This window comes from Microcoleus vaginatus FACHB-2002 (assembly GCF_040004035.1).
Lineage (GTDB): Bacteria > Cyanobacteriota > Cyanobacteriia > Cyanobacteriales > Microcoleaceae > Microcoleus > Microcoleus vaginatus_C.
In genome coordinates, this window is sequence record NZ_JAMPLN010000031.1 from 1 (window position 1) to 57,671 (window position 57,671).

The following is a 57,671-nucleotide window of genomic DNA, read 5'->3' on the forward strand; positions in this document are numbered from 1 at the left end:
GAGCGTCACAATATCTCAAATGGGTTCAAAGAACCGCTCTTGACAGGATGCTCTTTTATATCTTGCCCTTTTTGTCAAGTACAATTTATACCAAATTAGATGAGCTTACCCTGTACCTTGATGGCTGTAAAGGTAATTGATTCTACGTTCCTCATAGCGGTTGCTGCCGCAAGTATTGCATCGGATTTCTCGCATGGGTCTATCCTCATTATCCCGGATTTCGGATTCTCAATCGACCTAATTCCGCAGTGATAATAGCACCTGATTGGAGTTCTTGTCCGTGAAGTGCGATCGCCTGCAAGCCAACTTCTGCTTGCTGTCTCGCCGCTAGATTAACTAAACGGATAATCCCGCAGTGAGGTACGCCTCGGACTATTGCAAGTTCGCCAAAATCTTTGTCTAAGGTTACTAGAATACGACCATCATTATATGCACGAGAAAGAATCTCTTCGTCGCCCGGATCTTCTGGCCAATCTCCCGTCCATATTGCATCATGTCCCGCGATTTCGAGTTGTTGGCGGGAGCCGCCCTAAACACAAGTATCCAAAAGAATTTTCATTTGCCAGCTTCGGCCAAGAGAGGTTCGATACGCTCGTGACTAACCAGTCGGTGAGCATAAACTAGACAAGCCTGAATATCTTCTCTTTCTAGCCAGGGATAGCCTTCGAGAATCGTTTCAGGAGTGTCGCCTGCAGCTAACATTCCTAGAATATGCTCAACTGCAAGACGGCGACCCCGAATAATGGGTTTTCCGTTAAATATTTTGGGATTTACTGTGATTCGTTCTAAGAGTTTTTGAGCATCCATAATTTGAGGCATAATTAGATAATCACTATTTTATCATATTTGATGATTTCCGAACCCCTTACCCTCTCAACAAGCAATCCTGTTTTAGCAGCCAAAGGATTAACTCGTCGTTTTGGTGGTTTAATTGCTGTAAACAACGTATCTTTTACAGTTGAAAAACACGAAATCTTTGGATTGATCGGCCCTAACGGCGCGGGCAAGACAACTCTATTTAATCTAATGACTGGACTGATACCTGCTTCTAGTGGCAACCTGATTTATCAAAATGAAAATATTTCCCAATTGAAGCCTTATCAAATTGCTAATAAAGGTATTGCCCGAACTTTTCAAAATATCCGGTTGTTTGGGGAACTTTCTGCTGTGGAAAATGTGGCGATCGCCCGACACATCCACAGTCGATCGGGCAATCCAGTTTTATCGGTGCTGGCGGGGATTTTCGGCTTGCCAGCATCTAACGCAATGGAACGCAAAACCCAGCGAAAAGCCTTAGAATTGTTGGATTTAGTCGGATTGGGCGATCGCGCGGGCGAACAAGCCAAAAACTTGGCCTACGGCGACCAGAGGCGCTTAGAAATTGCCCGCGCTTTAGCCTTAGAACCGCAAATACTCTTGTTAGATGAACCTGCAGCAGGGATGAATCCCAGTGAAAAGCACAAATTAAGCGAATTTATCCGAGAAGTACGCCAACAATTCAATTTAACTGTAATATTGATCGAGCATCATGTACCGCTAGTTATGGGGTTGTGCGATCGAATTGCCGTCTTGCATTTCGGTCAGCTTATTGCTTTGGGAGAACCTGCTGTTGTGAGGAATGACCCGGCGGTGATTGAGGCTTATTTGGGAGATGAAACGTAGAAATTGTAAATGTTTCCCTGCTCTGGCGGGGAACGAGTAAAATTAATAGTTAGCCTTAAATGAATATTCTAGTCCTCTTAGGAGGACTTCAGCTATGAGCCAGGGGTTGAAACCCCTGGCTGCTGGAAAAGAGACAGTTTTGTTATCAAAAATCAAGTTACAAAAAATGCAACAGAGTCCACCCAAAACCACCCAAAACATCCTCTTAGAACTCAAAAATGTTTCTGTAAATTATGGCGGAATTCAAGCCATACAAAATATTAATCTCACAATTAATGCCGGGGAGGTTATCAGTCTCATCGGTGCCAACGGTGCAGGCAAAAGTACCACCCTGAGAGCGATTTCTAAAATAGTTAATTTGCGACAAGGACAAATTATTTATAGCGGGCGCGATATTAGCCGCCGCCAAGCTCACGAAGTTGTGAAATTGGGAATCGCCCACAGTCCAGAAGGGCGGCGGGTTTTGGCCAAGCAAACGGTGTTGACTAACTTGGAATTGGGTGCCTATATTCGATCGGACTCGGCGGCAGTAAAAGCCGATTTAGAGCGCCAATTTGAGATATTTCCCCGCCTAGCAGAAAGGCGCCGCCAGCTAGCAGGAACCCTCAGCGGCGGGGAACAGCAAATGCTGGCGATCGCCCGCGCTCTGATGAGTCGCCCGAAGCTGCTATTATTAGATGAGCCTAGTTTAGGCTTAGCACCTGCGATCGTCAAAGAAATTTTTGCAATTATTCAAAATCTGCGCTCCACGGGCGTTACAATCCTTTTAGTGGAACAAAACGCCAGTTTAGCACTGCAAATTGCCGATCGGGGTTACGTGCTAGAAGCTGGTAATATTACTCTCACAGGTATTGGAGCGGATTTGCTAAACGACGAGCGAGTCAGGAGCGCATATTTAGGTTGACTTGGTTAATTTTTGGAATCTTGACCGCTTTCTTTGAAGCCGTCAAAGACGTTTTTGGCAAACAAAACCTCAAAAAAAGTGACGAATATGTCGTCGCTTGGTCTCTCTCATTTTTTTCAGTCATCTGTTTGCTTCCCTGGGTATTATATACAGGAATTCCGCCATTAAACTCTCAATTTTGGCTCGCCCTATTAATCGGAGGTAGCATCAACGCTGTCACAGCCCTCCTCTACATCAAAGCCATCAAACTATCAGATTTATCCCTGACACTACCGATGGTAGCTTTGACACCATTATTCATGTTGGTAACTTCACCGTTAATTGTCGGTGAATATCCCAAATTTTTTGATTATATTGGCATTTTACTAATCGTAGCAGGCTCTTATTTATTAAATATCAAAGAGAAATCTAAAGGATATTTAGCCCCATTCAAAGCACTGCTGGATGAACCCGGACCCAAGTTGATGTTAATCGTCGCAGTACTATGGAGTATTGCCGCAAATTTTGACAAAATAGGAGTTACAAATTCCCACCCTATTTTTTGGGTATTCTCTTTGTTTGGTACCATGAGTGTTTTGCTACTGCCAGTTTTATTGCACAAAACCCCAAATCCAGGGCGACAAATTTTCAAACAATTACCAATGCTAGCGGCTATGGGGTTTATCAATGCTATTGGAATAATTTTTCAAATGCAAGCTTTGACATTAGCTTTCGTAGTCCAAGTGATAGCGATTAAGCGTACTAGCGTGTTAATGGGTGTATTGTTCGGTCATTTCATTTTTAAGGAAAAAGATATTCAACAAAGATTCTTAGGGGCCGGGATCATGATTTTGGGAGTTTTATTTATCAGTTTATAGGTTGAGATTTCGGGGACTTTGACGCTCGTTCTCTGCCCGAATGTAGGGGCGGTGCCCCCGTGCTCGCCCTCTCTCGGTTGGGCGGGGATGTCTGGGTGGGAAACAAGCCCTAGCCTCTATTGATGTATAAGTCATGTTATACTCAAGGCGATCGCACTTTCTCTCACTATTTATTAAGATAAAAAAAATTAATGCACAAAATAGCTGCCACACCCGGAGGTTGGAATCCTCAAGCAGAAGGAGTAATTTTTATTCAGCAAACCCCAGCACCAATAGTATTTATTAGTGCTGCTGACACCGACATTCAAACACTCGCCGCCGCCGCATCCAAAATGCCTGCAAAATTCCCCAAACTGCGCGCAGTAAACCTGCTTCAGTTGCAGCAACAACTAACAATTGATACTTATGCAGAGGAAGTTTTAGAACGCGCAGATGTGATAATCTTAAGACTGTTAGGAGGGCGTTCTTATTGGTCTTACGGGTTAGAAATTCTGCGGGAAACAGTGCAGAAAACTAACGCATCACTGATTGTAATGCCGGGAGAAGACAGTCCCGATCCTGATTTAATCAGCCATTCAAATGTATCGCTGTCAGCAGTCAATCAACTGTGGCGCTACTTTACAGAAGGCGGAGTCCAAAACTTTGTTAACGCACTAAAACTTGCCGCCGATACTTGCCTAAAAACTGCTTATAATCCGCCCCTACCTCAAACAGTTTCCCGCGTCGGAATTTATGATTGGAAAAAGCAAATTGAATCGTCCCCAACTTGCGGACAGGGGGACATTACTTCTAAATCTAAAGTCGGAATTTTATTTTATCGTGCTCATTACTTATCAGGAAACTTAGCACCAATTGATGCACTTTGTAAAGCTCTAGCAGAGCGAAACTTAGTCCCTGTTCCCGTCTTTGTGTCTTCTCTGCGGGAAGCCGATTTGCAAATAGAATTGCTGGAATATTTCCAGCCCAAAGAATCAGAACCAATTCAATTATTGCTCAACACCACAAGTTTTGCCGTCTCCGGTTTCAGCAGTCAAGAACCGGAACAAAACAGCTTAAAATCCTTAGACGTTCCCGTATTGCAAGCAATCTTCAGCGGTGGCGGTTTGGACCAGTGGGAAACGGAACTTCAGGGACTTTCGCCCCGCGATGTGGCGATGAATGTAGCATTGCCGGAAGTAGACGGAAAAATCATTACTAGGGCTGTTTCTTTTAAAGCGGTACAGACTTGGAACAGCGAATTAGAAACAGATGTAGTAGGCTATGTAGCAGCGGGCGATCGCATTTCATTTGTAGCAGATTTAACCGCCAATTGGGTGAAGATGAAACAAACCCCAGCCGCTAGCAGACGCATCGCCATAATTCTAGCAAATTACCCCACTCGCAACGCCCGCTTAGCCAACGGCGTCGGCTTAGATACGCCCGCTAGCTGTGTCGAAATCCTCAAAGCTATGCAGCAAGCTGGCTATCAAATTGAAAACATCCCCGCTAGTGGCAACGAGTTAATTGAGCTCCTGACTTCTGGCGTAACAAATGACCCGGAAGGACGCGAATTGCGCCCTGTTCATCAATCTTTGGATTTGACAGAATATGAAGAATATTTTGCTAATTTGCCGCAGGAAGTGCAAGATGGGATTTGTAAAAGATGGGGGCTTCCGGGAAGCTATGCACAAGATTTTATAAGTAACAATAGGTCTTTTCCGATTCCGGGAATTCAGTTTGGTAATGTATTTGTAGGAATTCAACCATCGCGGGGATACGAACTTGACCCCGCGTTAAATTATCACGCCCCAGACTTAGAACCTACCCACAATTATCTAGCTTACTATTATTGGTTGCGAGAAAAGTTGGAAATTGATGCGATAATTCATGCCGGAAAACACGGCAATTTAGAATGGCTTCCCGGTAAAAGTATAGCATTGTCTAACAAATGTTATCCAGAAGTGGCATTAGGCGCGATGCCGAATTTTTATCCCTTCATTGTCAACGATCCGGGGGAAGGTTCCCAAGCAAAAAGACGATCGCAAGCTGTGATTATCGACCACCTGACACCGCCGATGACTCGCGCCGAACTCTACGGGCCTTTGCAGCAGTTGGAAACCTTAATTGATGAGTATTGCGAAGCCCAAAGTTTAGATCCGTCCAGATTGCCCATGATTCGCGATCGCATTCTCGCCCTCACCAACAAAGAAAACTTAGACAAAGACTTAGGAATACAACTAAATAAATCGGAATTTACAGAATTTATCACCCGCACAGACGGCTATCTTTGCGAACTCAAAGAATCCCAAATCCGCGACGGACTGCACATTTTCGGGCAGTGTCCCGAAGGTAGACAGTTGAGAGATTTGATAATTGCGATCGCCCGCCATCCCACCAACGGGCGATCGGGCTTAACCCGCGCCCTAGCAGAAGACTCAGGCTACGATTTCGACCCCTTAACCTGCGATCCAACGTCGATAATTCACCACCGCACAGCAGGCGATTTAACAGCAGAACTCGAAGACAAAGCCGCTGAATTAGTAGATAACTTAATCGAAAACATCCGCGTTAATCCGCGTTCATCTGCGGTTAAAAATATTCAAATAGGAGAAGCAACAAAACAAGAACTAGACTGGATAAACAACTATCTTTTACCTTCAATCCTCCAAACAAACCAAGAAATTACCAACCTTTTGCGCGGGCTAGATGGGCGGCACATACCAAGCGGCGCATCCGGCGCGCCCACCCGCGGCAGACCAGATGTATTGCCCACCGGTCGGAATTTTTACTCAGTAGATATCCGCGCCATTCCCACAGAAACCGCCTGGAGAGTTGGCAGAGTTGCTGCTGAAACTTTAATCGAAAGATACACCCAAGAAAACGGCGAATATCCAAAAACTTTGGGTTTGTCAGTGTGGGGAACATCCACCATGCGGACGGGGGGAGACGATATCGCCGAAGCCTTGGCGCTGATAGGAGTTCAACCAGTTTGGGATGGGCCTTCGCGCCGGGTTGTAGATTTTGAAATCTTGCCAGTTTCTGTTTTGGGACGGCCGCGCGTAGATGTTACTTTGCGAATTTCTGGCTTTTTCCGCGATGCTTTTTTTAATTTAATTGATTTGTTTGACAGTGCGGTAAAAGCTGTGGCCGATTTAGACGAATCGGCAGAAAATAACCCCTTAGCCGCACAAGTTCAAGCCGAGATTCAGTATTGGGAATCTACAGGTTTGAGTCGAGAAGAGGCGCAAGGGCGATCGCAATTTCGAGTCTTTGGCTCAAAACCAGGTGCTTACGGCGCAGGACTTCAAGGCATAATTGAAGCTCAAAACTGGACAGACGACAGCGATTTAGCAAAAGCTTACATTAATTGGAGCAGTTACGCCTATACCTCCTCTAGTTCCTCAAATTTGCCGGGAGATGTAGCAGGAGTTAAACAGAGTGAATGGGGATGTTCTGCACCCGAAGCATTTGAACAACGCCTCGGCCAAATGCAAATAGTTCTGCAAAACCAAGACAACCGGGAACACGACATCCTCGACTCGGATGATTATTATCAATTTCAAGGGGGAATGACGGCCGCAATCCGCAATTTGCGAGGCAAAAATCCTGAAACTTATTTTGGAGATAATTCAATTCCTGAGAATCCGAAAGTGCGGCAACTGCGAGAAGAAATTGCGCGGGTTTATCGCAGCAGGGCTGTGAATCCCAAATGGATAGAAGGTGCGATGCGACACGGTTATAAAGGTGCTTTTGAAATTGCAGCAACTGTTGATTTTTTGTTTGCTTACGATGCTACGGCAAATTGTGTAGAGGATTTTATGTATCAAGGAATCGCAGAGGCTTATATTTTTGATGAGAAAGTGCAGACATTTATTCAAGAAAACAATCCTTGGGCACTGCGAGATATGGCAGAAAGATTGCTAGAAGCTCGTCAGCGGGGGTTGTGGCAGAGTGCGAACCCGGATACATTGGATAAATTGAGGTCGATCGCCCTGCAAGCCGAAGCAGTCATTGAATCCCATACATAAATACTCAAAACGTCACCATCGCGGCTGCCGACGAATGGCCGCTTGCGGTAATATCTAGTAATGTTTCGCGATCGCTGAAAGCTTTATGATTCGTCGCTACATTGCTAGCATCAGCACCAGCATCCTCAAACGTACCTGCGCCGCAGCCGCTGTATTAGCCGTAACTTTGGGATGTTCGTCAACGAAGCCGCCCAACACCGCAGCGCCATCGGGTTCGATCGACGAATCCGCAGTCCTAGCGCAGTCCCCAACGTCTCTGTTAGCTCAAAACCGCAACAAAACCAGAAAATCCCTCAGCCTTCCCTCTTGCCCGCAAAACGATGCCTTCACGGAGTCAATTAACTTTGCCACCCAAGCTTCTAATTTGGCTCAATCAGCCAATTCAAAACAAGACTGGGACGAAGTAGCCGCCCTGTGGGTGCAGGCCGTCGCCTGGATGCAAGCGGTTCCCCCCGGCAGTCCCAGACGGGCGTTTGCGGAGAAAAAAGTAATCGAGTACATGAGAAACCTGGTTTATTCCCAGCAGCAAGCGAGCGCAACCAGAGCGCAAGCCAGTACAGTCAGCTTCAGCAGCGATTTGCTAAACGAACAACTACAACTTTACCTATCCTACGTTGCTGCAGTCGGCCCACCAGATGTTTTGATTGTCGGGAGTTCCCGCGCATTGCAGGGCGTCGATCCCAAACAGCTAAAACAATCTTTGGCCCAAAGGGGCCGTCCGGGCTTAAAAGTATTTAACTTTTCAGTCAACGGTGCAACTGCACAAGTAGTTGACTTTCAACTGCGGCGGCTTTTGAAGCCCGGTCATTTGCCTCAAATGATTATCTGGGCAGACGGTGTGCGGGCATTTAACAGCGGCCGAGACGATCGCACTTTTAATTCGATCGTCGATTCTGAAGGCAGCCAACTTTTAGCAGCAGGCATTCGCCCCGAACTGCTATCCGATGAACCCAACGAGATTCCGCTGTGTTACAGATTCCCGCAGCCCTGCGCTAACAACAATTTCCGCAAAGCATTTACCTCTATCGATCGACCGTGGAGTGGAACGGGCATCTTGCCCGTTGCTGAGAATGCTGCAGGCGGGCAAGACACCCACCCCCCAATCAAATTCCTCTCCAGTGGAACGGGCATCTTGCCCGTTGCCTCAAATGCTGCAAGATATGAGTTAAAACCGATCGCAGCGGATGCAGCAAATCAAAAAGCACAATTGATTCCAGTCTCACGACGCACAACAGTAGCCCTCAGACACGTCAACCAATTGGCAGATTCGATCGACTCCAACGGATTCATGGCTATGTCGGGCAAGTACAATCCCAACACTTATTATCGAGAACGCGCTTACGTTTCAGGCCAGTACGATCGCGACTACGAAAACTTCAACCTCGGCGGCAAACAAGCAGCAGCCTTTAACTCAGTTGTAGCATTTACCAAAGCTCGCAAAATTCCCCTAATTTTCGTCAATTTGCCCCTCACCAACGACTACTTAGACGGAACTCGCCTGCGGGCAGAACAGCAGTTCCGGCAGCGAATGCAGCAACTCTCGCGGCAAAAAGGCTTCGCTTTCCGCGACTTTTCGCAGCGGTGGCCCGGCCGCAATGACTATTTTGTTGACCCCAGCCACCTCAACCGCTTTGGGGCGAGCGCAGTTTCTAGCCTACTCGCGGCCGATTCCAGCATTATCTGGCCACTGCCCAAATCCAGACGCAGCGACGGGTGAAGGAAGTTCGGCAACGGATTCGCTTTCGGAGGATGTAACGGATGTAACGGATGTCAGGAAGAAGGAAGAAGGAAGATGTGGAAATGCAGTCATAATAATATTTCTTATTCCCGGCTTTCTTTTTACCAGGCAGATCCTGGTAACGCAGCTCCACAGGCTCTGCCTCGCAATGCTCAAAAATAGTTTAAAATCTAACCTGATGTCCAAAACCAATGTGTGCGAGCGAACATTTTAAGATATTTCACTCAGCCTAAAATCTCACAATCAAAAATCCAAAATCGATAAATTGTGAGGTCACTCTAAAATCTAACAATCCAAAATCCAAAATCCAAAATCCAAAATCGATAGATTGTGAGCTCACTCTAAAATCTAACAATCCAAAATCTAAAATCTAAAATCGATAGGTTGTGCAACTAAAACAAGTAATTATCGCCCACAAAGCCAGAGATACCCTCAGCCAGCGGTGGGCTGAACAATGTGCCCGCCAATTAGAAAGTCGCGGCTGTCAGGTTTTAATGGGGCCCAGTGGCCCGAAAGATAACCCGTATCCAGTGTTTTTAGCTTCTAGTAACAGCCCAATTGATTTAGCGGTGGTGCTCGGCGGCGACGGCACTGCCCTAGCTGCTGCGCGGAATTTGGCGGCTGATGGCATCCCGATTTTGGCAGCGAATGTGGGGGGACATCTGGGTTTTTTAACCGAGTCTTTTGAGGATTTCCAAAATACTGAGGAAATTTGGGACAGACTTTCGGAAGATAGGTATGCTGTGCAGAAGCGGATGATGTTGCAGGCAACAGTTTTTGAGGGAAACAGAAGCAATCTCGAACCCCAAAGCGATCGATTTTTGGCACTAAATGAAATGTGTGTCAAACCTGCTTCAGCCGATCGAATGCCGAGCTGTATTCTAGAAATGGAAGTTGACGGCGAAGTAGTAGATCAGTATCAAGGCGATGGTTTAATTGTGGCAACTCCCACCGGTTCGACTTGCTACACTGCATCTGCCAACGGGCCGATTATGCACTCGGGAATGGAGGCGATCGCAGTTACTCCGATTTGCCCTTTGAGTTTATCTAGTCGGGCGATCGTCCTGCCGCCCGGTTCAGTCGTCAGCATTTGGCCTTTAGCAGATTACGAACTCAGTACCAAACTGTGGACAGACGGCATTTTGGGTACTGCAATTTGGCCAGGACAGCGCGTAGACGTGCGGAGGGCAGATTGCGAAGCCCAGTTTATCATTTTGCGGGAAAACTATTCTTATTTCAACACTTTGAGGGAAAAACTTCACTGGGCAGGAGCCAGAATTCGCTACAGCAACAATCACCGCAATTAATCCGAATCATTCAATAGACATCGCAAGAATTGCCAGTCTTGAACAGGCAAGATGCCTGTTCCACAATAATAATTATTGGAGAGGTCTAATATCAAGCCGCATTAACCTGTAGGGGCGAGTAGGCGTGAAAAAACCTGTTAAATCACCAACAATCTAGATACAAAAACCGCCCTCAGCCAACCCATAATCTCTGTACTTTGTTAAGATCGCTCAATCTCTTGACAGACAGCCTGATCTATGCAGATTTCCAAAAAATCAACCCGACCTTTCAACCCTCAAGATACATATCCCTGTCCCGTGTGCCGCACCGGTCAAATTTCCACCCTAGCGCTCATGGACGCCCTAGCTTGCAACTTCTGCCAGCACATTTATACCGCAAGCGTTGAAAGACAATCGCTCCAAATGGCCGATCGCCAACCGCCCGTAACTTGGCACTGGAACGGCAAACAGTGGATAGGAGCCCACCTCGAAGGCGTAGAATTCGGATGGCCCTACTTTGCAGCGGCTATTGGTCTAATTTTCCTTCCCACTACCTTGCTGGGACTTTCAGCTTACTATTTTCCCCCGGTTCCCGGCAGCCGGTTGTCGTGGCTGCCCGTAGCTTGGACAGGCTTAGCTTTTTTGTCGCATTTAGGCATTGTGCTGTGGTTGGTAGGTGAATTTTATCAATTCCCGGTGGTAACTTACTTCAGAGCTTGGGGGCGCAGGATACGCCGGCGCTAGCTTAAATGCTGTCTAACAGCCGATCGTCCTCGGACGGCACACCGACATCGATCCAGGTAAAATTAGAGGCGATCGCAAAATTCAATTCCCAATCAGCACTTAAGCAGCTATAATCGTTAGCTATTCTAAATAGTCAGATACAAACGCATTGCGATTTGTGAGGAGACGAATGAACATACTTGGAATCTCGGCGTACTATCACGACAGCGCCGCAGCCTTAATTCGCGACGGAGAAATTATAGCGGCAGCGCAGGAAGAAAGATTTTCCCGCAAAAAACACGACGCCAGATTTCCCAAGAATGCGATCGCTTATTGCTTGAAAGAAGCGAAAATAGATTTGCGGGAACTCGATCACATAGTCTTTTACGACAAACCTTTAGTCAAATTCGAGCGCCTTCTCGAAACCTATTTAGCCTACGCACCCCAAGGTTTTCGCTCTTTCCTAACAGCCATGCCGATATGGCTCAAAGAAAAGCTTTACCTCAAAACCATGCTCAAGAGAGATCTGGCAGCAATAGCAAACTGCAAAACGAATAAACTGCCATCTCTGCTATTTACCGAACACCACCAATCGCACGCAGCATCGGCATTTTTCCCCAGCCCCTTTGAAAAAGCAGCCGTTTTGTGCCTCGACGGCGTGGGCGAGTGGGCCACAACCTCGGTTTGGTTGGGAGACGGGAACCAACTTACACCTCAGTGGGAAATAGATTTTCCCCACTCCTTGGGTTTGCTTTATTCAGCTTTCACCTATTACACCGGCTTCAAAGTCAACTCTGGTGAATACAAACTCATGGGTTTAGCACCTTATGGCGAACCCAAGTATGTAGACAAGATTCTCAACTATTTAATCGACCTCAAAGATGACGGAACTTTTCGTTTGAACATGGATTATTTCAACTATACAGTTGGCTTAACCATGACAAATAAGAAGTTTGACGAACTGTTTGAAGGGCCGCCGCGTCAAGCTGAAGGAAAATTGACTCAGCGAGAAATGGATATTGCCGCTTCCATTCAAGTTGTTACCGAAGAAGTTGTTTTGCGGCTTTGCAGAACAGTTAAAAAAGAATTGAATGTCGATTATCTTTGTATGGCCGGCGGCGTTGCTCTCAACTGTGTTGCTAACGGCAGACTCTTGCGGGAAGGTATTTTCAAAGATATTTGGATTCAGCCGGCGGCGGGAGATGCTGGCGGTGCTTTGGGCGCGGCTTTGGCGATTTGGTATCAGTATTGCGAACAAACTCGCACTGTGAGCGCCCACTCGACAGCAAATAGTATAGAATCCCTCAAAACTGAACTTGTCACTGCAAATGCAGCGGTTGAGGAGAGGACTGAAGTTCTCACTGCAAACCCAGCGGTGGCAACTGTGGCGAAGTCGGTTGCTCATTTAACTTGTCACGATCAAATGCGCGGCTCATATTTGGGCCCAAGGTTTACTGACGCAGAAATTCTCGAATATTTGGATGCTGTCAAAGCCAGCTATCACCGATTGGACGATGCCGAATTAATGCCGCAGTTGGCTGAGATTTTGGAACAGGGAAATGTGGTGGGATGGTTCCAGGGGCGGATGGAATTTGGGCCGCGGGCTCTGGGCGGTCGATCGATCATTGGCGATCCCCGCAGTGCTAAAATGCAGTCCGTGATGAACCTGAAAATTAAATATCGGGAATCATTTCGACCTTTTGCTCCGTCAATCTTAGCCGAACGAGTTGCGGATTATTTCGAGATTGACCATTCTAGCCCTTATATGCTATTAGTAGCACCTGTCAAAGAGAGTCTCCGCATTCCGATGACTCCCGAACAAGAGCAGTTGTTTGGCATTGAAAAGCTCAACATTCCGCGATCGGAGATTCCGGCTGTCACCCACGTCGATTACTCGGCTCGCATTCAAACGGTTCACAAAGAAACCAATCCTCGCTACTATGACTTAATCAGCCATTTTGAAAAGCGATCGGGCTGTTCAATTGTGGTAAATACTTCTTTCAACGTCCGAGGCGAACCCATTGTTTGCACTCCAGAAGATGCTTATCGCTGTTTCATGCGAACCGAAATGGACTATCTGGTTTTGGAAAATTACTTGCTTCCCAAGTCAGAACAAATTCCTTGGAAACAAGATGATGCTTGGAAAAATGAATTTGAACTAGATTAGTCCTTAGTTATTAGTTATTAGTTATTTGTTGGAACGAGTAACTAATAACTAATTCCCAATTCCCAATTCCCAATTCCCAATTCCCCATTTCTAATGAGCGACGAAATTAAAAAACTCGACAAAAAAGGCTTGCGCGATTTCGGGCTGCTAATTGGTGGCTTGATTGCAGTTATCTTCGGTTTAGCAGTACCTTTACTGCGGCGGCATTCTCTACCTTGGCTGCCCTGGGCAATCGGCGCAGTCCTAATCGTGCTAGGATTGGTTGCGCCAAAATCGCTGAATCCCGTTTATCACGCATGGATGCGCTTTGGACTGCTCCTCCACAAAATCCAAACGCCGCTCATCCTAGGGATAGTTTTTTACCTGATAGTTTGGCCGATGGGAGTAATCAAAAATATTTTCGGCGAAGATGCAATGCGGCGAAAACTCAATCCGAAAATGGATACTTACCGCATCCCAAGTAAAGCAAGAACAAAAGTTAGTATGGAGCGTCCTTTTTAAGTGTTTGAAGCAACTTTAGATTTTCTCAAAGATTTGTGGGCGTTTATGAAAGAACGCCAAAAGTATTGGATGTTGCCGTTAATTGTGACTTTAGTCTTTTTAGGAGCTTTGATTGTATTGAGTCAGGGTTCTGTGATTGCTCCGTTTATTTACACGCTGTTTTGAAATAATGAGCAAGTTGAAAAATTTGGGTGTCAATTTAGGTTTGACACTCGGCGGTTTATTGATGGGGGTGGTAATTGGTGAAGTTGGGTTGCGAGTTGCTAGAGTTGAGGGCTATCCAAAAATAGGAGATTTCGTAGAGTCGGCGCCAACTCGTTTTCACACTTCCGATCCAAATTTGGGCTGGAAACTGAAACCGGGTGCGTCGGGGGAGTGGAATGAGGAAGGTGCGAGTTTTGTGCAGGTGAATAGCGAGGGTTTGCGCGATCGTGAACATACAAAAGCAAAACCTCCAAATACTTTGCGCGTTGCGGTTTTGGGCGATTCTTTCACCGAAGCAATTCACGTACCTGTCGAACAAACTTTCTGGTCAAAATTGGAAAGAAAGTTAGGCAACTGCGAAGCTGTTAAGGGACGCAAAAATGTTGAGGTAATGAATTTCGGGGTGCAGGGCTACGGTACTGCTCAAGAATTGATAATGCTGCGAAAAAAAGTATGGGATTACAGTCCTGATATTGTAATTCTTGCTTTTTTTATTGGCAATGATATAATTAACAATTCGCCGCAATTGGAATACGATCGCTACCGACCATTTTTTGCTTATGATGCTAGCGGCAAGTTAGTACCGGATATGTCTTTTCGCAATCTCGCGCCGATCGATCGCAACGAAAGAGCAGTTTCCTTCGTAGACCGAATGCCCAGTTTGATAGTCAACAATTCGCGCATTTTGCAGGTCATTAAAAAAGTAGACTTAGATCGGAAAAAGCGGGAGTTATCGGGGCACTTTACCACTTTAAGTACCCTGAACCTCAAGGAACCTCAAGATGCAGCTTGGCAAGAGGCTTGGAGGGTGACAGAGGGTTTGATTGTGACGATGCGGAATGAAGTTGTGCAGAAAAATGCTGATTTCTTGGTTGTGACGATCGGCGATCCGATGCAAGTTAGACCGGAGGCCGAGAGGCGAAAAAATTTTATGAGAAAGAACAACATTCAGGATTTGTTTTATCCCGATAGGCGGCTAGAAAATTTGGGCGCGCGCGAGGGTTTTCGGGTACTAAATTTATCCGAACAGATCCAAGGTTACACGGAAAAATATCAAGTCTGCGCCCACGGTTTTGAGAATTCTGTACCCTGTGGGGGTCACTGGAATGAACTCGGACATCGGCTGGCTAGTATTCTGATTAACCGAAATTTGTGCGAAACATTGAAGCAGTCTCAAGTCCCCAACAAACAACCGTAATCAGTCAAATTCCATGAAAGATTCAACGGCGCTAAAAAAAAGCCAAAACATATTAATTATAATCGCAGTTAATTTGGCGATCGCCTTTATTTGCCTGGAAGCTTTATCGCTAGCTTTTTATTTTATCAACCAAAAGCAGTTTTTTTATACCCGAACTAAAGCCAAAGAAAAAGTAGTAGAAGATATTGAAAGGATCGGCATTAGACTTGATGAATCTATCGTAGAAAGACTGCACCCACTTTTTGGCTATGTACTCAAACAAGGTGCTTTCACTAATGAAAAATTAAAGTTAAAAGTCAACAAACACGGCTTTTTTTCACTCTACGAATATCCGTTTATTAAAACCAATAACAATCAAGTTATTATCGGAATTTTTGGCGGTTCAGTTGCGAATAACTTTGCAGTCGATGAATACGTAAATCGCAGATTGTCTAACAAATTGAAGACTTATCCAGAATTTGCCAACAAGGAAATTTTTGTTTTAAATTTTGGGAATGGCGGCTACAAACAGCCCCAACAATTATTAGTTTTAAATTACTTTTTGGCTTTGGGTCAAGAGTTAGATTTAGTCATCAATATTGACGGTTTTAACGAAGTAGCACTGTCAAATTTAAACAACAAAGCCCAAGTAGAAATAGGAATGCCTAGCGTTCAGCACATACAGCCTCTGACTGGTTTAGCCAACAACAACTTGTCACCGGAAGCGATGAGTTCGATCCTGCAAATTAACGAAAACAAAAAACAATTGAAAGCAGGTATTGACAAATTGCAAACTTGTCAACTTGCTTTGTGTCACGCTGTTACCTCGCTACAGGTGAAACAATTAGTCAACAATTACCAGCAAGCCGTTGTCAAGTACGATTCGCAAGTCAAACAATCCAACCCAGACACCGCAAATAGCGGTATAGTATACATTCCCAAAGCTGACTTTGTTTTGCAGGATGCCGCTGCTTTTGACAAAATGGCATCGATGTGGTATCAATCGTCGATCGGGATGAATCAAATTTTATCAAGTAGAAAGATTAAGTATTTTCACTTTATCCAGCCCAACCAGTATTATCCCACTAAGCGCTCGTTTACCGCCAAGGAAAACGAAATTGCGATCGACCAGAAGAGCCCTTACATTGAAGGTGTGAAAAAAGGTTATCCGGTATTGTTGTCCAAAGTCGGTGATTTGCAAAAAGCTGGGGTTAATGTTTTTAGCGCAGTGAATATTTTAGACAATACAAAAGAGACGGTTTACAAAGATGCCTGCTGCCACTATAATTCAGTCGGAGACGAAGTATTGGCAAACTATGTTTCTAGTTCCATTATTAAAGTAGTAAGAGAGTCGAAATAGAGGTTTATGAAAGATTTAAAAGCCCTCAAAAAAGGACAAGAATTTCTAAAAATTGCTTTGATTAACTTAGCGCTTTTACTGGTTTTCCTGGAACTCGGTTCCTTGGCATGGTATTTTGTCAAGCACAAGCAATTTTTCTATACTAGAGAAAAGACGCAAGATAAATCAGCCTTGGGAATTAATTTAGAAGGAGTGCGGCTCAATGAGTCTATAGTCGAAAGATTTCATCCTTTTTTTGGGTTCATTCAGAAACCAGGCCCTGACTTTCGCCCCGGTTTTAAAAATAACAACTATGGGTTTCTCTCACCTTATGATTACCCTTTCAAAAAGACTAAACCCAATCAATTTATTATCGGAGTTTTTGGCGGTTCTGTGGCTTCTAATTATGGAATATTTGAAGTTCAAAATAAAATTTTACCTCAATACCTCAAGCAGCTTCCGGGTTGGAAAGATAAAGAATTTGTAATTTTGTCTTTTGCTACCGGTGGCTACAAACAACCCCAGCAATTATTGCTTTTAAACTATTTTTTGGCTTTAGGGCAAGAACTGGATCTGGTTGTCAATATAGATGGTTTTAATGAAGTAGCACTTTCTAACTTAAACAATAAAAATCAAGTCGATTTGGCGATGCCAAGCATTCAGCATATTTTGCCGCTGACTAGCTTGGCGAATAATAGCCTTTCTACCAAAGCGATGAAAGCAACTATCCGAATCCAAGAAAATAAAGCTAGGATTAATCAGGGTTTGGAACGTTTGCAAAACTGTTCTTTCGCTGCGTGTGATGCTTTGACTTCGGTTTACATTCAAAATCTAGTTAATAACTATAAAACCGATGTCATTAAGTTTGAAAAAGAACGGACTAAACAAAAAAAAGATGACAGTGGTAGCGTTATTTATATCAATACTAATAAGTCAGTTTTACAAGATTCATTAGCTTTTGAACAAATGGCACAAAATTGGGTGAAAAGTTCAATTTTTATGCAAAAAGTTCTGTCGGCTAGTAATGTGCCTTATTTTCATGTTCTTCAGCCTAATCAATACTATCAGACGAAAAGAGTGTTTGGTGAAGCCGAAAAGCAGATTGCTTTTAACAAGGATACTCCTTATGCTAAAGCTGTGCAAATTGGATATCCGGCTCTTTTCAAAAAGTTCCCTAATTTAGAAAAAAATAATATCACTCTAGTGAATGCTGTCAATGTTTTTGACAAAACTAAAGAGGCTGTTTATGTAGATAGCTGCTGCCACTACAATCAAGCTGGAGAGGTGGTTTTCAGCAATTATGTGGGCCGTTCTATTCTGGAATCTTTGCGGAAAAATGAGGCTAGAAGCAAAAAGAAGTAGGGAGCATCTCATAGTTGTAAAAACACTTCTTCTTCTTCCTCCTTTTTTCTTCCTCTTTCCTCTTTCCTCCTGACTCCTGGCTCCTAACTCCAATTTTGGGCTTGGCTGCTTTCATTGAGATGCTCCCAAGAAGTAGGTCTGAAATATCCGCTGAATGGTTGATGTAGGGTGCGCCTAGCGCACCTTACCGCTGAGTTTAAATTTTAGGTTTTTGGTTGGGTTTTAGATCGATCGCCCGCTGAGTCGATCGGCATTACCAAGATTTTATCAACTCGGTTCCCGTCCATATCGACTACTTCGACGCGCAAACCGTTCCACTCAAAATGCTCGGCTGCTGTGGGAATTTTGCCCAAATTTGTAATCACAAAACCGCCCATTGTGTGATAACTTCCTTTGTGTTCGGCTGACTCTTCGATTCCAAACAGCTCAAAAAAATCTTCGACTGCTAGCATTCCGTCTAATAGCCAAGAACCGTCTTCGCGCTGCACGGCTTCCGGCTCGTCAGCATCTTCAATAGAGGGGAATTCGCCAACGAGTTCGACTAAAATGTCGTTGACTGTAACCAATCCTTGAATTACGCCGTATTCGTCTACTACCAAGGCAATTTGATTGCTAGATTGTTTGAAAAGTTCTAATACTTTTAAACCCCGCGTGCTTTCGGGTACAAATAACGGTCGTCGTAAAGAAGCGCTTAAATCTAGCGGTTGACCAGTTAAATTCCGAGACAGCATATCAGTAACGTGTACTAAACCGACAACGTTGTCGAGTCCTCCCTGACACACGGGAAACCGAGAATGACCACTGCCGAGCATTTTTTGGCGGTTTTCTTCTACTGAGTCGTCGAGGTCGAGCCAGGTAAGATCGGGACGCGGGGTCATTAAGGCGCTGACTCGCCGATCGCCCAAACGAAAGACTCTTTCTACCATGTCTTGTTCGGCTTCTTCAAAGGTTCCGGCTTCTGTTCCTTGCTCAATTAAAACTTTAATTTCTTCCTCTGTAACTTGCGGTTCTGTAGAAGGCACAATCCCCATGATCCGCATCACTAAGTCAGTGGAATAACTTAACAGATAAACCGCAGGAGCGCCAATTTTTGAGAGCATTCGCATGGGAATTGCTACGCTTGAGGCGATCGGCTCCGGGTTGTTGAGCGCTAGCCGCTTCGGCACAAGTTCGCCGACAATTAGGGTCAGATAAGTGATCGTTAAAACTGCTACTACTGAGGCGATCGTCCCAGAGTAGGGCGCGAGGGCAGGAATCAACCGTAACAAAGGCTCTATCCTTTTAGACACCGTCGTTTCCCCAAAAGCGCCCGACACGATACCCAACAGCGTAATCCCGATTTGAACCGTCGGTAAGAACTGATTGGGGGCATTAGCCAGATCCAAGGCTACACGGGCACTGGCTGAACCTTGGTTGGCCATCTGTTGCAGTCTTACTTTCCTTACTGAGACGATGGCCATCTCTGACATCACAAACAAGCCATTGACGAAAACCAGCAGGAGAACAATCAGAAGGTCTATATTTGAGGACATTTCTAAAATTATCGGTGGTAAAGGTGAAGCGCTCTGCCCGGTTAGTCGATTTTAGATTTTAGATTTTAGATTTTAGATTGACTCCGCAGCCAGTATCTGGGGGATTTCCCTAATGTCTAAAATTTTTCGATCTTCACAACTTGAGTCGGGGGCTTGTATCCGTCTTTGGGTGCAGTCACAGGAGAGGTCTGGAAGCTGCGAATCTCGATCGCAAAATCGAAATTTTTTCTAAACCTGTCACTAGATTAACGGAACTGGCTCGATCCCGATCGCAGGATCGACATATTAAAGCAGAAATCTATCTCCAGTTAAGTTCCAAGGCGTCAACAGCAGAGCGGCACAATCATGGATGTTTGTCGTACAATCTCCTTAACAGGCAAAGGGAAAGAGCCTTCGCCGATCGGGGATTAAAATTAAAAGCGCATGACTTTCTCTTCAATAATTCGTACCCTGGGGCGATCGCCCCTAGCAACAGAACTCCTCAACAAGCTCAAGCGCCATCGCTACGTGCAACTGTCCGGCGTAGCCCGCTTGCCCAAAGGTTTGGTAGCTTCCGCCCTCGCACAGCAAGAAGGGCGGAATTTACTGGTAGTGACGGCAACTCTAGAAGAAGCGGGCCGCTGGGTGGCAGGGCTGGAGGCTATGGGCTGGCAGACTGTGCATTTTTACCCGACTTCGGAGGCTTCGCCCTACGAGCTATCTTACTCCGACGAGAACGAAATGACTTGGGGGCAAATGCAGGTGCTGGCGGATTTGGTCGAGAAACAAGAAACAAACGCTAATTCTAAGCCGATCGCGATTGTAGCTACCGAAAGAGCTCTCCAGTCTCACTTGCCACCGCCTGCTGCTTTTGAACCCTACTGTCTGACGCTCAAGCGAGGTGCGGTTCAAGACTCGAAGATACTTGACCGCCAACTGGTGTCGATGGGGTACGAGCGAGTGACTCTGGTGGAAATGGAGGGCCAGTGGAGTCGCCGGGGCGATATTGTCGATGTGTTTCCGGTGGCGGCTGAGTTGCCCGTGCGCCTGGAGTGGTTTGGGGATGATTTGGAGCAAATTCGGGAGTTTGACCCGTCTTCCCAGCGATCGCTCGATAAGGTCGATCGGTTAGTTTTAACTCCGACTAATTTTAATACAATTATTAAAGCAGTTTTATCAGAAAAAAAGCTTGACGCAATCAACCACCTAGGGTCTTCCGATCCCGAAAATGAAGCCGAAAATGAAACCGAAAAATTTGTCCGTCGGCTGTTGGGTTTAGCCTTCGAGCAACCTGCATCTTTGTTGGATTATTTGACTGAAAATACTTTAGTTGTTATTGACGAACCCCAAGGGTGCGAAGCTCACAGCGACCGCTGGTATGAGAATGCACAGGAACAGTGGAATAATTGCAATCGGGAATCGGAATTTGCTGGTGAGGAAACCGAAAAATTGCCAATTGCTAATTTGAAAGTTCCCAAAATTCACCGCAGTTTTGCTGAATCTATGGCAGATGTCGCAGCTTTCGACAGGCTAGAACTTTCAGAATTGGCAGAAGATTCTACGGCTAAAAAATTTCAAAGCTCTGCGGAGAGTGACCAGCTACCGTCTGCGATTAATTTGGCTTCTAGACCTGTGCCGGTGATGCCTCACCAATTTGCGAAGCTGTCTCAAATGCTCAGGGAAGAGCGCGATCGAGGTTTTACCATTTTTCTGGTTTCTGCTCAACCGAGCCGTTCTGTTTCTTTGCTCTCGGAACATGACTGTCCGGCTCAGTTTGTGGTGAATCCGCGCGATTATTTGGCGATCGACAAGTTGCAATTGCAGCACATTCCGGTTGCTTTGAAGTACAGCGGGCTGGCAGAATTGGAAGGTTTTATTCTGCCGACTTTTCGGATTGTTTTAATTACCGATCGGGAATTTTACGGCCAGCATTCTTTGGCTACTTTTAGCTACGTCCGCAAGCGCCGCCGCGCTGCTTCTAAGCAAGTAGACCCGAATAAATTAAGCCCTGGTGATTATGTGGTTCACCGCCAGCACGGAGTGGGCAAATTTATCAAGTTGGAACGTTTGACGATCGATCGGGAAACTCGCGAATATTTATTGATTCAATACGCTGACGGTACTCTGAGGGTGGCGGCAGATCAATTGGGCGCTTTGTCGCGGTTTCGGACTGTAGCCGATAAAGTACCTGATCTAAACAAGCTGACAGGCCAAACTTGGGAAAAAACTAAAACAAAGGTTCGCAAAGCTGTTAAAAAATTGGCAGTGGATTTGCTGAATCTTTATGCTAAAAGAGCTAAACAAACAGGTTACGCTTTTCCTCCTGATATGCCTTGGCAACAAGAGTTGGAGGATTCTTTTCCTTACCAGCCAACGCCGGATCAGTTGAAGGCAACTCAGGATGTGAAACGCGACATGGAGGGCGATCGACCGATGGATCGCTTGGTCTGCGGCGATGTCGGTTTTGGCAAGACAGAAGTTGCTCTGAGAGCAATTTTTAAGGCGGTTACGGCGGGCAAGCAGGTGGCTTTGCTCGCGCCGACGACGATTTTGACCCAACAGCACTATCACACGCTCTCGGAGCGTTTTTCCCCTTATCCGATCGAAGTTGGTTTGCTCAATCGCTTTCGCACTGAAACCGAGCGCCGGGAGATTCACAAGCGTTTGGCGACTGGGGAATTAGATGTGATTGTCGGTACTCAAGCTGTTTTGAGCAAAGCGATTAAATTTCGGGATTTGGGCTTGTTGGTGGTGGATGAAGAACAGCGGTTTGGAGTTAAGCAAAAGGAAGCGATTAAAGCTCTCAAAACAGAGGTAGATGTTCTGACTCTGACAGCAACGCCGATTCCCCGGACTTTGTATATGTCGCTGTCGGGGATTCGCGAGATGAGTTTGATTTCGACTCCCCCTCCCAGCAGGCGCCCGATTCAGACGCATTTGGCTCCCTATAACCCGGAAGTGGTGCGATCGGCAATTCGTCAAGAATTGGACAGGGGCGGTCAGGTTTTTTACGTGGTGCCGCGGATTGAGGGGATTGATGAGTTGGCCGCTCAGTTGCAGGAGATGGTTCCGTCTGCCAGAATTGCGATCGCCCACGGTCAAATGGAGGCGTCGGAACTAGAATCAATCATGCTGACTTTCAGCGCGGCGGAGTTTGATATTTTGGTGTGTACGACGATTATTGAGTCGGGTTTGGATATTCCGCGAGTCAATACCATTTTAATTGAAGACGCGCAGAAGTTTGGTTTGGGTCAGCTTTACCAGTTGCGGGGACGGGTGGGACGCGCGGGGATTCAAGCTCATGCTTGGCTGTTTTATCCCAAGCAGAACCAACTTTCTGATGCTGCAAGGCAGCGGCTGCGGGCAATTCAAGAGTTTGCCCAGTTGGGTTCGGGCTATCAGTTGGCTGTCCGAGATATGGAAATTCGCGGTTCGGGTGATGTTTTGGGTACTGAACAATCTGGTCAAATGGAGGCGATCGGTTTTGATTTGTATGCTGAAATGTTAGAGGAGGCTATTCGGGAAATTAAGGGTCAGGAAATTCCGAAAGTTGAGGACGCGCAAATTGACCTCACTTTGACGGCGTTTATTCCTGCCGATTACATCGCAGATTTGGATCAAAAGATGAGCGCTTACCGGTCTGTGGCTTCTGCTAATACCCCTGAAGAATTACAGCAGATTCAGGCTGATTGGTGCGATCGTTATGGGCCAATTCCTCTTCCAGCCCAGCAACTTATCCGTGTTGTCGAACTCAAACAAATTGCTAAAAAAATCGGTTTTTCTCGGATTAAACCGGAGAATAAGCAGAACATAGTTTTGGAAACTGCGATGGAAGAGCCTGCTTGGAATTTGCTCAAGGCTAATTTGCCGGAACATTTGCGCTCTCGTTTTGTCTACAGCAAGGGGAAGGTTACTATTCGAGGTATGGCGGTTTTGACGGCCCAAAAGCAATTGGATAATTTGATTGATTGGCTGGGTAAAATGCAGGGCGCTTTGCCGGAAGCAAATGTTTGATTTTAATATATAATCCCCAAATCTAGCGCACCGCCGAAACCACAGAATAATACCGATGGAACCATAAAAAATATTACTGCTGTTTTCATGATGGTTTTAGCGACAGAAAGGATTAAAATCGTGAAAATGTTAGTGAGTATTTTTTTGGCGATCGCGCTAGCGCAAGGAGTGCCTATGGCGGTTCAATCTCAAGACATAATTGACCGGATCGACCGGGTTGTGAGTGCAGGATTGATGAATAAAGATGCTAGTGGCAATTTTAATGCTGAGGGCCTTGTCAGTCGCGCCGATTTGGCGATGATTTTAGTGAAAACTTTTGGTTTGGAACGCCGGAAAACCGCTCAGAAACCGGATAGGGAATTGCCGGACGTACCGAAGAGTTACTGGGCTTACAGTGCGATTCAAACTGCTTTGAAAACGGGGACGATGAGTGGATATCGCGACGGAATGTTTTTCCCAAATCAAAGGGTGACTCGCGCTGAAGCTTTGGCAATTTTTGCTCAAGCTTACGGGGTTTTTCAGTTTCCCGAACCCAGCATTTCCGAAATTTTAGCTAAGTATCCAGATGCAGGCGACATTCCTAGTTGGGCTAGAAAGTCTATGGCTACTGCACTTTATGAAGGGTTTGTTAATGTCGATCTCGCAACTAATAAGATTAATCCTTTGAAGCCGATGACTCGCTGGGATATGGCTTACGCTTTGAGCAAGTATTTGGAGCGGCAAGTAAGGCCCACTTCTTTGCCTGTCCCGGCCGAGCAGCCTCCCGATCGCGGCGTGGGAAGGTGATAGTGTTGAGTTGTGATATCCTTTCCGGTTACACCGGAATGATGTTGACGGTTGACGGTTGACGGTTGACTGTTCACTGTTCACTGTCAACTGTCAACCGTCAACAGTGAACTCGAATTTACTATTCCCATGCTAACGGATTTGATATGAGTGAAAAAGTCGATCGCCCGCCATGCAAAATCCCGGAGATTTGGTGACTGTAAAAGCAGCCATCAAACCCCCAGGATTTAAAGTTTTCCTCTTAAACGAGGCTCAAATTATCCCCAGTGAGCTTTAACTCAATCAGCAGTAGCCAATTCGGTACTGCCGCCGCCGCGCTTCCGCGTCAGGGTATTGAAAAGCATCTGACCGACTGCTTTAATCAAATTGCCTTCTAACTCCATGAACATCTTCATGTTCATGCCAAAAGCTGCATTAGCTTCGTCAACAATTCGCTCGGCTGTTGCTTCGTCAATCGGCAGTTCATTCATTGCCTGACGGTAGTTAGCCTTGAATTCTTTTTCATCAGGAATATCCTGGAATTCATAGAAAGCAGTGCCTTCTCCCTCGGAAAGATTCATCCCGCGCTGGGCAATTCCCTTCAGGATTTGTCCGCCAGATAAATCGCCAAGGTAGCGAGTGTAAGAGTGAGCTACTAACAGTTCCGGTGCGGTCGCCGAAATCTCGTGAATGCGCTGCACATAAGCTTTAGCTGCGGCTGACGGGGCTACTTGTTCCCGCCAATTGGCACCGTAGTAGTAAAATAAATCTTGCTCTAAGCTTTGTTTGCGATTCAACTCAGAAAAGTAAATTTTTGAAACAACCGGATGCTGCTTTTGGCGTTCCATTTCCTCTTCCATTGCCGAGTAGACAAAGTAGAGGTTTCCTACTAACTTCCGGTAAGAAGTTTTTTCTACAACGCCTTTTAAAAAACACTTGACAAAACCGACGTTTTCTGCCATTGTGTGGGACTTTTTCGTTCCCTCACGCAATTTGGTCGCTAAATTGATGCTCATGCTATACTGTCCAACCTTCTATTTTTGTGGTAGCTGATGGATGCGCCAAAAATCTAAAAATTACCTAAGTGTTTACCTTAGATCGATTTGATGAGAGATTGTATTAATTTTTGTGACATCCTCCCCCACCAAATCAAAGATTATGGTGGGGGCTTCCCAAAATCACTTTTGAGATTTCCTGGTTTTTCCCTTGCGGGATTTCGACACTTGCCTAGACTCAGTTGCCTCAATCCCCGGTAGTGAGTCTGCACAGGCAGTTTTCATTCCCGTCTGTCCAACGGTATTAATTAGTTTGATTCCTCGGTTTCTGATATTCTGACCTGCTGCTACATCCCTATCCGTCTTGTATCCACAATGAGGACAATCATGGATTCTCACACTCAGGTCTTTTTTGACTTCCCCACCACATTCGGGACACTGTTGAGAAGTCCCCCTTGCATCGACTTCGGAGAAGAACTTTCCACGCTTCCAGCACACATACTTGACAATGGTTCTAAACTGTCCAAAAGCAGCATCAAGCATATGCTTACCAAACATCCCTTTGGCACTGACGCGGTAATCCAAGTCTTCCATGAAAACCATATCACCTGCATCACAGAGCATATGAGCTTGTTTGTAGTGAAAATCCTTCCTCGTGTTGTCGATTTGGTGGTGAAGACGAGCAACTTTAAGACGTGGTTTCTCGTAGTTCTTAGACCTCTTCTGTTTCCTGGAAAGCCTGCGTTGCAGCAATTTCAACTCGCTTTGCAGCTTTTTAAAGAACTTGGGAGGTTTTACGAGAACACCGTCACTGGTTGCCAAAAACTTCTCCAACCCAATATCCACCCCAATGGGATGACCATGAGGAGTTGGGTCAGGGACGCTAACATCACACTGCAAGGAGATAGACGCATACCAATAGTTGGCTTTCCTCAATATTCTGACCTGCTTGACCACAAACCCAGAAGAGATAGGGCGATGCAGGTTAATTGGAATTGCTCCAATTTTGGGCAATTTAATGTGCAAGTTCGTTACTGGATTCTCCTTGAATTGAGGAAAAAGCAACGACTTGAACTGCCCGTACTTCTTGAAGCGTGGAAAACCAAATCCTCGTTTCTGAAAGTATTCCCAACCTTTGTGCAACTGCTTAATAGCTTGCTGAAGACCTTGGGAAGGAACCTCACCCAGTCTGGGGAATTCCTTCTTGGCTCGTGGCAAGTTATTAAGTTGTTGAATTTCGCCCGGAAACTTTACTTCCGCAGGGAGGATGTCTTCCTTTTCCAATGAGCATCTATCAACCAAACACTTACGACTATCGCACCAATCTTTTATCTCCCGAAGGGCGTAGTTATACGCTCCTCGGTAGATTTCCATCCACTCAATAAGCTGCTGCTCTTGAGTAGTATCTGGATAGATTCGGTAGCGATGGGTAAGTGTCAGCATTCCCTTAGTCTACTGAATTTACTGGCAAGTACCGCAACATTAAATGTTAAGTTTAGGGACATCGAGTCCCGTAAACTTAACTGGGGAAGTCCATGTCTCCCAACGCCGACCTGGGTACAGGTGCGACGTAGGACTTAGAGCTGCCCCCAAACCCCCCTCAAAAAGATAACAAAACCTAGAGAAATCAAATGGCCCAGATGCCCGGCCCGAAAGGGCAGAAGGCATCTGGGCCGCAAAAGTTTAGTCATTAGTCCTCAGCTATTAGCTGTTAGCTAACGACAAATGACTAATGATTAATTTAGATGTCCAAGTCGAGGAGGTTGAGTTTGGGGCCGTAGGTTTCGATGAATTCGCGGCGGGGGGCGACACGATCGCCCATTAAGATTGTAAAGATGCGATCGGCCTCAGCAGCGTCTTCAATCTCCACCCGTTTCAGCGTCCGAGTTTCTGGGTTCATCGTCGTATCCCACAACTGTGTCGGCATCATTTCACCCAAACCTTTGAACCGCTGAATGGTGTAATTAGCATTCGCCGGAAATTCATTGCGGATGAGATTGTTCATTTCGCGATCGCTGTAACAGTAATAATGATTCCGTCCCCGTTCGACTTTATAGAGAGGAGGACAAGCAATATAGATGTAACCTTGGTCTACAAGTGCGCGCTGATAGCGGTAGAAGAAAGTCAGCAACAGCGTGCGGATGTGAGCACCATCTACGTCAGCGTCAGTCATAATTACGATGTGGTGATACCGCAATTGACCCGGATCGAATTCTTCGCCTTTGATGCCCAAACCCAAGGCTGTAATTAACGATTGAATTTCGTTATTTTTGTAGATTTTGGCATCGTCTGTTTTCTCAATATTGAGAATTTTACCGCGCAAAGGCAGGATTGCTTGGAATTGCCGATCGCGCCCTTGTTTTGCCGATCCGCCTGCAGAATCCCCCTCCACCAGGTAGATCTCAGATAGGGCAGGGTCTCTGGAACTACAGTCTGCTAGTTTTCCAGGCAAAGGAGAGGACTCTAAAACGGATTTTCGGCGCACTAAATCGCGGGCACGGCGGGCGGCTTCAGCGGCCTTAAATGCCTGAATTGCTTTTTCCAAAATAGCGTCCGCTACTTGGGGGCGAAACTCTAAATATTCTGTCAATACTTCGCCTACCAAGGAATCGACAATTCCCCGAACTTCTGTATTGCCTAGCTTGGTTTTAGTTTGACCTTCAAATTCTGGATCTGGGACTTTGACAGAAATCACTGCTGTCAAACCTTCGCGAACGTTTTCGCCGGCGAGGTTGGGCTCGTTTTCTTTGATTTTGTTGCGCTTGCGGGCGATCGAATTCATCGTCCGCGTCAAAACAGCCTTCAAACCTTCTAAGTGCGTGCCACCGTCGATCGTCCGAATGTTGTTAGCAAAACCTAGAACGTTGTCGCTAAAAGCATCAACGCACCACTGCAAAGCCACTTCTATCTGTACGTTGTTGCGTTCTCCTTGCACGTAGATCACTTCTTCGTGCAGAGGCTGCTTGTCGCGGTTCATGTAGGCGATATATTCCTTGATTCCGCCCTCATAACAGTATGTCTCAATGCGAGGTTCGCTACTTTTAAGCAGTTCCAAACGGTGGTCGCTAAACGTAATTCTCACGCCCGCATTCAAGTAACCCAATTCTCGCAAGCGCCCGGCGAGTATAGTGTAATCAAATTCAATGCCAGTGCTAAATATTTGAGTATCTGGCAAGAAAGAAACTGAAGTGCCGGTGCGAGTGCCTTTGTTGGGCTTGACATTAAGTTCGGTAACTGGATTGCCTCTTTCGTAGCGCTGTAAATGTTCTTTTTGGTCCCGCCAAACTGTCACTTCTACCCACTCGGACAGCGCGTTAACAACAGAAATACCTACACCGTGCAATCCTCCAGAAACCTTGTAGCCACCACCGCCAAATTTACCGCCGGCGTGGAGTACAGTCATTACTGTTTCTATTCCCGATTTGCCAGTCTTGGCAACGATGCCGGTGGGAATGCCCCGTCCGTCGTCTGTCACGGTAACTGAACCGTCGGCGTTGATGTCAATCTCGATGTGAGTGCAGTGGCCAGCCAGCGCCTCATCAATGGAATTGTCCACAACCTCGTAAACTAGATGGTGGAGTCCTCGCGGGCCGGTGGTACCGATGTACATCCCCGGCCGTTTACGGACTGCTTCGAGACCTTCGAGAACTTGAATCTGGTCGGCGCTGTAGCTGCTGGTCATACAAAAATAGCTCCAATAATGAGGCCTAAAGCCCCGAAAGCTTCTAAAATGGGAAAACTCCTAAAATTATAGCACAAAACCGTTAAAGGCGATGCTAGGGCTTTCTGAGGGGAAATTTATCGGGGGGAGGGAGGCAAATAGTTTTGAGGTTACTTAGCGATTGCCCAGGCCGATCGCGGTGAATCAGTGGATGGAAAGAGGGGAAAGCTTGGAGAGGAGAGGATTTGAGAGTTTTTATAGGGAAATGTGCGACAGCTTATGCCTAGATTAATTACGATTTGCGGGGCGACGGCGACGGGGAAGTCTGGAGTGGCTTTGGCTTTGGCTTCGCGGCTGCAATCCTCGATCCTGAGTGCGGACTCCCGTCAAGTGTACCGCGAATTTGACATCGGAACCGCAAAACCGACGGCGGTCGATCGCACCTGTGTACCGCATCACTTAATTGACATCTGCGAGCCCACAGAAACTCTGACACTAGCAGATTACCAGCAACAAGCTCAAAATTTAATTGCTGCTGTCGATTTTCCTGTTTCTCCCCCCCTGTTGTTGGTGGGAGGGACGGGCTTATATATTAAATCGATCGTGCGCGGTTTAAAAATTCCGAGGGTAGCACCGATGCCCGAATTGCGATCGCAACTTACCGAACTCGGACAATCTCAATGTTACACGATGTTGCAGCAGGTCGATCGCTCTGCCGCTGAGAAAATTCACCTCAATGACCCAGTAAGAACTTTAAGAGCACTGGAAGTATTTTATGCGACCGGTCGCCCTATTTCCGAACAGCAGGGCGAAAATCCTCCCAATTATCCTATTTTACAAATTGGGTTGGATTGCGCGATCGATGTTTTGGTCGATCGTATCAAACAGCGCACCGAACAAATGCTAGAACGCGGTTGGATCGCTGAAGTAGAATATTTGTGTAAAAAATACGGCTGCGACTTGCCATTGTTGAACACGCTGGGATACCAGGAAATGAAACAATATTTGGCTGGCGACATTAAGCTTGAAGAAGCCAAAGAATTAACAATTTTGCACACGCGGCAATTTGCCAAGAGACAGCGGACTTGGTTTCGGGCCTATCCTGAAATTGAATGGTTTGATGTTAGCGCACCAGATTTGCTAGAAAGAGTTTTGCAGAGAGTGCAGGAATTTATCAACGAAGATTTTGGCGATAGCCAATAATCATGTCAGCGTGTCGCATAAGTAGCAGGAAATAAAACTTCTATTTGATGAGAGCTACAGCCTTATTTACCAACTAGCTTCCAAAAAGATTCCTCCCTCAGATGATCCATTACGTCGTCGTACATGGTTTCCGCCGATCGAATTTCTCCTCCACTATGGTCATCAAAATGTGTAATCAATGCTGTTAATAGGACGCGCCAAAAGCCAACAGCACTGAGTTTAGAATGAATCTCATAAAGTTCTTTTACAAAGCATTCAACTTTTATTTGCGAAGGTAATTTTCTTGTCGCTTCTGGATAAGCAGTTGCATAAACACTAAGAATTCTATTAGCAGCAGTCTGATAGTCTGATAGCTCTGTTACTACCCGATCAAAATTCCAGATAGTATCTAATGCTCTCGGTTGACGTTGTGGTTCTGGCTTGCCAACTCGTTTTGACAAAGCTCCAAAAGTTACGATTCCGTATTTGGGGTCTGTGAAAAAATCAGGCGTAGTTGCATAGATGAGAAACAGACCCTTCAGGCCTTCAATATCGATCAAAGATAACAAATTGTTGTGAGCATCCCGTAGAGGGGATTTACGCATATTACGCATAATAGAGTAAGCCTGTTGGGCTTCATCAAACAGGATAACCAATCCTTTGTAACCAGAAAGTCGCACAAATCCAGCAATGGATTGTAGCATTAGTTGTGCATTGTCTTTGTTAACCATTTTGTTAACTTCAAATCGGTTTCGGTACCTGGCCAAGCCACCTTCTCCACAGAACCATTGTAGAATTTCACCTCTAATTTGTTTTTGAGTTTCTCCCATCGACCATTGCAGGATGTCCGCTCTAGTTGGGTCTTCCATACCTGGATAAAGATATAAAGGTAAAAAAGTTTCCCAATATTTTTGAATCATCTTTTTAAAATCAATATCGATGCTCATATCAAGAATTAGAGCTTCTCTAGCTTTAACGTAATCTTCGTAGGAAACTTCGTTACTCAGCTCACGACTGCCTGTAGATAAATAAGCTAAAGATTCTTTTAGAACTTGCCCAAAGGCTGCTGCATCATTTTCACTGAAGTAAGCTCCCGTTGAAATATTCCGCACAATATAAGAAAAGATGCGCTCAAATTTATTTAAAACTGCATCATTTACGTTTAACTCTACATTAGAGACTAGGCAGTTATTTTGAGAGACGACTTCCCGAAGCAACCTAAAGAAATGGGTTTTTCCTGCTCCCCACGAACCGCTGATAAAACGGATGATTCCCCCTTCTCCTATTCTGCTTAAAAGAAATTTTTTAATGCCATCGATTAATTCTTCGTTCCCCAGCGAATACACATCAACACCGCGCTGAGGGGGGATGCCTTTGCGAAGTGACTCAACAACCTCGATAGCAATGCCCTGAGCCATAATTACATTTTTTTTTAAAATTAAACCATCTAGCGCTTTGATTCTATGTGCTGTATTCTCTAACTTAAGGCTAACTTTGACTCGGCCAAATTTCTCTAATTCTTTGCCGAAACAAACGCACAGCCGCACGCTGTCCGATTGTTCGGCTTTGTTCGATGAAACCGGGAATTTCGGCAACGGGTAAAAAGGGAAAAGCTAAACTGATCTCGCACATTTCATATTTTCCCTCCACAAGGTGATAAACTTGCAGAGATTCCCGGCGATACCTCCAAAGTTCGGGAACACCAAGAGCAGCATATATGGAATCTTTATTAACAGAAGAATTAGTGTAATCCGACTCTATTGCTAAATCTGGCGGCAAATCCTCTGGGAGGCTGATATCTCTTTTACCTCTGACGCTGGCTTCATTTTGAATGTAGAAACAAGTATCAGGTTCGACAGCACGAGTTAAATCTTCCCGTTCGAGAGTCAGAGAACCAGCTTTCATCACTTCGATTTCTAGCTCGTCTGCTGTAGCTTCAATAAAGCTTTCTATCAGTCCTTTCGGAACTTCATGTTCGAGATGTGGCATCCGGATTTCTAATAATCCTCCATCGTAAGCAATTCTCCAAGCTCTATCGTCCCCAACATCGGCCAGCAATGCTTTAAAAGTTGACCAACTGACACCTTTTAAAATAACTCGGTTTTCTGGGGTAGTTTGCTGCTCGACGGGAGTTGATGTTGTTGTTACCATTTAACAATTCCTTGGTAGCTTCATCAATTTTTATTGTAGTCGATCGACTTCAAATTTTTCTCGTTCCCAGGCAGAGCCTGGGAATGCCTGATCCGAGGCTCTGCCTCGCGGGAATTGGGAGGCACAGCCTCCGGATCTGCGTTCCTAGGCAGAGCCTAGAAACGAGGGGAAATCCGTCAATTAACTGTACAAACTCGCCACATATTCGCCGTAACCGTTATAGGGCAAAGTCGGGCGAGTTTCCCACGACCAACTGTTACCGGGACCGACTACCCGTTCGCTGGCCTGCGACCATCTGGGGTGCGGTTTGTCGGGTTCGACATTTGCTTCAAAGGCGTATTCGTTGGGGCCGATTGTATTCCAAAAAGTGGCGGGCTGTTGTTCGACAAATTCAATTTTGACGATCGACTTTGCGCCCTTAAAACCGTATTTCCAAGGAATCACTTGCCGCAGCGGCGCACCATTTTGTTTTGGTAGCCTTCGGCCATACAAGCCTGTGGCGAAAAATGCTAAATCATTCGCCATTTCTTCAATTCGCAGGCCTTCGGTATAAGGCCAAGGATAAAATTGCGACATCAAACCGGGGCCGGGAGTTATTTGGCGATCGTAAAATGAGGTGAAGCGAACGAATTTAGCGTTCGATTGCGGTTCGACATCAGCCATCAGTAATTTCATGGGAAATCCGACCCAAGGAACTACCATCGCCCACGCTTCTACACAGCGAAATCGATAAACTCGTTCTTCGATAGGAAATTTTTTGTCGAGGTCGTCAATATCATAAGTGCGGGGATTTTTTACTAAACCGCTTACTTCTACTTTCCAGTTTTCTGTTGGCAAAGCTTGAGCGGCTTGCCAAATAGATTTTGTGCCGCCGTATTCGTAAAAATTGTTGTATTTTGTAGCTAAGGCTTCGTCGGTAATCGCTCGATCGACTTTCGCAAAGGCGGGATTCCGGCTCAATCCCGAATATGCTTGGGTTGAGCTTTGATCCAGAGCAGTTTTTGAGCTAGCATTGCTTTGGCAGCCGGTCAGTGGCAGCAGCGAAGCAGTCACGCCGGCGCCAATTAAATTTGTCATGAAGCGGCGGCGGTTGAGAAAGGCTGTTTCTGGGGTAATTTGTGGGTTGAGAATTTCCCAAGACTTGGGAACGCGAATTAACGGCATAAGTAATAGTTAAAAGTTAGTAGTTAGTTTGGCAAAAGTTGCCTAAGTTTTAATCTGTTAGTCGATTTGAGAGGGAAATTGGAAATTTTAGATTCACTCCAGAGAACAAAGAATCGCGGATATTTGGCAAGATATTGCGATTGCTTTGCTGCGATCGCAATGCAAGTATTCGCAATGACAGTATAGCTTAATACGGTAACAACTGAGATATTGCACCATTCTAAAGAACAGGCTTTCCGGCCTGTTCCACAAAGAATGATTTTCTTGTGGGGTGGGCATCCTGCCCGCCCGTACGATCGACCTATTAAACATCGCTCGCAGGAAAGTCAGCAATAATTTACGCGCGATCGACGGCAGCAATTGTGGCGAAAATCTGGGAAACAATTATGATCAAGCAAAGATTCCAATTATTTAATTTGTCCACAGGAAGCGGCACGCACCGCCCCGCTTTCCTCCCCCACAAGCAAGTATGTCGGACGGGGGTCTCCAGCGGAAAGACAAATGAGTTACTGCATCAATCCCCATTGCCAGAATCCCCAAAATCTCGATCGCGCGACAGTCTGCAAAAGTTGCGAGTCGAACTTGCTGCTAAAAGGCCGCTACCGAGTGTTTCACACCCTCGGTCAAAGTCTCACTTGCCGCACCTTCTTAGCCGTCGATGAAGACCAACCTTCGCAACCCCGCTGCGTCATTCAACAGTTCTGCGGCTCAGCAGCAGCCGTAGACGGTCGCACACAGCCAAACCGGACATTTCGCGGCTCAGCCTCAGTTCTCGACGAGTTGGGGAAACATCCGCAAATACCGAAACTGCTGGCATCTTTTGAACTCGAAGGCTGCCAGTATTTAGTGCAAGAATACATCGAAGGCCGCAATTTAGCCGATCGGCTTTCAGAAAAAGGTGTTGTTAAAGAAATTCAAATTTGGTATCTGCTGAGCGAATTGTTGCCAGTCCTGCAATTTGTTCACGAAAATCAACTGATTCACGGAGATATCAAACCGTCCAATATTATTCACCGGAAAACTCCCCAAGCATCCCCAGCTTTGGCAGGGAAAGAGGATTTACATTCCGTGTCTCAGGAAAGTGCCTCTGGGCTAGTTTTAGTCGATTTCGGCGCCGCAATTCCGGCTAATAGCGGGCCACTCAAAACAGAAACGGTGACAGGTTCTGCGGAATACGCGGCCCCGGAACAAATTAAAGGCCAAGCGATTAAGAGCAGCGACATCTACAGTTTGGGCGTCACTTGCATTCACTTGTTAACGGGAATGTCGCCCTTTGATTTGTTTGACATCAAAGCCGAAAGTTGGACTTGGAGACATTATTTGAAAGTACCAGTTTCGGCGCGACTCGGCCGCATTCTGGATAAAATGGTGCAGCGAGAACCGTCAAAACGCTATCGATCGACCGAGGCAATTCTCACAGACATGAAATACGGCCCGGCACCGGTAGACGTGATTCTCAGCAAACCCAAGTGGACTTTGGCCATGTGGGGAGCAAGTACGGTTGCCCTGCTGTCCGTAGTGCTGGGTTCTCGCTTGCCATCTCCCGTACCACAGGCTTTCACTTCTTCTGAGCCTGTTTCTAGCATTCCCGAAATTCGGTTCAATCCTCCCCCGATGCAGGATTTCAAAGCTGAGTCATCGCAGTCCCGGCCTGCAGTACGCACTCTGGCGGATCAACACAAAAATCCGGTTTGGGCGGTAGCAGTTGCTCCCCAGGGCCGGGTGATTGTCAGCGGGAACAACGACGGCACAATTCACCTGCTGCACAAGCGTCACGGCAAGCTGCTCAAGGTTTTAGCAGGACATTTGGGGCCGGTGTGGTCGGTGGCCGTCAGTCCCGACGGCAGGACGATCGCCAGCGGTGGCGTTGACGGTACGATTAAATTGTGGAATTTCTATTCTGGCAGGTTAATTCAGACTTTGGACGGACACCAAGACGGCGTGTTCTCGGTGGTTTTCAGTCCCGACGGAGACAAGCTGGCCAGTGTCGGTAAGGACAAAACTTTGAAGATGTGGGAAGTCCAAGGCGGGGCCGAGTTGGAAACTCTTAAGCGGGTTTTTGATGAGGTGCAGTCGGTGGCTTTCAGTCCCGATCGAGAAACTTTGGCGATCGGCAGCAGCGACGGTAGGATCAGCCTGTGGAACTGGCAGACTGGGGAATTCAAAGACACTTTTTGGGGTCATTCCGAGCCGGTTTGGTCTCTGGCCATCAGCCCGGACGGTCAAACTCTCGCCAGCGGCAGTTGGGACAAGACGGTGAAGCTGTGGGATATCAGCGCAAATAATCACTCCGGGCAGCCCTATGGTTCTCTCCTGCGAACTTTGATCGGCCATTCCGACAAGGTTAAGTCCTTGGCTTTCAGTCCCGACGGAGACAAGCTGGCCAGCGCCGATTTGAGCGGCACTATCAAGCTGTGGCGCATGAGTCCCGGCGAGCGGTGGCGGATGAGTCCCGCCGACACAGTGGGCACGCTGAAGGGTCATTCTACTTGGGTGGAATTGGCTTTTAATCCTCAAGACAAAACTCTGATCAGTGGCAGTTTTGACGACACGATTAAGGTGTGGCGGCTGTCTCCTTGATTTTTTCGATCGCCCGTTCAATCAATTTTTGAACAGCTAGGGCGATCGAACATTTAGCTAATTTATCTATCAACACTTCCGACAGTTTCCAGGCTGACGCATGGGTGTTAGAAACTCGGTTCCTAGGAGTTTTGCTAACAGGAACGAGAAATATAGTCAGCAACCGGGTTTGCGAGCGTCAAGAGTGCGTCCAGGACTTTGCTGGCTTTTATCTTGCTTTGAGCAGGGTTTTCTGAAACCCCTATTATACTGTTGGTAATCAAAAACTGTCCGAACTGTTGCAGGACTTAGGCACAGCCTCAATATATATTTGTAGGGGCGAACCCCCGTGGTTGCCCCCATACCTGGAATGATTGCGTAAGTCCTATCTTGGTACAAAAACAAATTTAAAATATCAAATAGTCACAATATCTCTAGAAATCGCCGTTGCTAACTAACACTTGTGGTAAAGTAGTTTCGGCTGTTAAAGTAAAATCTATGACCGCAAATTCCGAGTTAGCAGAGCAGTATTTGTCAGCGGGCGATAGCCTTCAGAAATCAGGAAAACTTGAGGAGGCGATCGCTCAATATCAAAAATTACTAGCCATTCAAGCGGATAGTGCGATCGCACTCAACAAGATCGCTGAAGTTTACTATGCTCAACAAAAATTTGCAGAGGCGATCGCCTCCTGTTACCAAGCACTTCGCCAGCAACCCAATTTCGCCGCCGCCTACAAAACTCTAGGCAATATCCTGCAAGCCCAAGGCAAAATAGATGCGGCAATTCGCGCATACTCCAAGGCGATCGAATTTGATCCTAATTTTGTCGAAGCCTATGTTAACTTGGGCAGTATGTTTTACAAACAAGGCCAGCTTGATGACGCCATAACTTACTATCAAAAATCTATTGCTATTCAACCAGATTTAGCCGTCGCTTATTGGAATTTAGGCAAAAGTTTGGAAGAGGAAGGTCGAATCAATGAAGGTTTATTTTATCAAAAAAAAGCTCTAAATTTACAGCCGGAGTTAGAAGGTAGAAGCAATTCAGTAAAAAATCACACTTATTGAAGAGTAATGTTATAGTCAAAATAATTCAATCATTAACGATGCAAGCTGGATCAACATGGAAATTAGCCAGAATCCGCTCGAATTCCTAACGGCTAAAGTACAAGAAACTGTTGCCGATACCCAAAACTTAGCCAACGAAATCGCTGCTAAAGTTGAGGAAAGTGCAACTGGATTAACGGCATGGGTACAATCAGCGCCAAGTTCAATGGTTAGTGCCGGCGCGATCGCCACTCAAGAAGCTTTTAAAATAGCACATAACATCCGTTTTGAGAACCTGCCAAGAAATCTGCAATCCAAATTTGCTAGGGCTGGGGTGCGTGACGGAATGCGAGATATTCAAGAAGCAGCAAAAGTATTTGAATCCATACCCGCCCAAATTCGTGCCCAAGGCCCCGAAGCAATTCGCAACTTCTGTCAAGATAAAGATTGGAGTCACATCCAAGCGCACGTCAATGGAGGCGGAAGCGAAGCGGCTAACGGGATTTTTGAATATTTTTGGGTGAATCGTGCTCGCGGTGGTGCAGACATGACTGCTGCCGAATTAGCAGTCGCTAAGCAAGTTTTAGCGGATGCAGCGTTTAAAGCAGCAGTTGCGGAAATCGTTGGGGCTGCAATGAAAGGGGCAATCGCAGCAGCAGTAATTGAGTTAATATTTTCTATCTTAGAAAACTCGCTATTGTGCGTTGAAGGGAAAATTACCCAGTCAGAGTTAGTCGAAAAAGTCGCCACCGCCACCGCTAAAGCTGGCATTGCTGGTGGTGTGATTACTGGTATTCTGTTAACACTGTGCATGATATTTCCCCCCATTGCCGCGCTTTTAGGTGCCGCAGCGATGCCCTTGGCGGTTGCAGGTATTGGCTTTATGGGAATTCGCGCCTGGGAAATCTTTTGTCAGGGCGATCGGCTATTTGGTATTACTGAACAAACACAAAAATTTCTGGGGCTCACTGAAGCGACAACTTAAACAGTTGACTGTTGACTGTTGACTGTTGACTGTTGACTGTTATGATACCCGAATCAAACGGTTTATGAAGCGCGGATTTAAGACTCTATTCATTAGGTTATTTATGTCCGCGCTTTTGGGTGGCGGTTGCTTGTATAGCAACCGCCAAGACGGTTAGGACATTCTTAATCGCTGAAACCCTTGCTATTACTCCTTCTTCCTTCTTCCTTCTTCCTTCTTCCTTCTTCCTTCTGCTATAGCAACATTTTCAGATGATTGGGAAACATAAAATAGTATGGATTCAGTAGAAAAAACTCAAGATCAGCAGCATCCGCAATACAAGCGCGATCGAGCCAGTGTCAATACTTTATTAACAGGAGAAGCAACCGAATACAATTTATCGGAATTAGCAAGATTAATAATTCGCTACCGAGGCTTTCCCGGCGCTAGAGATATCCAATCAGACTTAAAAAAAGTCTTGCAAAAATGGAATCATACCGAAGAAACTCTTTATGAACAAACCCGTAAAATTCACGCTACAGGTGAGGTTTACAGGCGACAAAAAAGCGATCAAGAAGATTGGGTCTAATCGAGTCAACAGTCAACAGTTAACAGTCAACTGTTAACTGTCAACTATTAACTATTTTCAAACCATCTCTGGCGAAACTTGCATTGCCGGCTGCGGCTGGAATTGGAACAGCGAATAAACCACATTGCGGCGGATATCCGTCATCATGTCCAAAAACAGCTCGTAACCTTCAGTTTTGTACTCGATTAACGGATCTTTCTGCCCGTAACCGCGCAATCCCACAGACTCGCGCAAAGCATCCATTTGTTGCAAGTGTTCCCGCCACAAAGTATCAATTTGCTGCAAAATAAAGAACCTTTCCGCATCTCGCATCAATTCAGCTCGGATTGCATTAACTTCCGCTTCTTTAATGTCGTAAGCATTGCGGACTTGTTCGTGCAAGAAAGTTTTAATTTCCTCAACGGACAAATCTTCTAGCTGATCCGGTGTCATGTCGGCGAGCAGATAAACAAATTCCTTAACCTTGCTCACAAGTTTGTCGAGTTCCCATTCTTCCGAAGGTAAATCGGGATTGATGTATGCTCCCACGATGTCGTCCATCGTCTGTTCGGCATATCTAATTACCTGTTCTTTGGAGTCCAAACCTTCCAATACTCGGCGACGTTCCGCATAGATTGCTCGACGCTGATTGTTCATCACTTCGTCGTATTCAAATACCTGCTTGCGGATGTCGTAATAGTAGGTTTCGACTTTTTTCTGAGCGCCTTCGAGGGAACGAGTCAGCATTCCAGATTCGATCGGCATATCTTCCTCAACACCGAAAGCCTTCATCAAACCGGCCACCCGTTCACCGCCGAAAATCCTCAGCAAATTGTCTTCCAAACTCAAGAAAAACCGTGTAGAACCAGGGTCTCCTTGGCGTCCCGCCCGGCCGCGCAACTGATTATCGATCCGGCGCGATTCGTGGCGTTCGGTACCGATGACGTGCAAACCTCCCAACTGCACGACTTCATCGTGTTCGGTGCTGGTAAAAGCATCGTATTCGCGGCGAGTTAAATTGTAAGCTTCCCGCAATTTTTGAATTACCGGGTCTTTTGTCGGCGCTTTTTCCGAAGCTATAGCCACGATATCATCGGCTTGCAATTCCGAGAGCGATCGCTCGCCGTACTCCTTCACCGCCAATTCCACGGCTGCCTTGAGCATTTGCTCGGCATCTTTCGATAATTGCGTCGGGAAAATCTGCGCCGAAGCTTTCCAAGACTTTACCTTTTTCGTAGTCGGAGCAAAACCTTGAGGTGCGGGGCGGCCACTAATACCAGGCACTTGCACCACCGAAAACCCGTCGTCATCTTCGGGTTGCACGATCCGGGGCATAAAATACTCCCGCAACTTCAGGCGCGCCATGTACTCAGAATTACCGCCCAAAATAATATCAGTACCGCGTCCCGCCATGTTGGTCGCGATCGTCACAGCGCCTTTGCGTCCGGCTTGAGCAATAATTTCTGATTCCCGCTCCACATTTTCCGGTTTAGCATTAAGCAAATTGTGAGGAATTTTCCGTTCCAGCAGCAGCCGCGACAGCAACTCAGACTTTTCCACACTCGTAGTGCCCACCAGCACCGGCCGACCGATCTCGTGCATTTCCGCGCATTCTTGGGCGATCGCATTCCACTTCCCAGCCTCCGCCTTGTAAACCATATCCGAAAGGTCAGTACGGCTGGTAATCCGGTTAGTGGGAATCAGCGTCACTTCCAGATTGTAAATCTTCTCAAACTCCGTCTCTTCAGTCTTTGCCGTCCCAGTCATCCCCGACAGCTTCGGATAAAGCAAAAAGAAATTCTGATACGTAATTGTTGCCAGCGTCTGAGTTTCCGGCTGAATTTCCGCCCGTTCCTTCGCTTCGATCGCCTGGTGCAAACCGTCACTCCAGCGCCGTCCCGGCATCACCCGACCGGTAAACTCATCCACAATCACGACTTCGCGATCGGGAGTGACGATGTAGTTAATATCCTTAATAAACAATTCCTTCGCCTTAATCGCATTAAAAATGTAATGCGCCCAAGGGTCAGCCGGGTCGTACAAATCCGTAACACCCAACAACCGCTCAGCTTCACCAAAGCCTTCATCGGTCAATAGCACATTCCGAGCCTTTTCGTCAACTTCGTAATGTTCCTCATTTTCCTTTCTCAGAGCAGCAGCTACCTCAGCCGCCCGTATATACTTCTCACTGGGGCGTTCCACCTGGCCGGAAATAATTAAAGGCGTCCGTGCTTCATCAATCAGCACCGAGTCAACCTCGTCAATCACGCAGAAATTAAAAGGACGCTGCACTACATCTTCCATGACAGTAGCCATGTTGTCGCGCAAATAATCAAAGCCGACTTCGCTGTTAGTGGCGTAGGTAATATCGCAGCTATAATTTTTCTTTCGTTCCACCTGATCCATGCCCTGCTGAATCAGTCCCACAGTCAACCCCAGGAAGCGGTGAACCTGTCCCATCCATTCCGCGTCCCGTCTTGCGAGATAATCGTTGACGGTGATGATGTGTACGCCTTTGCCGTTGAGGGCGTTAAGGTAAGCCGGCAGCGTCGCCACGAGAGTTTTGCCTTCACCGGTTTTCATTTCGGCAATTTGGCCTTTGTGCAGGATAATGCCCCCGAGGAGTTGGACATCAAAGTGGCGCATTCCTAAAACCCGTTGTCCCGCTTCCCGCACCACTGCAAAAGCCTCCGGCAAGATTTCGTCTAGGATCTCTTTCTCTTCGTTGAGAGATTTAGCTTTTGCCAGACGTTCTTGAAACTCCGCCGTTTTGCCTCTGAGGCCGTCGTCTGAGAGTGCGCGGATGTCTTCTTCCAAAATATTGATATCAGCTACCCAAGGCTGAAATTTTCTAAGTTTGCGCGCGTTGGGATCGCCTAGCAGATTTTTAAACATGGCAGGAGAGGCAGATTTTTAATAATTTAGCTATTAGCTTTCAGGGTTACGGGCTGTAGTGTTAGCCACAACATATACCCTCCCCGATTGTAGCAACCATTGGCTCTCCTCGGCCGCGGCTGCGGTCGATCGACCGATTTTGGATTTTAGATTTTGGATTTTAGATTGAAGTTGGTGAAGGTGGGTCGCGATCGCAACTCAGGTATAGGTGCTTACTGACAATTCCATGCCGTAACAGGCAATCTCCCTGTTCAGCCAGAGATTAATGTTTTTGTTGCTAATTTCAGCAACAGGCTTTCCAGCCTGTTCCACCATAGATTAATGTTTTTGTGGGGTGGGCCCCAGAGCCCGCCCGATCGCCCTTATTGAAAATGCTTTAACATCTCAGGTCAGATTAACCCTCGTTTGAAACAGGCCGCGGCACTTCATAAGTCAAAAAGTCATAGGCCATTTTCGTATTCGGAAAAATTGCCTGCGCTTCCTTGAGCAAATCATCCAGGACGATCGCATTTCCGGGAGCATAACGCGGGCTAAAATGCGTCATAATTAGCTGTTTCGCCCCAGCGATCAAAGCCACTTGAGCCGCCATTGTCGAAGTTGAATGCAGGCGATCGAATGCCATTTGAGCATCTTGATGAGCAAAAGTAGCTTCATGAACCAACAAATCAGCGTCCTTCGCTAATTCGACGGCCCCCTCACAAAAAACCGTGTCAGTACAATAAACAAACTTGCGCCCGATTTGATCCGGGCCACAAAAATCAGTACCTTTAAACTGTCGCCCGTCCTCTAACTTTACGGTCTTTCCTTGTTTTAATTGACCGTAAACCGGCCCCGAAGGAATACCCACAGCCTTCGCTTTTTCTACATCAAAATGTCCCGGACGATCTTTCTCAGTTACTCGATAACCAAAAGCAGTAACTCGGTGCTTCAAAGGGCCACAACTAACAATATATTCGTCATCTTCATAGATGACTCCCTCGTGAATTTTGTGTACCTTAACCGGGTAAGAAAAATGAGTTTGAGAATAGCGAACACCAGCTTGCAAATATTCTTCAAGTCCCGGAGGCCCGTAAAGATCGATGCGCTTGACATTCCCCGCCAAACCGCAGCTAGCCAGCAAACCCATTAAGCCGAAAATATGGTCGCCGTGCAGGTGAGTGATGAAAATGCGGCTTAGTTGGCTGACTTTGAGATCGCTGCGGAGAAACTGGTGCTGAGTTCCTTCGCCACAGTCAAACAGCCAGAGTTCCGCTCGCTGGGGCAAGCGGAGGGCGATGCTGGAAACGTTGCGCGATCGCGTGGGTACGCCGGAGCTAGTTCCGAGAAATGTAATCTGCAAGAGTCAAATCACCTCAATTAAGTCTTAAAAAATATGTTACATATATCCAGAGTGCGACAAATCCGACATATAGGAAATAGTCGCAGGCAGGAACCGGGATAAATCGCTGTTCCTGTGAACATCTCTTCGCTAAAATCATTTTTGACAAGCGTACAGAGCGATCCACCCAATTCTAACGTTTTGTTTCTTCCGTTCCCCTTCCTTTTTCTCTTGCCTTCCCTTAAAAATTCTTAAACTCATACAGCACAGGAGGAAAATTTTCAAATGCAGTCAGGAGTATTTTTTGCTTCCGTTTTTTCGACATTAAAAAAACGCTACTTTTGGATTTCGCTGTTGTTTTGGCTGGCAATGGTAGCCCCAGCACAGGCCGCGCTGATCTTGCGAGTGGCGGTACAAGACGGGGCAAGTCAGGTAAAAGTCGGCAGTTCTACTAAGGCTGCAATCCGCGACGGTAGCGGGCGCAATTTGGGCGAACTGCCGGCAAACAGTTCTCAGTCAGCTCAATTTCGATCGGGAACAGTGGCAATTGGTCGCTGGGCAGCCAACCAAGTTTGGATCGAGCCGACGGGGAACGGTTATGTTTGGATTGGCGATCGCTGGTATCGGGGACGCACGCTTCTAGTTCCCCAAAAAGGAGGCTTGACTGCAATCAACTACGTCAATATCGAACAATATCTCTACAGCGTTCTCGGCGCCGAGATGAGTGGCAATTGGCCTCAAGAGGCTTTGAAAGCCCAAGCAGTCGCCGCCCGTTCCTACGCTATCCACCAGCGCATGAAAAGCGAAACCGACCTTTACGACGTGGACAGCACTCAGTATTCGCAGGTTTACAAAGGACTGCAAACAGAATCTTCTGGCACTTATTCCGCAGTCGATGCAACCGCTGGTCAAGTTCTGGCTTACAACGGTCAAATTATTTTAGCCGCTTTCCACTCTGCGTCTGGGGGACATACTGAAAATGTCGAGGATGTTTGGACGGAACCCTTGCCTTACCTGCGTGCTGTTCCTGACTTCGACCAAGGGGCGCCGGTTTACCAATGGAAAGAAAATTTTTCTAGGGCTCAAATCAGCAGTAAGATTTCTGGCGTGGGCAATGTGATCTCAATGAAGCCAGAACGCACTACCGCTCACGGCAGCGTTTTGAGGATGAAAGTAGTTGGAGATGGCGGTTCTAGGGTCATGACGGGCGCAGATTTACGCCGGGTTTTAAATTTGAGGAGTACGCGGTTTACCGTGATTCCTCAGTATGGAGGCGGTGGGAACTCAAGGAACAGTGGCCAAGCTCCTATCGGTTTTCAAGTTGCGGGCAAAGGTTTCGGTCACGCTGTAGGAATGAGTCAGTGGGGGGCCTACAATTTGGCCAGACAAGGATACGGCTACCAGCAGATTTTGTTGCACTATTACCGAGGTGCTACTTTGGCTAGAATTGCAGTCCAGTAACTGCTGGCAATGGGCAAGGAAGTTCGGCAACGGATTCGCTCGACGGATGTAACGGATGTAACGGATGTCAAGGGGAAGGAAGAAGGAAGAAGGAAGAAGGAAGGAGGAAGAAGGAAGAAGGGAAAAACAGCTATTCCTGTATCCGTGACTTCCGTGTCTTGAATACAGGGAATTGGGAATTGGGAACTTGTACGGCCCTTCGACTACGCTCAGGAACCGCGTAGTAGAACGGCAGGAACGGGGTAGCCGAAGTATTGGAAATTGGGAATTGCGAATGATTAATGATTAATGACTAATGACTAATGACTAATGACTGATCATTAACTACATTAAGGATTGCTATGCAAAAGTGGGAGTATTTATTTGTGGATGCGAATATGTATCCTTTTGGAAACAAGCTGATTAGTTTATATGTAAACGGTGAAGAACAGCGAGATTGGAAACAAGGCTCGCTGCATCTATTTGTTAATCATTTGGGCGACGAGGGATGGGAACTTGTGGCTCTGGATCACGACTCGAAGTATGACCAAAATTGTTTGATTTTTAAACGACCTAAGCTTATTTAATAAAACTCGGATTAGAAAAACTTCTGACATCCATAAAGATTGATATTTTTCACAATTCTTAGCAACGAACTCAAAGCCTGTTCCCCAACAAAAATATTTTATTGTAGAACAGGCATACTGCCTATTATTGAAAAGGGTGCAAGATTTTAGTGCAACCTAACTTAACAACAAAGAACTGTTTTTTTAATTATTATTACAAGTTGTCCGAGCGATCGATCCTGCGCTGCCATTCGGCATCTATTTTGGCTGACTGTTCTAGTTCTTGTTGGGTTAATTCTGTTTCTGTGGTATAAGCTAAGTCTTCTCCAGTCAGAACGTTTTCTGCTGCAAATTCCTGGGCGTAAGCCCGTTTTTTGAGTAAGTTGGCATCGGGTTCGTTTAATAACATTGCTCGCTGCTGACGCTCTTGATTGCGGGATTCTATCCGGCTATTTTTCCACTGAATCCAGAAGTAGCGAATTAAAGGAATTGCGAGAAATCCGACGCCGTAAATTAGGATCATGGGATAAATAGCGCTGACCAAACCGATAAATCCACCTGCGATCAAATTATTAGTTAATAGATTCCCTAAAACTAGCGCACCGACCAGATTGACGGCTCCTAAACCTGCTGCGAGCATGATTTGTCCTGAACTGGCGTTGCTGAAACGCCACAGCATTTCTCGCAAATAAGCTGCTACTGGTTCAGAATTTCTCTCGGTGGCTGTGGTTTGCAATTGCGGAAAATGGTAGATTATTTGCCCTTCGGGACTGACTTCGGGGCGGCCGTCAAAACGGGCGAGAGTCGGTAGCATATATTGTTCGTATTCTCGGGCGTATCCCTGTCCGAGATTTTCGAGATACGGGGCAATTTGTTCGGCGGCGACTGCGCCTCGGTTGTTGCGAATTGCAGTGGCAATATTGCTCCACTTGCGCTCTTCTAGATTGTTATTGGGATTGCCGTCTCCAAATAGAAAGGAGAAAACTGCTTCCAGAAAACTCATCTGGGGTTTTTGGCCAGTTAAGCGCGATCGCTGCTGGTAGTAAGGTTGGTCATGGTTCCAGTAAAATATCCAGATTAAGTCGTTCCAGAAGTAGGGAAAAAACAAAAAGCCGCCGCCTCTGCCGCCCCCGCCACCACCGTCTCCTCCTCCGCCGCCGCTGTTATTGCTATCGCCGCTGGAGAGTAAAACCGTGATAGCAACAAAAATTAAGAGGATAGAAGCTACCAGCACTATGCCGAAAGATATCCGAATCAGATAAAATAAAATGCGCCAGATTTTTTGCCACCATTCCTGCAACTGCAAGCGCAAGAATTTGTTTCGCAAAATATCTCGAAAGTTCTTGGGAAATAGGTAGGCAATGTCGCCGGATTCTGCTACTTGCAGGTTGCCACCTGCTTCGGAGGCGAGGGTTAACAGTTCTCGCTGGGCAAAATTGACATCTAATCCAGCTTTTGCCGCCACGTCTCCAACCGTAACGCGGTAGCCAAGTTGTTCGACGGCTTGCATAATGGTGGGATTCGGAGCCATAGGTTTCTCTCTGTGAAAATTACCCGGTTATTTTTATTATATATTGCGGGAATTCGAGCTGGTTTTGGCGATCGCGTTTCTGATTTATTTTGAGGCTGCCCTTGACTTTGGGGCAAAATATTGCTAGTGTTTTGCCGAATAACTTTTAAGTATGGGCTGAACTCGGATAACTTAATAAAACTTTGTGATTGAATTTCTCCTCGGCAGGCTATTTGCTTGTTTGCTCTGAGGGTCAACGAGGGGGGATTATGGGTACAGTTAGTAAGGTACGGTGTGCGATCGCCCGTTGGCGGAGCCATCGAAGAGAATCGCCCCTGCACCCTACTGCAAAAATTTTCCTTTCTGCGCGGATTTTTGTAAGTTTTGTGTAGAGTGCGAGAGAGAGGTTAAAGAAATCTGGTTTTTTTGCAAGTCTTGCAAGACTTATATAAAATAGATAGAGCTTGCGCGGGTGTTAAACCCAAGGGCGTGTTTTAGGGTTCGCACTTGCGATCGACTAGACTTTTTAGCGCCCTCAACACAACTGCCAACTAAAACAGTGGCGCAATTATTAATAGGAAAACTTTACAGGCTAATTTTTCTGATTAGCCACTAACCAAAGAATCGCATATGCCCAGAAGTCAACGCAACGATAACTTTATTGACAAAAGTTTCACGGTAATGGCTGATATCATCCTAAAGGTTATGCCCGCCAAAAAGCAGGCGAAGGAAGCTTTTGCTTATTACCGGGATGGTATGTCAGCTCAAGCAGATGGCGAATATGCTGAAGCGCTGGAAAATTATCATGAAGCGCTGAAGCTGGAGGAAGATCCTTACGATCGCAGTTATGTCTTGTACAATATGGGGCTGATCCATACTAGCAACGGCGAACACGATAAAGGTTTGGAATATTACAGCCAAGCCTTGGATCTCAATCCGAGAATGCCACAAGCGCTGAATAATATTGCTGTGATTTATCACTATAAAGGGGAAAAAGAAAAGGAAGCTGGAAATCTTGAAGCGGCGGAAGGGCTGTTTGATAAAGCTGCCGATTATTGGAAGGAGGCTATTCGCTTGGCCCCCAACAATTACATTGAGGTGCAAAATTGGCTGAAGACGACGGGTAGATCGCAAATTGATGTGTATTTTTAACCTCAGTTGTTAGCTACAAGCAGCCTGATTGGGTAAACAGAAAGTTGTGGGTTTTAAGTGTTGAGTGGTGAATTGAAAACTCTTTCACTTAAAACTTACAAATCACCAGTCAAAACTACTCACTAATTCCCAATTACAGATTTTTATGATTGACAGAGAAGAAGTTCGCAAAGTAGCGAATTTAGCGAGATTGGAATTAACGCCGGAAGAAGAAGAGCAGTTTACTGGTCAACTTAACGGTATTTTGGATTATTTCGAGCAGTTGAGTGAACTAGATACGAGTAAGGTGCAGCCGACAACGCGGGCGATCGATGTTAGTAATGTAATGCGATCGGACGATTTGCAACCTTTTGCTAAGGGAGAAATTATTTTGGAGGGAGCTCCCGATCGCGATGGGGAGTTTTTTAAAGTGCCTAAGATTATGTAGGGTTTCCGCTGCGTACCTAACTGAGGCAAATATCTTGAGGGGCTGGCTCCCATGCCAACCCCACAAGCAGATTAAATTAACTGTCGAACAGGTAATAAGTAAGCCCGGTAAAAGCCACCCCACAAGCAGATTAAACTGATAGAAACCAAAAACAATCTCACTCATAGGGATAAATCTGTAAAGTTCATTCTTGGGGTGACAAATAGTCATGTACGTATTAATTGGTGGAGCAGGAATGATGGGGCTGGGTTTAGCCCAGCAGCTATTAACACTCGGTCATACGGTTGCAATCCTCGATGCCGACCCGCTTGCGTGTCGCTTTGCTCGTGAAAAAATCGGAGTGATGGCATTTGAAGGCAGTGCGGTGAGCACAACTGTTCTTCTGGAAGCGGGAATTAAACAAGCAAACGCAGTCGTTGCAGCACTCAGGGATGATGCACTGAATTTAGCGCTGATCACCCTATCCAGGAGCTATGGCATTTCCCATATTGTGGTGCGAATGCGCGATCGCGAATTCCTGGAAGCCTATCGACTTGCCGGAGCCAGTCACATCATCAGCACTATTGATTTGGCAGTTGCATCAATGGCGAATGCGATTGAATATCCCCAAATCGAGTCGATGATGCACTTTGAACACGGGCAAGTCGAGGTACTAAAGCTGCCAGTTCCAGGCGATTGCAAGGTGGCAGGTCACACCGTTGCTCAAATTGCTCAAGACGCTCGTTTTCCAAAAGGTTCGCTGATTATTGGTTATCAATGCCATGCCTGCGCCAATCTGGAGATTCCGAACGGCAATACTGTTCTTGAAGCAGGATCTACGATCTTGGTCGTCACCCGTCCAGAGCTAGTTCACCAGATGATTGATTACCTCGGCATTCGCGCTAGTCATCTGCCAACGTTAGAAGTTTCTCATCCAAATCTTTGATGTAAGGATGAACCAGATCCTCTGGGACAATTCGCTTGCGGAGGGCATCGCTAACTGCTCCTTTTTCTGCTAGAAGCAATCGCCGTCGAATCGTATCTAGGCCACTGCGATCGCCCTGTACTTGCCCTGCCCGATGTTTATTGTAGAGATCGCGCAGCACTCGCTCCGAGTGTGCTACTCGTGCTTGATACGATGCCCATAACTCCTCGTAAACTGCCTTCGGCAACACGCCTGCTTTCAGCAAACTATCTAGCTCATCTTGAGCCGCTTTGGAAGCAATCAACTGAATCTGTAACTGCCCAGCTTCCTGCATTACATCAGAAACACGGCTGATTTGTAACCGTTTTACCAGCCAGGGTAAACTTAATCCCTGTCCGACCAGAGAGAATAAAACTGCACCGAAAACCAGGGCAATGATGTTATCTCGTCCTGTCAATCCCAGAGGTATACTAAGGGCCAGTGCCATCGACAGTGAGCCTTTGATGTTTCCCAGAAACAGAACGTGCTGCCAGCGCAGGGGAATCGGACGATCGAACCACCGCACCCCCGCTAACAACAGATAGACTGAGAGAATCCGTCCCAGTTGATACGCCAAAATGACGAACAGGATGGATGGCAAAATTCTCCACAGCGTCAGCGGGTTAATCTCAATGCCGATCAGCAGAAAAATAAATGTATTGACCCCAAAACCCGCGTACTCCCAGAAGCTGAGTAGCGTAATTCGATCCGAGGCGGACGTACTGCGAGAAAGCCCCAGATTGCCAAAAATGAGTCCGGCGATCACCACAGCCACCGCACCGGATACCCCAAAAAATTGCCCGATTTGGAATGTTCCTAACGCCAGCGCAACGGTCAGCAAGAGACTACTCAACGGGTCATTTAATCGAACAAATATCGGCAGACTCAAGTAACCTAAGATGACACCCACGAGTCCCCCGCCCAAGGCAACCACGAGCAGTTCTTTAAGTCCTCCCACGACGGTAAGAGAACCTGTAGCATAAACCACTAGAATCAAATTGAATGAAACCAGGGCAGCCGCATCATTGAACAGGGTTTCTCCTTCCACGATGGTGGATAGCCGGGAAGGCACACGAATCTCTTTAAAAACCGCGATCATCGAGACGGTATCCGTATTTGCCAGAATGACTCCGATCAGCAACGCCGGAATCCAGTCTAGTCCTAGCCCAAATTTAACCAGAATAGCGATAATTGCTGAGGATAAGATCGAGCCTGGACCAGCCAGCAGGGCGATCGGCTTAAAGGTGCTGCGGAGACGGCTGATATCAGTATTGATAGCTGCTTCAAAAATCAGAATTGGTAGGAAAAGATTTAATACTAAAGAGGGATCTAAACCAATTCGACGCGACAAGACCTCCGTAATGGGCAAGCCTGCTAACACTAAGCCCGTCACATAGGGAATTCGCAACCGTTGGGTTACGAGTGCCACAACAGTTGCAATCAGCAGCAGAATTATCAAGATAATGACCAATTCAGAAATAACTCCTGCAGTTTGGCTATTTGTAGCAGGATTGCTGTCCAACGGAGGTGGTTGCGCTACAATCGACTCGATCAGCGATATTCCTGTCATAAACTCGTTTTCCTCACAGAAATTGACAGATTAACTACGGTTTTAGTCTACAGTAAACCGTTCACTCTGTTGTACAATTAACTGCAATTTATGGGGTGTATTTGGATGAATGGCGATGAAGCTGAAACAGGATTTCTGGGTTTTTTGGGCGATCGAATCGTTTTTAGAGGGCAATTTTTTGGGTAAATCAGGAGGATTTATAAACCCTTAGAGGATGCTAATTCCTATTAATTGTGCGGGTCTTTAAGAATTTTTTAACTGTCTATTCTGAAGTGTTACCGACCCGATCGCTCTTGCCGCTAAGGCGGGTAATGGAAGTTGTCGATCCATATGTCAGGAGTCGGAGAGCGATCGCCCACAGTCATCGACCGTCCAATTTTTGAGTGGGTTTTGGACGTTCTGATTCGCGGGACTAAATTCCTCGAAGGTAATCGTCATTTCTTACCTTGAATTTACGTAGCATCATAGACACGCCAGGTCAGAATCTCCCAACGTTTAAGGATAGGTTCAGCAATCACGATCTCATTTTCTCTTGCCTCCATGACGATCAAATAATCTCCCTGGTTAAATCTGCCGTTGTAAATTCTTGCTTGTTCTTCTGGCACCAACCATCCTTGAAGTGCGCCATATAGACCGCCACCAGTTGCAGCAATCCCACTTCCAACGAAAGTTGCTAAAAGGCTTTCCACCGCTAATGCCTGACCAATACCGGGAATTAGCAGGCTGCTGAGTCCAACAATTAACGCTAGTGAACCTAGTCCTATGCTGCCTAAGATCGCGCCTACTTGTGCACCTGCTGCTCTTGTGATTAAAATTTGCTGCACTCCCAGAGAGTCCAGATCATCATTGTCAGAAGGTTTAGCAATCACTGAAATCTTGTGCATGGGGAAGCCCCTGCTTTTTAGCTCAACTAGCGCCTGCTCTGCGTTTTGATGATTAGTAAATAGGCCGCTAGCACGTTTGAGGTTTTGGTAATTCATGAGAAATATTCAATATTCAACGCTACAAAATTGGTAAATAGTGTGTAAAGCCGCTTTGAATGACCGCATCACAAAAACTACTTAGTTCAGAGGTGCAAAACGCTTTAGCAAAGCTGACAAAGCAATCATTGGCAGTCCGAATCCAATACAAATTAAGCCTTGGATTGTGCTCAAAGCTTCAGTGTTGAATAACAGATTCATCATGCCCCATTGGCTAAACAGGAATTGGAGAATGAAAATAGCCGCAATGCCGATCGCCACAGCATAGCCAACTGATTCATCTTTACCGCGTAGTTTGGCGACGATCGCCGGAACGAAGCGACTGATGCTTAATAGGTAAAAAGCTTCGGCCGCAACCAATGCTTGAATTGCCATCGTCCGGGCTAGAGCTTCATTGCCTGTGGTTTGGACGATCCATTCAAACATCCCAAAGATCACAATCCAGTTAAATACCGAAACTGTCAGAATCCGAGCGGTCAGCCTGCGAGACAGAAGCGGTTCATTGGCAGGTCGAGGCGGCTGTTGCATGACATTGGGAGAGGGCGGCTCAAATGCCAACGGTAAGCTCAACGCAACTGAACTGACCATATTCAGCCAGAGAATTTGTACTGGCAAAATGGGTAGTGGGGTTGCCAGAAGTACGGCAATCAAGATGGTCATGGACTCTCCACCATTCACGGGCAGGATGAAGGCGATCGCCCGTAGCAGATTCTTATAAACCGTGCGCCCTTCCTTAACTGCTTTCTCGATCGAAGCAAAGTTGTCGTCTGTCAACAGCATATCCGCTGCTTCTTTTGTAACTTCGGTGCCTGTAATACCCATCGCTACTCCAATGTCAGCTTGCTTCAGGGCAGGAGCATCGTTAACTCCATCTCCAGTCATCGCCACAATCTCGCCCTTAGACTGAAGTGCTTCGACAATGCGAAGCTTTTGTTCTGGCGCTACACGAGCAAACACGCAGCTTTGTTCAACAGCATTGGCTAATTGCTGCGGATTCATTTGAGCGAGTTCTTGACCGGTAAAAACGGGAGCCTCTTGGGTTTGATTTAGTCCCATTTGTTGCGCGATCGCTGCTGCTGTTTTGGCATGGTCGCCGGTAATCATCTTGACCTGAATTCCCGCAGACCGACAGGCTTGAATCGCTTGAATCGCTTCGGGGCGAGGCGGGTCGATCATGCCTTGCAGACCCACAAAAGTTAACCCTTCCTCAATATCAGAATGCTCAATTGAAGATTGAGAAGCGGGTACAACTTTCTTGGCAAGTGCCAGAACTCGTAACCCTTTTGTCGCCATTCTGTCCACGGTTTGCTCGATCGGCGCCCTGTTGAGGGTTCTCGCCTCTCCCTGTTCATCGAGCATTTGGCGACACCGCTTGAGAATTGCCTCAATTGAACCCTTGACATAAATTAACCGTTCTGGACGATCGTCATGTAAGGTTGCCATGTATTGAAACTGAGATTCAAACGGCAGTGTATCGAGCCGGGAAAGCGATTCCTCGAGTTTCTCAGTAATTAACCCCGCTTTTTGGGCTACCGCAACCAGCGCCCCTTCCGTTGGGCTACCGACTACAGTCCAGTTTCCATCTTGCACTTCTAGATGCGAATCGTTGCACAAGAGTCCTGCTTGCAAGCATTCGTATAAGGCAGGTGCGTTCGTCAAATCAACGGAATTTCCATTTACAGAAATTTCCCCGTCTGGTGCATATCCTCCGCCGCTAACCCGATAACGCTTTCCTCCTGCATCGATCTCTTGAACCGTCATTTGATTCTCAGTCAAGGTTCCGGTTTTGTCGGAACAAATCACGGTGGTGCTACCCAACGTCTCAATTGCCGGAAGTTTGCGAATAATGGCGTGCTGCTTTGCCATCTGGGAAACCCCGATCGCCAGTGTCACCGTTAAAATCGCGGGTAAGCCTTCCGGAATTGCGCTGACGGCAAGCGCCACAGATGCCTTGAACACCTCAACCCAAGAAAATCTCTGGGCAATGCCTGCTGCAAAGGTGAAGGCAGCCAAACCTAAAATGACATAGAGCAAGGTTTTGCTAAATTTGTCAATTTTGCGACTAAGTGGGGTTTCCAGTGTGGTACTTTGCTGCATGAGTTGGGAGATGTGTCCGGTCTCGGTCATGTCACCAATGCTGACGACGAGTCCGCGTCCCTGTCCAAACGTTACCAGGCTTCCGGTATACGCCATGTTCGTGCGCTCGGCCAGTGCAGCGTCTGCCTCTAGCGCCTGGGATTCCTTCTCAACCGGGACAGATTCTCCCGTTAACGCTGACTCATCGACCTGTAAGTCACGGACTTCGATCAGCCGTAGATCCGCAGACACTTTATCCCCAGAAGACAGCAAGACGAGATCGCCAGGAACCAGTTCACTGGATGAAACCACTTGCTTTTGACCATTGCGGAGAATGGTGGCCTCAGTTGCAACAGATTTTGCTAAAGCGGCGATCGCATTCTCTGCCTTTGACTCTTGAACGAAACCAATGGTGGCATTCGTCAGAGCAACCCCAAAAATTACCCCTGAATCAATCCACTCTTTCAGAAATGCTGTCACTATCCCAGCAGCTAACAAAATGTAGATTAGCGGCTGATTCAGTTGCTGAAAAAATCGCAACCAGGGACTTTGCTGCTTCTGAGCCGTTAGTTGATTGGGGCCGAGGATCTCGCGCCGTTGGGCTGACACCTCGGAAGATAGACCTATTTCCAGGTCAGTCTCTAAAATCCGAGCTACTTTCTCGACAGAAAGGTGATGCCAAGAGTGTTCTACTAATTTTTCTACATTGGTTGCAGTCATAACGTTTCTTGTCAAGCCAACTGCTTCTCTGTTATTTCGTCTTGATTTCTAGCGTCATTGATGAAAGTGAGGGAAAAGTGAGCGACTGATTTCTGTTACTCACATTTGGATCACATTTGCTCCCTATACTTAGGCAGAGAATCGATTGAGATAACTTATGGACTTGCCAACCTTAGTTCACTGAATTTGATTTATTGTTGCCTTTTATTAATAGGGTTGTCAAAAGCCTTACTTTTGATAGATGAACTAAGGTACATTCACTTGTTAATTTGAAACGCTCAAAAACTTCATGCTGAGGTTTATGGGCAAACTTGCGTTTCACAACAAACAAAACAAACAAAGAATATGCAATTATTAAAGCTATTGGTGCAAGGAATCAGCGTCAGCACAGTTGCAGTTTTGGGTTTAGGTGCTTGCACCCCCCCCAATACTTCACAGACAACTGTTCCATCTACTTCTGCTCCCACAACTGCCACTGGAAATACGACTGTTCCAACCACTCCAGCGCCTGCAACCACGACCGCACAGACGCCTCAGAATCAAGACATTGACGATATTGCCGATCGCGTAGAAGAGGCCTTGGACTCCGATGCCAGCCTCAAGCAATTCGATTTGGACGCAGACGATCGGGATAATTCGATTGTGTTAACAGGGCGCGTTCAAACGGCAGAACAAAAAGCATTGGCAGAACAAATTGCTCGGCAAATTGCAGCGAATGTTTCCATCAATAACGAAATCGTTACTCAGTAGTTCTTAATCCTCAAGCGACAAGAGTATTTGGCGCTTCTTGCCGCTTGAGGAATTGCGCGATCGCAGTGAGGAAACCTATGGATTTGGCAACCTTATTTGACTGGATGCGATCGCAATATTGAAACAATAAACTTATTCAACAATTTCGTAACGGACTAACTGGCGAACATTTTGACGTGATAACTGGAGTTCTTGCGCGATCGCTGTCTCTATCTGGGTTGCGTCAGTCATTGGCAATTCTAATTCCAATCGTTTCAAAATGGGTTCTGCTGTTTCTACCGCAACCTGGGTTATTCCTTGTTTTCGGTTAATCACCGCGTTGATCAGCAATATATTGACAGACACCGTTGCTTTAAGCTGGGTATCTGCCTGAAGTTTATTATTTGCGATCAGGGGTTTTTGTAATTCTTGAGCCATTAGGAAACTGGAGCTAACCCAAAAGGCGATCGCCACCAACGGCAATGGCAACCAAAACTCTGCGCCTGATGCTTTTAGCCAACGTCTAATCATCCGCTATTCTTTCCCATCCCTTCTGACGCTAATACTATCTATTGGCACTTTAATAGAACTTGATCTCTCCTAAAATCTAGCTTAAAGAAGATGCGCGAATCACCTCAAACTCTAATAATTCTGAAAACTGCAAGCTGCGAAGGAGACGAGCCGAGATATGAGAGTTTTGCTGGTGGAGGATGACCCAAAGCAACTGATGCCACTTCAAACAGTGCTGGCTCAAGCAGGACATAGCGTAGATGGGGTAAAAGATGGACAGACGGCACAGTGGCTGTTATCAGAAAAAGAATATGATTTGTTGATTTTGGACTGGATGTTGCCACATATCAGTGGGGTAAATCTCTGTCGTCAATATCGAGCAGCAGGGAAAACAGCGCCGATTTTGATGATCACGGCAAGAGATACCACGCCTGAAAAAGTGACCGGGTTAGACGCAGGTGCAGATGATTACCTGGTGAAACCGATCGATTTGGTTGAATTCATGGCACGAGTGCGGGCATTAAGACGGCGATCGCCCCTTTGGCAAGGAGATACGCTCAGCCTTGAGGATCTACACCTCCACCTCGATACTCTGACTGTTGAGCGACAAGGTGCAACCGTTTCCCTCTCCAGTCGAGAGTTTCAGTTGTTGGAGTATTTTATGCGTCATCCCCGGCAAGTTTTGACTCGGAATCAGATTGAACAAGGCGTGTGGGAATGGGGGACTGAACCAGAGAGCAATGCGATCGCGGTTCTAATTCGCAAACTCCGCCAACGCTTGCAGGCTGTAGGTGCCACAGACTGGATTGAGAGCATTTACGGTATGGGTTATCGCCTCACTTCCCCTGAAAAGTAACGATCGTGAAGGCAAGTCATGTTTAATCAAAGTCGTCGCAATCTGGCTCGTTGGTTCACTCTCTCAATGGGAAGCATTCTCGTGCTGTTTGCAGGGGTGATTTACCAAATTGAGGTAAAAGATAAACTAGAAGCCCTTGACCGACTGCTCTATGACAAGACTAGAGTCATGGCTGCCAGCGTACATTATGAAGTTCGCAAAAACCAGAGCCAGGTCGATCTGAGTCATGTCTCCTTGTTAGGCAGTGGGTCTCATCCCCTTGCAGAAGATCTGATTTATGTACGCTGGTATAACGCACAAAGGCGGTTAGTTCGTTTTTTTGGGACTCCTTCATCAGAGCAGTTAAATACGCCCTTTGGTTATCTCACAGTTCGATCGACAGATCCACTTTTGGGAAAAGGAATCTGGCTGCGTCAGGTGACATTACCCGTTGAAGGTAGAACTGGGGTACTCGGTTATCTTCAGGTTGCAACTCCCCTGACAGAAACTCAAAACAGGCTCACCGAGCTTCAGATTGTGCTAACTCTCGCTGTCCCGCTGACACTGGGGTTAATTGCCATCACAGGTTGGTTTCTCAGTGGGCTGGCCATGCAACCGATTCGGCAAGCCTATCAACAGCTTCAACGCTTTACAGCCGATGCCTCTCACGAGTTGCGATCGCCGCTGTCTGCCATTCTCACTAATGCCCAGCTTGGGTTGCTTATCGCGGCTGATGATTCACGTTACCATCCTCCCTTAGAAAACATTGTAGATAGCGCAAAATCAATGGGAGCGCTCGTGAATAATTTACTGCTGTTGGCTCGTCATCAGGGGCGACTTGCGCCGGAATCGCTCAGGTTAATCAATCTCAACGAGCTCCTCAGCAATTTAGCAACCCAGTTTCTCGCACTTGCAGAAGCCCAAAATATCAAACTAACCTGCGAATCACCGGAACAACGGATTGAATTATTGGCTGACCCTGATTTGCTACGGCAAGTAGTCGAAAATTTGCTTTACAACGCCTGTAAATATACTCCCGTTGGCGGAACTGTAAAGATACGCCTAGTTCTTCATTCCAATTGGGCTGTCATTCAGATCATCGATACGGGAATCGGTATTCCAGAAGCGGACTTACCCTATATTTTCGATCGCTTCTATCGAGTAGACACCGATCGCTCGCAGGAGAGCGGAGGCTTTGGGCTGGGGTTAGCGATCGTCCAACAAATTGTCAAGGCACACAGCGGACAAATACAGGTGACGAGTGCATTGGGCAAAGGCTCAACGTTCCAGGTTGAACTGCCACTCAAACCTTATGACTGAGCCGCCTCAAGGAAGAGAAATGCTTGTAGTATGTAATTCTATAATGTTTGTTTTTGAGGTGACAATAAATCCTGTAGATATTAATTGGTGGAGCCGGAAGGATGCGGCTGGGGTTAGCCCAACAGTTATTAAAACTCGCTAACAGCATTGCGATCGTTGACAAAGACCAGCT

General features: G+C 46.4%; 46 protein-coding genes. 29 read left to right on the top strand and 17 right to left on the bottom strand.

The window, feature by feature from the left end:
* Positions 1 to 208: 208 nt before the first annotated feature.
* Positions 209 to 505 (bottom strand): DUF5615 family PIN-like protein, encoded by a 297-nt coding sequence (locus NDI35_RS22355; RefSeq protein ID WP_445314687.1) that lies wholly within the window; start codon positions 503 to 505, stop codon positions 209 to 211.
* A gap of 50 nt (positions 506 to 555) precedes the next feature.
* A complete protein-coding gene (locus NDI35_RS22360; protein ID WP_333039059.1) occupies positions 556 to 819 on the bottom strand; it encodes a DUF433 domain-containing protein in 264 nt (87 codons plus the stop codon).
* A 30-nt stretch (positions 820 to 849) separates the two neighbouring features.
* Here NDI35_RS22360 and NDI35_RS22365 point away from each other — a divergent pair, with 30 nt between their 5' ends.
* The 13 genes from NDI35_RS22365 to NDI35_RS22425 all read left to right on the top strand — a co-directional run bounded on the left by NDI35_RS22365 (position 850) and on the right by NDI35_RS22425 (position 17,927).
* Complete coding sequence (locus NDI35_RS22365) at positions 850 to 1,662, top strand: ABC transporter ATP-binding protein (RefSeq protein ID WP_333149141.1); 813 nt, start codon at positions 850 to 852, stop codon at positions 1,660 to 1,662.
* A 166-nt stretch (positions 1,663 to 1,828) separates the two neighbouring features.
* Complete coding sequence (locus tag NDI35_RS22370; protein ID WP_445314643.1) at positions 1,829 to 2,566, top strand: ABC transporter ATP-binding protein; 738 nt, start codon at positions 1,829 to 1,831, stop codon at positions 2,564 to 2,566.
* Positions 2,563 to 3,423 carry an EamA family transporter gene (locus NDI35_RS22375; RefSeq protein ID WP_445314644.1) on the top strand — a complete coding sequence of 287 codons (861 nt, stop codon included), beginning with the start codon at positions 2,563 to 2,565 and terminating at the stop codon, positions 3,421 to 3,423. The genes NDI35_RS22370 and NDI35_RS22375 overlap by 4 nt, the downstream gene beginning before the upstream one ends.
* Positions 3,424 to 3,614: 191 nt before the next feature.
* Positions 3,615 to 7,430: a cobaltochelatase subunit CobN gene (gene cobN / locus NDI35_RS22380; protein WP_445314645.1), complete on the top strand. Its 3,816-nt coding sequence runs from the start codon at positions 3,615 to 3,617 to the stop codon at positions 7,428 to 7,430.
* Positions 7,431 to 7,515: 85 nt separating this feature from the next.
* A complete protein-coding gene (locus tag NDI35_RS22385; protein WP_445314646.1) occupies positions 7,516 to 9,147 on the top strand; it encodes a hypothetical protein in 1,632 nt (543 codons plus the stop codon).
* Between the two features lie 407 nt (positions 9,148 to 9,554).
* Positions 9,555 to 10,475, top strand: coding sequence for an NAD(+) kinase (locus NDI35_RS22390; protein WP_333098154.1), 921 nt, complete (start codon positions 9,555 to 9,557; stop codon positions 10,473 to 10,475).
* A gap of 237 nt (positions 10,476 to 10,712) precedes the next feature.
* Positions 10,713 to 11,198 (top strand): hypothetical protein, encoded by a 486-nt coding sequence (locus tag NDI35_RS22395; RefSeq protein ID WP_445314647.1) that lies wholly within the window; start codon positions 10,713 to 10,715, stop codon positions 11,196 to 11,198.
* A 169-nt stretch (positions 11,199 to 11,367) separates the two neighbouring features.
* Positions 11,368 to 13,344, top strand: coding sequence for a carbamoyltransferase family protein (locus NDI35_RS22400; RefSeq protein WP_445314648.1), 1,977 nt, complete (start codon positions 11,368 to 11,370; stop codon positions 13,342 to 13,344).
* Positions 13,345 to 13,437: 93 nt separating this feature from the next.
* On the top strand, positions 13,438 to 13,845 hold the full coding sequence (locus tag NDI35_RS22405; RefSeq protein WP_445314649.1) for an SxtJ family membrane protein: 408 nt from the start codon (positions 13,438 to 13,440) through the stop codon (positions 13,843 to 13,845).
* Positions 13,846 to 14,010 carry a DUF5989 family protein gene (locus tag NDI35_RS22410; RefSeq protein ID WP_006634651.1) on the top strand — a complete coding sequence of 55 codons (165 nt, stop codon included), beginning with the start codon at positions 13,846 to 13,848 and terminating at the stop codon, positions 14,008 to 14,010.
* Between the two features lie 4 nt (positions 14,011 to 14,014).
* Complete coding sequence (locus tag NDI35_RS22415) at positions 14,015 to 15,247, top strand: SGNH/GDSL hydrolase family protein (RefSeq protein WP_445314650.1); 1,233 nt, start codon at positions 14,015 to 14,017, stop codon at positions 15,245 to 15,247.
* A 13-nt stretch (positions 15,248 to 15,260) separates the two neighbouring features.
* On the top strand, positions 15,261 to 16,586 hold the full coding sequence (locus NDI35_RS22420) for a hypothetical protein (protein ID WP_445314651.1): 1,326 nt from the start codon (positions 15,261 to 15,263) through the stop codon (positions 16,584 to 16,586).
* 6 nt (positions 16,587 to 16,592) lie between these two features.
* Positions 16,593 to 17,927, top strand: a complete 1,335-nt coding sequence (locus tag NDI35_RS22425) for a hypothetical protein (RefSeq protein ID WP_445314652.1) — start codon at positions 16,593 to 16,595, stop codon at positions 17,925 to 17,927.
* Between the two features lie 203 nt (positions 17,928 to 18,130).
* Here the strand turns inward: NDI35_RS22425 and NDI35_RS22430 are convergent, their stop codons facing one another.
* Complete coding sequence (locus NDI35_RS22430; protein ID WP_445314653.1) at positions 18,131 to 19,459, bottom strand: hemolysin family protein; 1,329 nt, start codon at positions 19,457 to 19,459, stop codon at positions 18,131 to 18,133.
* Positions 19,460 to 19,882: 423 nt separating this feature from the next.
* Here NDI35_RS22430 and mfd point away from each other — a divergent pair, with 423 nt between their 5' ends.
* Both mfd and NDI35_RS22440 read left to right on the top strand, forming a co-directional pair.
* Positions 19,883 to 23,452 carry a transcription-repair coupling factor gene (mfd, locus tag NDI35_RS22435; protein ID WP_445314654.1) on the top strand — a complete coding sequence of 1,190 codons (3,570 nt, stop codon included), beginning with the start codon at positions 19,883 to 19,885 and terminating at the stop codon, positions 23,450 to 23,452.
* A 126-nt stretch (positions 23,453 to 23,578) separates the two neighbouring features.
* The gene (locus NDI35_RS22440; protein WP_445314688.1) at positions 23,579 to 24,238 is read left to right on the top strand and encodes an S-layer homology domain-containing protein; all 660 of its coding nucleotides are present in this window, start codon (positions 23,579 to 23,581) and stop codon (positions 24,236 to 24,238) included.
* 278 nt (positions 24,239 to 24,516) lie between these two features.
* Here NDI35_RS22440 and NDI35_RS22445 read toward each other — a convergent pair whose 3' ends face one another.
* The 3 genes from NDI35_RS22445 to gyrB form a co-directional block, all read right to left on the bottom strand.
* Positions 24,517 to 25,233, bottom strand: a complete 717-nt coding sequence (locus NDI35_RS22445; RefSeq protein WP_333332021.1) for a biliverdin-producing heme oxygenase — start codon at positions 25,231 to 25,233, stop codon at positions 24,517 to 24,519.
* 162 nt (positions 25,234 to 25,395) lie between these two features.
* The gene (locus NDI35_RS22450) at positions 25,396 to 26,655 is read right to left on the bottom strand and encodes an RNA-guided endonuclease InsQ/TnpB family protein (protein ID WP_445314655.1); all 1,260 of its coding nucleotides are present in this window, start codon (positions 26,653 to 26,655) and stop codon (positions 25,396 to 25,398) included.
* Positions 26,656 to 26,953: 298 nt separating this feature from the next.
* Positions 26,954 to 28,894 (bottom strand): DNA topoisomerase (ATP-hydrolyzing) subunit B, encoded by a 1,941-nt coding sequence (gene gyrB, locus NDI35_RS22455; RefSeq protein WP_445314656.1) that lies wholly within the window; start codon positions 28,892 to 28,894, stop codon positions 26,954 to 26,956.
* A gap of 258 nt (positions 28,895 to 29,152) precedes the next feature.
* Here gyrB and miaA point away from each other — a divergent pair, with 258 nt between their 5' ends.
* The gene (gene miaA / locus NDI35_RS22460) at positions 29,153 to 30,076 is read left to right on the top strand and encodes a tRNA (adenosine(37)-N6)-dimethylallyltransferase MiaA (RefSeq protein WP_445314657.1); all 924 of its coding nucleotides are present in this window, start codon (positions 29,153 to 29,155) and stop codon (positions 30,074 to 30,076) included.
* Positions 30,077 to 30,138: 62 nt separating this feature from the next.
* Here miaA and NDI35_RS22465 read toward each other — a convergent pair whose 3' ends face one another.
* The 3 genes from NDI35_RS22465 to msrP all read right to left on the bottom strand — a co-directional run bounded on the left by NDI35_RS22465 (position 30,139) and on the right by msrP (position 33,370).
* A complete protein-coding gene (locus tag NDI35_RS22465) occupies positions 30,139 to 31,473 on the bottom strand; it encodes a BREX system ATP-binding domain-containing protein (RefSeq protein ID WP_445314658.1) in 1,335 nt (444 codons plus the stop codon).
* A gap of 70 nt (positions 31,474 to 31,543) precedes the next feature.
* Positions 31,544 to 32,206, bottom strand: coding sequence for a Uma2 family endonuclease (locus NDI35_RS22470; protein ID WP_445314659.1), 663 nt, complete (start codon positions 32,204 to 32,206; stop codon positions 31,544 to 31,546).
* Between the two features lie 180 nt (positions 32,207 to 32,386).
* Complete coding sequence (msrP, locus tag NDI35_RS22475) at positions 32,387 to 33,370, bottom strand: protein-methionine-sulfoxide reductase catalytic subunit MsrP (RefSeq protein ID WP_445314660.1); 984 nt, start codon at positions 33,368 to 33,370, stop codon at positions 32,387 to 32,389.
* A 501-nt stretch (positions 33,371 to 33,871) separates the two neighbouring features.
* On the opposite strand from msrP, the gene NDI35_RS22480 reads away from it, so the two are divergent.
* The gene (locus NDI35_RS22480; RefSeq protein WP_445314661.1) at positions 33,872 to 35,950 is read left to right on the top strand and encodes a protein kinase domain-containing protein; all 2,079 of its coding nucleotides are present in this window, start codon (positions 33,872 to 33,874) and stop codon (positions 35,948 to 35,950) included.
* On the opposite strand, the gene NDI35_RS22485 is transcribed toward NDI35_RS22480, so the two are convergent.
* On the bottom strand, positions 35,925 to 36,113 hold the full coding sequence (locus NDI35_RS22485; RefSeq protein ID WP_445314662.1) for a hypothetical protein: 189 nt from the start codon (positions 36,111 to 36,113) through the stop codon (positions 35,925 to 35,927). The two genes, NDI35_RS22480 and NDI35_RS22485, sit on opposite strands and share 26 nt — an antisense overlap.
* A gap of 314 nt (positions 36,114 to 36,427) precedes the next feature.
* On the opposite strand from NDI35_RS22485, the gene NDI35_RS22490 reads away from it, so the two are divergent.
* The 3 genes from NDI35_RS22490 to NDI35_RS22500 all read left to right on the top strand — a co-directional run bounded on the left by NDI35_RS22490 (position 36,428) and on the right by NDI35_RS22500 (position 38,529).
* Positions 36,428 to 36,997, top strand: coding sequence for a tetratricopeptide repeat protein (locus tag NDI35_RS22490; protein WP_445314663.1), 570 nt, complete (start codon positions 36,428 to 36,430; stop codon positions 36,995 to 36,997).
* 55 nt (positions 36,998 to 37,052) lie between these two features.
* On the top strand, positions 37,053 to 37,961 hold the full coding sequence (locus NDI35_RS22495; protein WP_445314664.1) for a hypothetical protein: 909 nt from the start codon (positions 37,053 to 37,055) through the stop codon (positions 37,959 to 37,961).
* Positions 37,962 to 38,235: 274 nt separating this feature from the next.
* The gene (locus NDI35_RS22500; protein WP_445314665.1) at positions 38,236 to 38,529 is read left to right on the top strand and encodes a DUF3288 family protein; all 294 of its coding nucleotides are present in this window, start codon (positions 38,236 to 38,238) and stop codon (positions 38,527 to 38,529) included.
* Positions 38,530 to 38,586: 57 nt separating this feature from the next.
* Here the strand turns inward: NDI35_RS22500 and secA are convergent, their stop codons facing one another.
* Both secA and NDI35_RS22510 read right to left on the bottom strand, forming a co-directional pair.
* Positions 38,587 to 41,403 (bottom strand): preprotein translocase subunit SecA, encoded by a 2,817-nt coding sequence (gene secA, locus NDI35_RS22505; protein WP_445314666.1) that lies wholly within the window; start codon positions 41,401 to 41,403, stop codon positions 38,587 to 38,589.
* Between the two features lie 394 nt (positions 41,404 to 41,797).
* A complete protein-coding gene (locus tag NDI35_RS22510) occupies positions 41,798 to 42,742 on the bottom strand; it encodes a ribonuclease Z (protein WP_445314667.1) in 945 nt (314 codons plus the stop codon).
* 264 nt (positions 42,743 to 43,006) lie between these two features.
* Here NDI35_RS22510 and NDI35_RS22515 point away from each other — a divergent pair, with 264 nt between their 5' ends.
* The 3 genes from NDI35_RS22515 (at position 43,007) to NDI35_RS22525 (ending at position 44,748) form a co-directional block, all read left to right on the top strand.
* Complete coding sequence (locus NDI35_RS22515; RefSeq protein WP_445314668.1) at positions 43,007 to 44,182, top strand: SpoIID/LytB domain-containing protein; 1,176 nt, start codon at positions 43,007 to 43,009, stop codon at positions 44,180 to 44,182.
* Between the two features lie 9 nt (positions 44,183 to 44,191).
* On the top strand, positions 44,192 to 44,344 hold the full coding sequence (locus tag NDI35_RS22520; protein ID WP_445314669.1) for a hypothetical protein: 153 nt from the start codon (positions 44,192 to 44,194) through the stop codon (positions 44,342 to 44,344).
* Positions 44,345 to 44,523: 179 nt separating this feature from the next.
* Entirely contained in the window at positions 44,524 to 44,748 is a 225-nt protein-coding gene (locus NDI35_RS22525) for a hypothetical protein (RefSeq protein ID WP_333331997.1), read from the top strand.
* 193 nt (positions 44,749 to 44,941) lie between these two features.
* Here NDI35_RS22525 and NDI35_RS22530 read toward each other — a convergent pair whose 3' ends face one another.
* A complete protein-coding gene (locus tag NDI35_RS22530) occupies positions 44,942 to 46,258 on the bottom strand; it encodes a hypothetical protein (protein WP_445314670.1) in 1,317 nt (438 codons plus the stop codon).
* Between the two features lie 609 nt (positions 46,259 to 46,867).
* Between NDI35_RS22530 and NDI35_RS22535 the strand changes: the two genes are divergently transcribed.
* From NDI35_RS22535 to NDI35_RS22545, 3 genes are all read left to right on the top strand, one after another.
* Positions 46,868 to 47,389, top strand: coding sequence for a photosystem I assembly protein Ycf3 (locus NDI35_RS22535; RefSeq protein ID WP_333263571.1), 522 nt, complete (start codon positions 46,868 to 46,870; stop codon positions 47,387 to 47,389).
* A gap of 145 nt (positions 47,390 to 47,534) precedes the next feature.
* Positions 47,535 to 47,816: an Asp-tRNA(Asn)/Glu-tRNA(Gln) amidotransferase subunit GatC gene (gene gatC / locus NDI35_RS22540; protein ID WP_445314671.1), complete on the top strand. Its 282-nt coding sequence runs from the start codon at positions 47,535 to 47,537 to the stop codon at positions 47,814 to 47,816.
* A 208-nt stretch (positions 47,817 to 48,024) separates the two neighbouring features.
* Entirely contained in the window at positions 48,025 to 48,741 is a 717-nt protein-coding gene (locus NDI35_RS22545) for a potassium channel family protein (RefSeq protein ID WP_445314672.1), read from the top strand.
* Here NDI35_RS22545 and NDI35_RS22550 read toward each other — a convergent pair.
* From NDI35_RS22550 to NDI35_RS22560, 3 genes are all read right to left on the bottom strand, one after another.
* Complete coding sequence (locus tag NDI35_RS22550) at positions 48,698 to 50,329, bottom strand: cation:proton antiporter (RefSeq protein WP_445314673.1); 1,632 nt, start codon at positions 50,327 to 50,329, stop codon at positions 48,698 to 48,700. The two genes, NDI35_RS22545 and NDI35_RS22550, sit on opposite strands and share 44 nt — an antisense overlap.
* Before the next feature lie 452 nt (positions 50,330 to 50,781).
* Entirely contained in the window at positions 50,782 to 51,309 is a 528-nt protein-coding gene (locus tag NDI35_RS22555) for a hypothetical protein (protein WP_445314674.1), read from the bottom strand.
* 81 nt (positions 51,310 to 51,390) lie between these two features.
* A complete protein-coding gene (locus NDI35_RS22560) occupies positions 51,391 to 54,105 on the bottom strand; it encodes a cation-translocating P-type ATPase (RefSeq protein WP_445314675.1) in 2,715 nt (904 codons plus the stop codon).
* Between the two features lie 345 nt (positions 54,106 to 54,450).
* Between NDI35_RS22560 and NDI35_RS22565 the strand changes: the two genes are divergently transcribed.
* Positions 54,451 to 54,855, top strand: a complete 405-nt coding sequence (locus NDI35_RS22565) for a BON domain-containing protein (protein WP_445314676.1) — start codon at positions 54,451 to 54,453, stop codon at positions 54,853 to 54,855.
* 132 nt (positions 54,856 to 54,987) lie between these two features.
* Here NDI35_RS22565 and NDI35_RS22570 read toward each other — a convergent pair whose 3' ends face one another.
* A complete protein-coding gene (locus NDI35_RS22570; RefSeq protein WP_445314677.1) occupies positions 54,988 to 55,365 on the bottom strand; it encodes a hypothetical protein in 378 nt (125 codons plus the stop codon).
* A 157-nt stretch (positions 55,366 to 55,522) separates the two neighbouring features.
* On the opposite strand from NDI35_RS22570, the gene rppA reads away from it, so the two are divergent.
* Both rppA and NDI35_RS22580 read left to right on the top strand, forming a co-directional pair.
* Positions 55,523 to 56,200: a two-component system response regulator RppA gene (gene rppA, locus NDI35_RS22575; RefSeq protein ID WP_445314678.1), complete on the top strand. Its 678-nt coding sequence runs from the start codon at positions 55,523 to 55,525 to the stop codon at positions 56,198 to 56,200.
* An 18-nt stretch (positions 56,201 to 56,218) separates the two neighbouring features.
* Complete coding sequence (locus NDI35_RS22580; RefSeq protein ID WP_445314679.1) at positions 56,219 to 57,499, top strand: sensor histidine kinase; 1,281 nt, start codon at positions 56,219 to 56,221, stop codon at positions 57,497 to 57,499.
* The last annotated feature ends 172 nt before the right edge of the window (positions 57,500 to 57,671 follow it).

What these genes read in the sequence shown, in the direction of transcription:
- NDI35_RS22360 (WP_333039059.1), bottom strand. Translation starts at nt 819, where the DNA reads ATGCCTCAAATTATGGATGCTCAAAAACTCTTAGAACGAATCACAGTA.
- NDI35_RS22365 (WP_333149141.1), top strand. Translation starts at nt 850, where the DNA reads ATGATTTCCGAACCCCTTACCCTCTCAACAAGCAATCCTGTTTTAGCA.
- NDI35_RS22370 (WP_445314643.1), top strand. Translation starts at nt 1,829, where the DNA reads ATGCAACAGAGTCCACCCAAAACCACCCAAAACATCCTCTTAGAACTC.
- cobN (WP_445314645.1), top strand. Translation starts at nt 3,615, where the DNA reads ATGCACAAAATAGCTGCCACACCCGGAGGTTGGAATCCTCAAGCAGAA.
- NDI35_RS22385 (WP_445314646.1), top strand. Translation starts at nt 7,516, where the DNA reads ATGATTCGTCGCTACATTGCTAGCATCAGCACCAGCATCCTCAAACGT.
- NDI35_RS22395 (WP_445314647.1), top strand. Translation starts at nt 10,713, where the DNA reads ATGCAGATTTCCAAAAAATCAACCCGACCTTTCAACCCTCAAGATACA.
- NDI35_RS22400 (WP_445314648.1), top strand. Translation starts at nt 11,368, where the DNA reads ATGAACATACTTGGAATCTCGGCGTACTATCACGACAGCGCCGCAGCC.
- NDI35_RS22405 (WP_445314649.1), top strand. Translation starts at nt 13,438, where the DNA reads ATGAGCGACGAAATTAAAAAACTCGACAAAAAAGGCTTGCGCGATTTC.
- NDI35_RS22415 (WP_445314650.1), top strand. Translation starts at nt 14,015, where the DNA reads ATGAGCAAGTTGAAAAATTTGGGTGTCAATTTAGGTTTGACACTCGGC.
- NDI35_RS22420 (WP_445314651.1), top strand. Translation starts at nt 15,261, where the DNA reads ATGAAAGATTCAACGGCGCTAAAAAAAAGCCAAAACATATTAATTATA.
- NDI35_RS22425 (WP_445314652.1), top strand. Translation starts at nt 16,593, where the DNA reads ATGAAAGATTTAAAAGCCCTCAAAAAAGGACAAGAATTTCTAAAAATT.
- NDI35_RS22430 (WP_445314653.1), bottom strand. Translation starts at nt 19,459, where the DNA reads ATGTCCTCAAATATAGACCTTCTGATTGTTCTCCTGCTGGTTTTCGTC.
- mfd (WP_445314654.1), top strand. Translation starts at nt 19,883, where the DNA reads ATGACTTTCTCTTCAATAATTCGTACCCTGGGGCGATCGCCCCTAGCA.
- NDI35_RS22440 (WP_445314688.1), top strand. Translation starts at nt 23,579, where the DNA reads ATGTTAGTGAGTATTTTTTTGGCGATCGCGCTAGCGCAAGGAGTGCCT.
- NDI35_RS22445 (WP_333332021.1), bottom strand. Translation starts at nt 25,233, where the DNA reads ATGAGCATCAATTTAGCGACCAAATTGCGTGAGGGAACGAAAAAGTCC.
- NDI35_RS22450 (WP_445314655.1), bottom strand. Translation starts at nt 26,655, where the DNA reads ATGCTGACACTTACCCATCGCTACCGAATCTATCCAGATACTACTCAA.
- gyrB (WP_445314656.1), bottom strand. Translation starts at nt 28,894, where the DNA reads ATGACCAGCAGCTACAGCGCCGACCAGATTCAAGTTCTCGAAGGTCTC.
- miaA (WP_445314657.1), top strand. Translation starts at nt 29,153, where the DNA reads ATGCCTAGATTAATTACGATTTGCGGGGCGACGGCGACGGGGAAGTCT.
- NDI35_RS22465 (WP_445314658.1), bottom strand. Translation starts at nt 31,473, where the DNA reads ATGGCTCAGGGCATTGCTATCGAGGTTGTTGAGTCACTTCGCAAAGGC.
- NDI35_RS22470 (WP_445314659.1), bottom strand. Translation starts at nt 32,206, where the DNA reads ATGGTAACAACAACATCAACTCCCGTCGAGCAGCAAACTACCCCAGAA.
- msrP (WP_445314660.1), bottom strand. Translation starts at nt 33,370, where the DNA reads ATGCCGTTAATTCGCGTTCCCAAGTCTTGGGAAATTCTCAACCCACAA.
- NDI35_RS22480 (WP_445314661.1), top strand. Translation starts at nt 33,872, where the DNA reads ATGAGTTACTGCATCAATCCCCATTGCCAGAATCCCCAAAATCTCGAT.
- NDI35_RS22490 (WP_445314663.1), top strand. Translation starts at nt 36,428, where the DNA reads ATGACCGCAAATTCCGAGTTAGCAGAGCAGTATTTGTCAGCGGGCGAT.
- NDI35_RS22495 (WP_445314664.1), top strand. Translation starts at nt 37,053, where the DNA reads ATGGAAATTAGCCAGAATCCGCTCGAATTCCTAACGGCTAAAGTACAA.
- NDI35_RS22500 (WP_445314665.1), top strand. Translation starts at nt 38,236, where the DNA reads ATGGATTCAGTAGAAAAAACTCAAGATCAGCAGCATCCGCAATACAAG.
- secA (WP_445314666.1), bottom strand. Translation starts at nt 41,403, where the DNA reads ATGTTTAAAAATCTGCTAGGCGATCCCAACGCGCGCAAACTTAGAAAA.
- NDI35_RS22515 (WP_445314668.1), top strand. Translation starts at nt 43,007, where the DNA reads ATGCAGTCAGGAGTATTTTTTGCTTCCGTTTTTTCGACATTAAAAAAA.
- NDI35_RS22520 (WP_445314669.1), top strand. Translation starts at nt 44,192, where the DNA reads ATGGGCAAGGAAGTTCGGCAACGGATTCGCTCGACGGATGTAACGGAT.
- NDI35_RS22525 (WP_333331997.1), top strand. Translation starts at nt 44,524, where the DNA reads ATGCAAAAGTGGGAGTATTTATTTGTGGATGCGAATATGTATCCTTTT.
- NDI35_RS22530 (WP_445314670.1), bottom strand. Translation starts at nt 46,258, where the DNA reads ATGGCTCCGAATCCCACCATTATGCAAGCCGTCGAACAACTTGGCTAC.
- NDI35_RS22535 (WP_333263571.1), top strand. Translation starts at nt 46,868, where the DNA reads ATGCCCAGAAGTCAACGCAACGATAACTTTATTGACAAAAGTTTCACG.
- gatC (WP_445314671.1), top strand. Translation starts at nt 47,535, where the DNA reads ATGATTGACAGAGAAGAAGTTCGCAAAGTAGCGAATTTAGCGAGATTG.
- NDI35_RS22545 (WP_445314672.1), top strand. Translation starts at nt 48,025, where the DNA reads ATGTACGTATTAATTGGTGGAGCAGGAATGATGGGGCTGGGTTTAGCC.
- NDI35_RS22550 (WP_445314673.1), bottom strand. Translation starts at nt 50,329, where the DNA reads ATGACAGGAATATCGCTGATCGAGTCGATTGTAGCGCAACCACCTCCG.
- NDI35_RS22555 (WP_445314674.1), bottom strand. Translation starts at nt 51,309, where the DNA reads ATGAATTACCAAAACCTCAAACGTGCTAGCGGCCTATTTACTAATCAT.
- NDI35_RS22560 (WP_445314675.1), bottom strand. Translation starts at nt 54,105, where the DNA reads ATGACTGCAACCAATGTAGAAAAATTAGTAGAACACTCTTGGCATCAC.
- NDI35_RS22565 (WP_445314676.1), top strand. Translation starts at nt 54,451, where the DNA reads ATGCAATTATTAAAGCTATTGGTGCAAGGAATCAGCGTCAGCACAGTT.
- NDI35_RS22570 (WP_445314677.1), bottom strand. Translation starts at nt 55,365, where the DNA reads ATGATTAGACGTTGGCTAAAAGCATCAGGCGCAGAGTTTTGGTTGCCA.
- rppA (WP_445314678.1), top strand. Translation starts at nt 55,523, where the DNA reads ATGAGAGTTTTGCTGGTGGAGGATGACCCAAAGCAACTGATGCCACTT.
- NDI35_RS22580 (WP_445314679.1), top strand. Translation starts at nt 56,219, where the DNA reads ATGTTTAATCAAAGTCGTCGCAATCTGGCTCGTTGGTTCACTCTCTCA.